This window comes from Paraburkholderia aspalathi (assembly GCF_900116445.1).
Lineage (GTDB): Bacteria > Pseudomonadota > Gammaproteobacteria > Burkholderiales > Burkholderiaceae > Paraburkholderia > Paraburkholderia aspalathi.
Genome location: NZ_FPBH01000033.1, coordinates 1 through 57,671, shown reverse-complemented (window position 1 = coordinate 57,671; position 57,671 = coordinate 1). Strand labels below are relative to the sequence as shown.

Below are 57,671 nucleotides of genomic sequence, written 5' to 3'. Positions count from 1 at the left end.
AGGTCCTTCAGCGCGGTTTCGATCGCTTCCTTCTCAGAGGCTTCCAGCTTGTCGCCGTATTCGGTGAGCGCCTTCTTCGTGCTGTGGACCAGCGCGTCGCCCTGGTTGCGGGCATCGGCCAGCTCACGCAGCTTGTGATCTTCTTCCGCGTTCGCTTCGGCGTCCTTCACCATCTTCTCGATTTCGGCTTCGGACAGACCCGAGTTCGCCTTGATCGTGATGCGGTTTTCCTTGCCGGTCGCCTTGTCTTTCGCGCCGACGTGCAGAATGCCGTTCGCGTCGATGTCGAAGCTCACTTCGATCTGCGGCGTGCCGCGCGGTGCCGGCGGAATGCCTTCAAGGTTGAACTCGCCCAGCAGCTTGTTGCCCGCTGCCATTTCGCGCTCGCCCTGAAACACCTTGATCGTCACGGCGCCCTGATTGTCGTCAGCCGTCGAGTAGACCTGTGCGTGCTTGGTCGGGATCGTGGTGTTCTTGTTGATCATCTTCGTCATCACGCCACCGAGCGTTTCGATGCCGAGCGACAACGGGGTCACGTCGAGCAGCAGAACGTCCGTGCGGTCGCCCGACAGAACCTGGCCTTGAATCGCGGCGCCAACGGCCACGGCTTCGTCCGGGTTCACGTCACGGCGCGGGTCCTTGCCGAAGAATTCCTTAACCTTTTCCTGCACCTTCGGCATGCGCGTCATACCGCCGACCAGAATCACGTCGTCGATTTCGCCGACCTTCACGCCTGCGTCCTTGATGGCCATGCGGCAAGGTTCGATCGTGCGTTCGATCAGTTCTTCAACCAGTGCTTCCAGCTTGGCGCGCGTGATTTTCAGGTTCAAGTGCTTCGGACCCGACGCGTCTGCCGTGATGTACGGCAGGTTGATTTCCGTTTGCTGGCTCGACGACAGTTCGATCTTCGCCTTTTCAGCCGATTCCTTCAGGCGTTGCAGCGCGAGCACGTCTTTCGACAGGTCGACGCCTTGTTCCTTCTTGAACTCGCCGATGATGTAATCGATGATGCGTTGGTCGAAGTCTTCACCGCCGAGGAACGTATCGCCGTTCGTGGACAGCACTTCGAACTGCATTTCGCCGTCAACGTCAGCGATTTCGATGATCGACACGTCGAACGTACCGCCGCCCAGGTCATACACCGCGATCTTGCGGTCGCCCTTTTCGGCCTTGTCCAGACCGAATGCCAGCGCAGCTGCGGTCGGTTCGTTGATGATCCGCTTCACTTCCAGACCGGCGATGCGGCCTGCGTCTTTGGTAGCCTGACGCTGGCTGTCGTTGAAGTACGCGGGAACCGTAATCACAGCTTCGGTGACCGGCTCGCCGAGGTAATCTTCAGCGGTCTTCTTCATCTTGCGCAGCGTTTCCGCCGAGATTTGCGGCGGTGCGAGCTTCTGGTCGCGCACTTCGATCCATGCGTCGCCGTTATCGGCTTTCATGATCTTGTACGGCATCAGCGCGATGTCTTTCTGCACTTCCTTTTCTTCGAAGCGGCGGCCGATCAGGCGCTTAACCGCGTACAGCGTGTTCTTCGGGTTCGTGACCGACTGACGCTTCGCAGGCGCGCCGACGAGAATTTCGCCGTCTTCCATGTAAGCGATGATCGACGGCGTGGTGCGCGCGCCTTCCGAGTTCTCGATCACCTTGACCGAATTGCCTTCCATGATCGCCACGCACGAGTTGGTCGTGCCGAGGTCGATGCCGATGATTTTGCCCATTTTTACTAATCTCCTGACTTTGATCGCTGCGGGAATCGCCGTTTTTGCCCATCTGGCGGTACGGCGATCCGCTCTGAATTCCTACCTGCACTCAACATAAGTGCGTCCGCATCGTTTTCAAGACCTCTTTTACGATGCGGTCTTTAATTTTTTTCAATCGGTCGAACTTTTGCCGCTTTTTTCACCATTTGCCGTGCTGCCGACCACATTGGCCGCACGGATCGTTTCCCGCGCGACCACAACCGCCGCCTCGAACTGCCCGAGACTGCGCCAGCCGGCTGCCCGGCCGAGCCGCTTGCCTCGATAAAAGAAGAGCCATGTGGGCACGCTGTGAAGCATGACCGCAGTGGCGTCGACGGGAATGTTGGCCATGACGGCGCCTGTCAGGCCGACCGGCTGATAAACGGCTTCTGCTGCGGCCCGTGCCGCAGCTTGGGCTGATTACTTCGGCGCCGCGACAGTCACGAGGGCCGGACGCAGCACGCGGTCGGCGATCACGAAGCCTTTTTGCAGCACAGCAACGACGGTGTTCGGCTCCTGGTCGGCCGGCACCATCGAAATAGCCTGGTGACGGTGCGGGTCGAATTTCTCGCCAACCGGGTTCAGGGCGACGACGCGGCCCTTCTCCAGCGCGCCGGAGAGCTGGCGCAGCGTGAGCTCGACGCCTTCGCGAACCTTCTGCAGGTCGTCGGACGAGTGGGCAACCGCTGCTTCGAGGCTGTCGACCACCGGCAGCAAATGCTCAGCGAAGCTTTCGATCGCGAACTTGTGGGCCTTGGCGACATCTTCCTGGGCGCGGCGGCGCACGTTCTCAGTCTCCGCCTTCGCCCGCAGGAAGCTCTCCTGCATCTCGGCAAGCTTCGCTTCTGCCTCGGCCAATGCGGCTTCCGCGCCGGTTGCCGGCGCTTCAGGCGCTGCGTTTGCAGCCGCGTCCTGCTGGGGTGCCGCAGCCTCGGCGGCCTGGCGCGCGGTTTCGTCGGCGGGCGTGGGATTCTGGCTCGTCGGGTTCTCTTGCGTGTTTTCCATGTCGCTGAAAGTCGTTTAAAAGTTAAAGCTATCGGTGGCGGCAACGCGTCAAAAACTGCCGCAATTTGTGCGTTGCAAAATTGCGACAGACAACTTACTACGTTAACGCGTATCGAAACGCCAGATGGGGCCGGAAAGACCCAATTCAAGCGCCTCTCCCGGAACTTTTCACACCGCGGACGTGCGGCAGAAATGCCCGGTTACAACCATTATTGCGTCGCAATCAGATTGAGATTGAGTGCGCTCAACAAGTGGCCTATGCTCCATTAAAGCGTCGGAAAAGACACGTTAACCCTAATCTAACGTAAGCCTTACCGATAATTTTCAATTCCACCTGATTCGCCTGTTTCCATCTGAATCTTCCCAAGGGGAGTACCGTGAAACTGACCTTTGCAATATCGGTGGTCGCATTGGTACTGATCGCGGGCACCACGACCATCTGCATGTCCGGGGCCGTCAACGATCACACCACCGAGTACGGCGGTGTGCACGCGACGATGGAACAATTGTTCAATCCCCACCTGAAAGTTTGTCGATAGTGCGCCGGTCGCGCTTTGTCGGTCTGCCGTGCAAAGCGGCGGCCGGTTCGCGGTATGTCTTGCGCCGCTCCTGCTCGACCTGTCGCTTCACCTTGCTCTCTTCCGTTTCCGCATAGAGCGTCTGCGCGACGCTGGCCGGGCCGCGCACGTCGCACACGCCCAGCACTTCCACCTGCCAGACAATCCGCTCGATTTCGATCTCGACCAGGTCGCCTACGCGCACTTCCTTGGCCGGTTTGACACTCGCACCGCCGATTCGCACGTGCGCTTTTTCGACGGCATCCGCCGCGAGCGAGCGCGTCTTGAAGAAGCGCGCCGCCCAAAGCCATTTGTCGATGCGCAGCTTCGCGCCCGGTTCGGTTGAAATCCTGTAGTTCATGAGCCTGCTTAAGCCCCAGTCGTGTGCGGCACCGGTACTGCTTGCACGGGCCAGCCCTGCAGATTCTGCGCGACGATCTCGCCGAGCGCGGCGATCCACGGCTGCGAGGCGTTCAGGCAGGGAATCCGATGAAACTCCTTGCCGCCCGCCTGCAGGAACTCGTCGCGCACTTCCATCCCGATTTCTTCAATCGTTTCAAGGCAGTCGGCGGTAAATCCCGGACAGAACACGTCGGCACGCCGCACGCCCGCCGAGCCCAATTCCTTCAGCGTGGGCGCGGTGTACGGCTGCAACCACTCGGCCTTGCCGAAGCGCGACTGAAACGTGACGCGGCATTCCACCTGCGTCAATCCCAGCGCCTGCGTCAACAACGCGCCAGTCTGCTGGCATTGCTCGTGGTACGGATCGCCGAGATCCATCGTGCGCTTGGGCACGCCGTGAAAACTCAGCACCAGCTTGTCACCTGCCGCGAAATCCGGCCGGCCGTGCTGATGCCAGTAGTGGTGCACCTGAGCGGCGAGCGCGGCGATATACGCCGGATGATCGGCGTACTGCCGCACCGTGCGGATTTCCGGCTGATTGCGCATGCGCTTCAACGCCGAAAAGGCGTCGTCGAAAGCCGTGGCCGTGGTCGACGACGAGTATTGCGGATACATGGGCATCAGCAGCACGCGCTCGGCGCCGGCCAGCTTGAGCTGGTTCAGCATGGCCGGAATGCCCGGCGTGCCATACCGCATCGCGTAGTCGACCAGTACCGTGTAGTCGTTCAATTGCAGCAGATGGCGCAAACCCTCCACCTGCTTTTCGGTGAAGACACGCAGCGGCGAGCCTTCCGGCATCCACACGGCCGCGTACTTTTTCGCCGACGCGGGGCTCCGGAACGGCAAAATCAACGTGCGCAGGATCACCTGCCAGAGCAGCGCCGGAATTTCGACCACACGCGGATCGGACAGGAACTGCGCAAGATAGCGCCGGACCGCACGCGGCGTCGGCGCGTCGGGCGTGCCGAGATTGATCAGCAACACGGCGACACGGTGTGACGTGGCGTTCTGTGATGGCCGCTCGAGGTCGAAGCGCATAGGCAGCAGGGATAACCGCTTGGGGCGGAGAGTCGGTTCAGGTGGAATTCATTATAGCGGCGCGGTCCATTGCAAGGTCCGCCAGGGCCCCTGGCCATTCGGCCAATTGGCAAGCCGCGCGCCGTCGCGCATCATTTGCAGCATGAGATGTGCCGCAGCCAACGGTGACCGCAGGTTACTGCTGGCTGAGCGTCAGGGAAAGCAGCCGCGCAGTGATGTCCACGATTGGGATCACGCGGTTGTAAGCCATGCGGGTCGGCCCGATCACGCCGAGCGTGCCGACAATCTTGCCGTTCACCTCATAAGGCGCGGTGACGACGCTCATTTCCTCGATCGGCACGAGATTCGACTCGCCGCCAATGAAAATCTGCACGCCCGCGGCGTGACTCGACACGTCGAGCAACTGAAGGAGACTGGTCTTTTGGTCGAATACATCGAACAGCTTGCGCAAGCGCGCCATGTCCGACGACAGGTCGGCGACTTCGAGCAGGTTGCGCTCGCCGGAAATCAGCACGGTCTCGCCGGTGTCGGACTCATCCGTGCTGGCCGTGACCGCGGCGTGCATCAGCGTGGTCATGTCGCCGCGCAATTCGTCGATTTCTTCGCGCAGGCGGCGGCGCACGTCGTCGAACGAGAGGCCCGCGAAGTGCGCGTTGATGTAATTGGAGGCTTCCACCAGCTGCGACGGCGAAAAGTCGCGCTGGGTGGCCATGATGCGGTTCTGTACGTCGCCCTCGGGCGTCACGATGATCAGCAGGATGCGCTTGTCCGACAGGCGCATGAATTCGATCTGCTTGAACACGTGGCTGCGGCGCGGCGTGAGCACCACGCCGGCGAACTGCGACAGATTGGACAGCACACTTGCCGCTGCGGCGACGACTTTCTGCGGTTCGCCCGCCTGCAGCGTAGTCTTGACGATACGCATCACCGCTTCTTCGTCCGCGGCGGATTCCACCGTCAGCATGGTGTCGACGAACAGCCGGTAGCCGCGCGGCGTCGGGATCCGGCCCGCCGACGTATGCGGACTGATTACGAGCCCCAGGTCCTCGAGATCGGACATCACGTTGCGGATCGTGGCCGGGCTCAGTTCGAGGCCGGAGTAGCGTGACAACGTGCGCGAGCCGACCGGCTGACCTTCGGCGATGTAGCGCTCGATCAGCGTTTTGAGGAGGGTTTGTGCGCGGGGATCTAGCATGACGGAAAATTTTAGCTCAATGGCGCGGCTACAGCGAGCGCTAACGGCGCCAACCCCTGACTATCGCGCCGCCGGTTGGCGGGGCAGCGCCTGTCATCAATGTTTCACCATTCTAACGATAATCCTCCAATGCGCTGGCAGCCCGTTTGCGCAGGCCCGTCACCGGGTCTGTCTGCGGTTCTTTTCAGGCCCTACCTATGGTGTAATGCCGGCATGCAAGTGACCAGCCAGTTCAAGACCGTCGCGCTCGTCGGGCGCAACAATACGCCGGGCATCGGCGAGCCGCTGACCGCGCTCGCCTCGTGCATCGCGAAGCGCGGCTTCGAGGTCGTATTCGAAGCCGACACCGCCGCCGAAATCGGCGTCACCGACTATCCGGCGCTACGCCCCGCCGAGATCGGCGCGCGCGCCGACGTTGCCGTGGTGCTAGGCGGCGACGGCACGATGCTAGGCATTGGCCGCCAGCTTGCGCCCTACCGCACGCCGCTGATCGGCATCAACCACGGCCGCCTGGGCTTCATTACCGACATTCCGATCTCCGACATGCGCGAGATCGTGCCGCAAATGCTCTCGGGTAACTTCGAGCGCGAAGAGCGCATGTTGCTCGAGGCGCGCATCATGCGCGACGGCGCCCCGATCTATCACGCGCTTGCCTTCAACGATGTGGTGGTCAACCGCAGCGGTTTCTCGGGGATGGCGGAACTGCATGTCTCGGTGGACGGGCGCTTCATGTACAACCAGCGCTCGGACGGCCTGATCGTCGCCACGCCAACGGGTTCGACCGCCTACGCGTTGTCTTCGCAGGGGCCGATCCTGCATCCGCAACTACAAGGCATCGTGCTGGTGCCGATTGCGCCGCATGCGTTGTCGAACCGGCCAATCGTGCTGCCGGACGACTCGAAGGTGAGCATCCAGATCGTCTCGGGCCGCGAAGTGAACGTCAATTTCGACATGCAGTCGTTCACTTCGCTGGAATTGGGCGACACGATCGAAGTGCGCCGCTCGCGTCATACGGTGCCGATGCTGCATCCGGTCGGCTACAGCCATTTCGCGACGCTGCGCAAGAAGCTGCACTGGAACGAATACCCGTCGCACGAAGAAGATACCAAGCCCTGAGCGGTCCCCGAGCGCCGGAATGCCGGACCGCCGGGCTATCGGAACACGAACGCCGCTGCCGAACCCTGAATCTCAAGCTCACCAGACGACCTCCATGCTTCGCCACCTCTCGATACGCGACTTCGTCATCGTCGCCGCGCTCGACCTCGAATTCGATAGCGGCTTTACCGTTTTCTCAGGCGAAACAGGCGCCGGCAAGTCGATCCTGATCGACGCGCTGGCCCTCGCGCTCGGCGCCCGCGCCGATGCAAGCGTGGTGCGCACCGGCGAGAGCCGCGCCGACATCACCGCGGAATTCGAGACGCATGCGCAAGTCGAGCAATGGCTCGACGAGCAGGCGCTCGGCACGACCGCCGACGACGGCCATCACGGCAGCACCGTCATGCTGCGTCGCGTGGTGGACGCAAATGGCCGCTCGCGCGCGTTCATCAACGGCACGGCGGCAACGCTCGCGCAGTTGCGCGAAGTCGGCGAGATGCTGGTGGATATTCACGGGCAGCATGCGCACCAGTTGCTGATGCGTCCGGACGCGCAGCGCGAACTGTTCGACACCCACGCCGGCCTCACGGAAACCGCAGTAGCTGTCACGCGGGCATGGCGGTCGTGGCGCGACAAGGTGCAGGCCGTGGAGCATGCGCAAACGCGCGACCGCGAGCTGCAACTGGAGCGCGAGCGTCTCGCCTGGCAGCTCACCGAGCTGGACAAACTTTCGCCGCAACCGGGCGAATGGGAAGAGGTCAACGCCGAGCACCGGCGCCTGTCGCACTCGGCCAATCTGATCGACGGCGTGCAAGGGGCGCTCGGCGCGCTGTCCGAATCTGACGAAGCGATGATCACGCATCTCGCCTCGATCGTATCGAAGGTGCGCGACCTCGCCGAGATCGACCCGGCGCTGAACGACGTGCTGGCGGCACTGGAACCGGCCGAGATCCAGTTGCAGGAAGCGGCCTATTCGCTCAGCCACTACGCGCAGAAACTCGAACTGGATCCCGACCGGCTTGCCCAGGTCGAAAAGCGTCTCGACGCGCTGCACTCGGCCGCACGCAAATTCCGCCTGCAACCCGAGACGTTGCCTGAAGAACACGAAGCGCGCCGCGCGCAACTTGCCGCGCTCGATGCCGCCGCCGATCTCGACAGCCTCCACGCGGCCGAAGCCAAAGCCAAAGAAGCCTTCCTCGCCGAAGCGAAAAAGCTCTCGAAGGCGCGCGCCAAGGCCGGTAAGGCTCTAGGTGCAGCGGTAACCACCGGCATGCAGGAACTGTCGATGAAGGGCGGCAGCTTCGAAGTGGCGCTGGTGCCGTTGCCGGAAGGTGGCGCGCACGGGCTCGAACAGGTCGAATTCCGCGTCGCCGGTCACGCCGGCGTGCCGCTGCGGCCGCTCGCGAAGGTCGCCTCAGGCGGGGAACTGGCGCGGATCAGCCTCGCTCTCGCGGTCATTGCGAGCGCCGCGAGTCCGACTCCAACCCTGATCTTCGACGAAGTGGATACGGGAATCGGCGGCGGCGTCGCGGAAGTGGTTGGACGCTTGCTGCATCAACTGGGAGAGGCACGTCAGGTGCTGTGCGTCACGCACTTGCCGCAAGTCGCCGCGCGCGGCGACCATCATTTCCAGGTGGCGAAGTCGGGCAACGGCAAGGGCGGCACGGTCAGCAGCGTGACCTCACTCGACCGCGCGAGCCGCGTCGAAGAAGTCGCGCGCATGCTCGGCGGTCTGGAGATCACCGCCACCACCCGCAAGCACGCGAAGGAAATGCTGGCGGCCTAGGAACGCGGGACGGAAATCATCGCGGAGCCTCAGCCGAACACCCGCTTCCACAGCTTCAGTACCGCTTCACGCTCCGTCACCACCAGCGCGGGATCGACCCGCGCCTTTTCCATCCCGTCGAGCCGCAACTGGTGCTGCAACTTCCGGTAGGTCCGATACGCCGCCCCGACCGTCTCCGCTTCCGCCTCGCTCATCAAGCCGAAGCGCGACACTTCGCGCAGCAACGCGATATTGCCGGTATTGCGGATCAGTTCAGGATCGCTCGCCGCATGCAGCAACACCCAGTACTGCACGGTGAATTCGATATCGACCATGCCGCCGCGATCGTGCTTCAGGTCGAACAGCGCCGTATGGTTCGGATGCCCTGCCTCGACGCGCTCGCGCATCTCGACGATTTCCTTCGCGAGCGGCGCGGCCTCACGCGGCGTGGTCAGCACCTGTTCGCGAATCTGCTCGAATTTCGCACCGATTTCGGCGTCGCCCGCGCAGTAGCGCGCGCGGCTCAATGCCTGATGCTCCCAAACCCACGCGGTATTCGCGGCGTCGCCTTCACGCAGTTGATAACGGCGGAACGCATCCAGATCGGTGACGAGCAGGCCCGACTCGCCGTTCGGCCGCAACCGCAAGTCGACGTCGAACAAGGTGCCCGCGCCGGTCGCCGTCGTCAGCCAGGTGATGAGCCGGCGGGTGTAGGTGGCGTAGACGTCCGCAGCGGCATCGTCCGGATCGTCGTAGAGGAAGATGACGTCGAGGTCGGATGCATAACCGAGCTCCTTGCCGCCCAGCTTGCCGTACGCGATCACCGCAAACTTCGGCACGTCGCGATGACGTTTGGCCAATTGGTTCCAGACGGCTTCGAGCGTGACGTCGAGCACGGCATCGGCGAGCTCGGACAGGCGGTCGCTCACATGTTCGACGCTCAACTTGCCGGCCAGATCGATCAACAGGATGCGGAACACCTCGGCCTGGTGCGCGTGGCGCAGCAGATCCATCTGTTGCTCGATGCCATCCGCCGCGGCCAGACGCAAGCGCAGCGTGCGCTTGAATTCAGGCCAGTCGAACGGACTGTCCATCGCCTCTTCGTCGAGGAGTTCGTCGAGCAATTGCGGGTGGCGGATCAGGTAGCCAGCGGCCCAGTGTGAACCACCCAGCACCGACAGCACCCGATGCAGCGCCTGCGGATATTCCGTCAGCAGCGCAAGGTACGCGCCGCGCCGGCTCACGGCTTCGAGCAAGTCGAAGAAACGCGCCACCGTATCGCCGCGCCGTTCGACCGGCTCCAACGTACGCGCGGCTTCCAGCGCACGCTGCGCGACGATATCGAAGCGCTGGCGGCTACGCTCGGCGAGCCCCGCGTAACGCGACGACTGCCATATCGCACGCAAGCGCGCCAGCAACTCGTCCGGCTCGGAAACACCCAGTTCGATCAGACGCGCGCGAAGCGCGTCCTCAGCGCTGTCGTCGGCGAGCGCGCTGCTCCAGATCCACACCGCCGCGCCGTCTTCCGGTGCGCCGCAGCCATCGCGGCCGCTCACCTTGTCGGCGAAAATCTGGTCGAACTGCTGTTCGACGAACTCGCGGTGCGCGTCGAGCTTGAGCATCAGCGCGGCATAGTCGTCGCAACCCATGGCTTGCGCGAGCGCCACACGCTCCTCAGGATCGACCGGCATCGCGTGAGTTTGCGCGTCGTTGCGGTATTGCAGACGGTGCTCGAGTTCGCGCAGGAAACGGTAAGCCTGTGAAAGCTTCACGCAGACCGAGGTATCGAGCAGCCCGTGCGTGGCCGCGTGCCGCAAGACGGCGAGCGTCGGTCGAACCCGGAAGCCGGCATCCTGGCCGCCGCGGATCAACTGAAACACCTGAGCGCTGAATTCGATTTCGCGGATGCCGCCGCGGCCCAGCTTGATGTCGTCGGCCTTGTCGGGGCGCATCGAGGCACGCCGCTGCGCTTCCTGGCGAATCTGCAAATGCAGCGCGCGGATTGCGCTGATCACACCAAAGTCGAGATAACGCCGATAGACGAACGGCGTGACGATCGCATCGAGCTGCTTCTGCAGCCGACGCGCTGCGTCGCTCGCGCCTTCGGACACGAGCCGGCCCTTGATCCACGCATAGCGCTCCCACTCGCGGCCCTGCACGTAGAAATACTCTTCGAGCATGCCGAGGCTGCACACGAGCGGCCCGGAATCGCCGTTCGGCCGCAAGCGCATATCGACCCGGAACACGTAACCGTCGGCGGTCACCTCGGCCAATGCGCCGATCAGGCGCTTACCGAGACGCGTAAAAAAGTCCTGCGTCGCGATCGGTGAACGCTGACCGCCCGCGGTCTCACCGTCCTCTTCATAAATGAAGATCAGATCGATATCCGACGACACGTTCAGCTCACGCCCACCCAGCTTGCCCATCCCGACCACACCGAGCGCGAGCCGCTCGCCCTGTGGCCCGCGCGGCTCGCCATAAAGCGTTTCGAGTTCGGCGGACACGACCGCGAGCGCGCGCTGGATCGTCGTCTCCGCCAGATCGGTCATCGCGCCGGTGACTTCGGCGACATCCGCCTCGCCCGCGAGGTCACGCTCCATCACGGCGCAAAATACCTCCGTGCGCAATTGGCGTAAGGCCCGTTTGAGTGCATCCTCGCTCAACGGGCCGTCGGCCGCGCCGGCTGCCTCGGCACACAGCGCGTCAAAGCGCGCGTCGATCCGTTCGCGCGTGAGGGGGGCGGAGGCGAGCGCCACCACCTGCGCCACGATTTGCGGACGGGCCGCCGCGGCACGCGCCGCGTAATGTGAATAGTTGGAACTCAGGAGTGTTGCGTCAGTCATCAAGGGTCTGGCTCGCTCGTTGCTTTATCAGCGTTGTTCAGTTCGCCGCAACACACAGGTCCGGCAGCCTCGCGCAGGTCGCGAGACGGCATGGAGAAAGGGTTTGCCGGAGGTCCGCCGACGCTTTCCCGTGTGTTACATTTCGTCGTTAATTCGCAAAACTACCATACGCCACCCGCCGCAGCATGTCCGAGCGAAACGAATCCGCCGACCCGCACGAAACCAGGCAGGTCCGGCCTGCGAGCGGAAGCGCCCACATGGTGCTGCATCGGACGTCCCATGTAGTGCTGGCGCTCGCACTCGCCTTCTACTTTATCGCGGCGGGTCTGTTTCTCGGTTTGCGTTATGTCCTGCTGCCGCGCGTCGACTCGTTTCGCCCGCGCATCGAAGCCATCGTTTCCGAGAAGCTGCACGCACAGTTCACCATCGGCAAGCTGGCGCCGCACTGGAGCGGCTTTCAGCCAGGCCTCGACGTCACCGATATCGTCATCCGCGACCCGGAAGGCAAAGCGGCCCTAACCATTCCGCACGCCACCGCCGCGCTTTCGTGGAAGTCGCTCTGGCAGTTCCATCCCGCGCTTTCCAGCCTGATCGTCGATCAGCCGGACGTGCTGGTGTCGCGCAGCAGCGACGGCGTGATCTCGGTAGCGGGCGTGCCGGTGCCCACCCGGCACAGCGGCAACGACACCCTGTCCACATGGCTGTTGCGCCAGCAGGCGATCGTGGTGCGCGGCGGCGTGCTGCGCTGGCGAGATGCCGAGCATGACGCACCGGAACTCGCCCTGCGCGACATCCGGATCGCGATTCTCAACGAAGGCTACGATCACCGCCTCGCGTTGCAAGCGCCCGCAGACGGCCATGTCCTGCACGGACCGATCGACTTCCGTACGCATTTCAAACACGCCCGGCTCTCGGCGATCGGCAAGCCGGTCAATTGGGCGGGCCAGGTCTATATGTCGACCGGTCCGGTCGATCTGCCGACCCTCGCGCGCTACATCAACTTCCCGATCGAGATGTTCGCCGGCCGCATCGACAATGCGATCTGGGCCGACTTCGCCGATGGCCGCATGAAGTCGGCGAGCGGGCAACTGGCCGGCACGGATGTCTCGATGCGGGTCCGCCCGACCCAGCCCAAGCTGGTGGTACCGATCGCTAATTTCTCCTGGGGTCTCGACGTCAACCAGGGCGACTACACGCTGCAACTGAACCACTTGCACGCCGAACTCGGCCAGCCGCCGCTCGACGACGGTACGCCGCTCACCCGCACCCTCGCGCTAACCACGCTGCACGGCCGCTACCGGACCGCCTCGCTGCAGCATGGGCAACTCGTCAGCGTCAGCGGCGACCGCGTCGACCTGGGCATCCTCGCCGAATTCAGCCGCGCGTTGCCGTTGCCGCGCCCCCTGCTGAACAACCTGGTGCGCTTCAATCCACGCGGCATGGTGTCGAACTATGTGATCGAGGTCGAACGCGGCAAACCGGAATCGGGCGAAGCGGGCAGCGACCACCGGCCAAGCGGCGCCGAGCCGATCGAGCGCTATCGTTTCAAGGGCGATCTGCAGGGCATCAGCATCGCCGCGCAGGAACCGCCGCCGGGGCTCACCCCGCTGAATCACCCGCGCGCAGGCATTCCCGGCATCGAGAACCTGTGGGGCAGCGTCGATGCAGACGAAAACCACGGCACCGCGACGCTCAACACCTCCAACGTCGCGATCACGCTGCCGGGCGTGTTCGACGACCCGCGCCTGACACTCGACCGCCTGCATGGCCGGGCGGACTGGACCATCACGCCGAAGGCGCCGGGCGAAAATCACCCCGCCTTCACCGTCAAGCTGGCCGACTTCGGTATCTCGAACGCGGACGCCGACGCCACTGCCACCGTCGATTACAGCAACCCAGGCCATGGGCGCGGCTCGCTCGACCTGAAGGCCGACTTCCAGCGCGCGCAGGTCACGCGCATCGTCCGCTATCTGCCGACCAGCATCAGCGAAAAGCTGCGGATCTACCTGGGCCATGGGCTGCAAGCCGGCGTCTCGCGCGGCGCGACGATCGAAATCCACGGCGATCTGACCAAATTCCCTTACTCGCGCGCCCCGGAGGCCGGGGTCTTCCATATCGTCGCGCCGTTCAAGGGCGGCAAGTTCGACCCTTCGCCGTACCCGCCGCGCAAGATGAAGAACGGTACGCCGAACGTGTGGCCGCCGCTGGATGGCATCGACGGCGTGTTCGAACTCAAAGAGAACCTGCTGCGCTTCGATATCGACCGCGCCCATTACAAGCGGGTCGCTTTGAACAAGGTGAACGGCAAGATCGACGATCTCGGCACCAAGGCTTCGGACCTCACCATCACGGGCAACGGCCGTGGGCCGCTTGCCGACATGCTCGACTACGTCAACGAAAGCTCGCTCGGCATCATGTCCAAACATGCGACCGAGAAAGTGCGCGCCGAAGGGCCCGCAGCGCTGGCGCTCAAGCTGACCGTGCCGCGCACGCCGAAACCGCACATCGCTGTGGAAGGCGCAGTGGGCTTCCAGAACAACCGTTTGACGGTCGATAACGTGCCGCCGTTGTCGCAACTGAACGGCAAGGTGCGTTTTACCGAACATACGGCGCAGGTCGACCGGCTCTCGGGCCAGTTCCTCGGCGGCGATGTCCACGCGAACGGCGGCCTGAAACAGGACGGCACGTACGCACTCGACCTCGGCGGCCATATCGCCGTCGATGCCGCGCGCGGCCTGAACCTGCACGGTCCGGCCGCGCAGGTGCTGACGCGCATGAGCGGCAGCGCGCCCTACGCGCTTAACGTGCACGGCGCCAAGGGGCGCTTGCCGGAAGTCACGGCGAACTCCGATCTGACCGGGCTCGCGCTCGACTTCCCCGCGCCGTTCAACAAGCCAGTCGGCACGCCGATGCCGCTGCACTTCGCTGTCAGCCCGTTCACCAGCGCAAGCGAAGCCGATCTGGAACGGGCCGACCTCACCTTCGGCCCGATCGCCGCCACCTACCTGCTGCGTTACCAGCCGAAAACGCCGCCGACGGTCGTGAGTGGCGCGATCGGCGTCAACAAGCCCGCCGACTTGCCGTCCGAAGGCGTGATCGCCGCCGTCGACGTCGAGGCGTTCGACGCCGATGCCTGGCGCGCGCTCGTCACGCAGATGCGCAACAAGGACGCACCGACTCCCGCGCCCGCCGCCGCACCGGCCACGCCGAATCCGACCGTTGCGCAGTTCCTGCCGAGCCGCTTCGCGGTGCACGTCGGCACGCTGACACTGCTCAAGCGGCACTGGGACAGCGTGATCGTCGGCGCGTCGCATGCGGACGGCAAATGGCAGGCCAACATCGCGTCGAACCAGGTGTCGGGCCACGTTTCCTGGCTGCCGGGCGCGAATAAGGAATCGCCGGGCACGTTGCAGGCGCGCTTTGCCCGTGTGGTCATCCCCTCGGCCACGGATAAGGACCTGCTCGGCCAGGCCATTTCGGCGCCAGCGCAGAACATGCCGTCGATCGATCTGGTGGTCAATGAGTTGATCGTGCGCGATCGCGATATCGGCCGGCTCGAAGTCGACGCACACAACTTCGAAGAAGACGGTGTGCCGGTCTGGCAGCTCGACAAGCTGGACATCACCAACCCCGCCGCCACGCTGACCGCGACCGCGAACTGGCGCACGTCGACGGGTCTCGGCAACACCGCCGACGAAGCGACGCCGCGCCGTACCGTGTTCGATTTCAAACTCGACATCAAGGACGCCGGCGGGCTGCTGGAGCGCTTCGGCCAGCCGCACACGCTCAAGGCCGGCAACGGCACGCTGTCGGGCAAGGTGGTGTGGCGCGGCGGCCCGACGACCATCGACTATCCAACGCTCAACGGCAATCTCGCCGTCGATCTGCGCCATGGGCAGATTCTCAAGGTCGACCCGGGCGTCGCGAAACTGCTGGGCGTACTCAGCCTGCAAAGCCTCGCACGCTTCGCCACGCTCAATTTCCGCGACGTCATCGGCGAAGGGTTGCCGTTCGAGCGCGTCACCGGCACGGGCGAGATTCACAATGGTATTGGCCGCACCGAGAACTTCGAGATGGTGACGGCGCCGGCGCGCGCCGAAATGAAGGGCTCGGTGGATCTGGCGCAGGAAACCCAGGATCTGCACGTGCAGATTGTGCCGACCGTCAGCGCCGGCGCCGCCGTGATCGCCGCGACCGTGATCAATCCGCTGCTCGGGCTGGGCGCGCTGGTGGCCGATCTGGCGTTCAGCAAATCGGTGTCCACGGCGTTTGCACGCGAGTACGCGATCACCGGTCCGTGGTCGAAACCGCACATCGAGCGGGTGAAGGGCGATCGCGGTAAGATGGACGCTCCGGCTTCGACCGTGGAAGCGCACTGAGCCCGATCCTGTGTTTGATCAGAAGAGCGCCGTGCCGCCCCGCAGTCCCCAGCCAGCCTTGAACGACGTATGCGGCGCCTACGGTTCGCGCCGCGGCCTTGCCGGGAGTTTTTCGAAACGCTCATGAGCGAAACACACGTCTCTTCATCCTCGTCCACCGCTTCGTCCACTGCCTCGCCCGGCGCGGCGTCCAGCGGATCTTCCGAAAGCGCGTTCCGCGTGGCCGCGCTGCAAATGGTGAGCACGCCGGATCGCGAACGCAACCTGGCCGAAGCGGAGCGCCTGATCGCGGAAGCCGCCGCCGACGGCGCGCAACTCGTCCTGCTGCCCGAGTACTTCTGCTTCATGGGCTTCAAGGACACGGACAAACTCGCCGTGCGCGAGCCCTACCAGGACGGCCCGATCCAGCGCTTTCTCGCCGACGCCGCGCGCCGCCACAAGGTCTGGGTGATCGGCGGCACCTTGCCGTTGATGTCGCAGGAACCGGCGCGCGTGCTGAACACCACGCTGGTGTTCGACCCGCAAGGCAACGAGGCCGCGCGCTACGACAAAATCCATCTGTTCAATTTCGAAAAGGGCGAAGAATCGTTCGACGAGGCACGCACCATCTGCCCCGGCGGCGAAGTCCGCACCTTCGAGGCGCCGTTCGGCCGGGTCGGCCTGTCGGTCTGCTACGATTTGCGCTTTCCGGAGCTGTACCGGCGCATGGGCGACTGCGCGCTGATCGTGGTGCCGTCGGCGTTCACCTATACCACCGGCCGCGCGCATTGGGAGATGCTGCTGCGCGCCCGGGCGGTCGAAAACCAGTGTTACGTGCTGGCCGCCGCGCAAGGCGGCAAACATGAAAACGGCCGCCGGACATGGGGCCACAGCATGCTGATCGACCCGTGGGGCGAAATCGTCGCGGTGCGCGACGAAGGCGCCGGCGTGGTGAGCGGCAATCTCGAGCGTGCGCGCATCGACGAAGTGCGGCAGAGCCTGCCCGCCTGGCGTCACCGCGTGCTGAGCTGCTGACGTATTACCTGACATTGAAAGTGCGGCGCCCGTCACTCATATAGTGATGCAAGCGCTAACCGAATCCTTCGTATCGAGCAGAACATACTTCGCATGAACATCATCGAACCCGGTATCCGTAATCTCGCCACCGCCAAGGACATCCTCCTGACGCCCTACGGTCTCGACGAATCCCTGCTCACCCGCACGCTCGCCGAAATCTTCACGCACAAGATCGATTACGCCGACCTGTACTTCCAGTACACGCGCAGCGAAGCATGGAGTCTCGAAGAAGGCATCGTGAAGTCGGGCAGCTTCAGCATCGACCAGGGTGTCGGCGTGCGCGCCGTGGCGGGCGATCGCACTGCCTTCGCGTATTCGGACGATCTGTCGCCCGAAGCAATTCGTCAGGCGGCGCTCGCCACCCGTTCGATTGCCAAGGCGGGCGGCGGCAAGCAGAAGATCAAGGTGGCCTCGTCGCTGACCGGCATCGCCGGGCGCGATCTGTACTTGCCGTCCGATCCGCTGCACTCGCTCGATGCGACCGCCAAGGTCAAGCTGCTCGAGCGTATCGAACAGATGGCGCGCGGCCGCGATCCGCGCATCCAGCAAGTGATGGCAGGCCTCGCCGGTGAATACGACGTGGTTCTGGTCGCGCGCAGCGACGGCGGCTTTGCGGCCGATATCCGTCCGCTCGTGCGCGTGTCGGTCACGGTGATCGCCGAGCAGAACGGCCGCCGCGAAATCGGCAGCGGCGGCGGCGGTGGCCGCTTCGACTACGGCTATTTCACCGACGAAGTGCTGTCGGGTTATGTCGACGACGCCGTGCATGCGGCGCTCGTGAACCTCGACGCCCGCCCGGCTCCGGCCGGCGCGATGACGGTCGTGCTCGGACCGGGCTGGCCCGGCGTGCTGCTGCACGAAGCGATCGGCCACGGCCTCGAAGGCGACTTCAACCGCAAGGGATCGTCGGCGTTTGCGGGTCGAATCGGCGAGCAGGTTGCGGCCAAGGGCGTGACCGTGGTCGACGACGGCACGCTGCCGAACCGCCGCGGCTCGCTGAACATCGACGACGAAGGCAATCCGACCCAGTGCACGACGCTGATCGAAGACGGCATCCTGAAGGGCTACATCCAGGACACGCTGAATGCACGCCTGATGAAGATGCCGGTTACGGGTAACGCTCGTCGCGAATCGTATGCTGCGCTGCCGATGCCGCGCATGACCAACACGTACATGCTCAACGGCGACAAAGACCCGCAGGAAATCATCGCGTCCGTGAAGAACGGTTTGTACGCGGTGAACTTCGGCGGCGGCCAGGTCGACATCACCAACGGCAAGTTCGTGTTCTCGGCCTCCGAGGCGTACATGATCGAAAACGGCAAAGTCACCTACCCGGTCAAGGGCGCGACGCTGATCGGCAGCGGCCCTGAATCGCTCAAATTCGTCAGCATGATCGGCAACGACATGAAGCTCGATTCGGGCGTCGGCGTGTGCGGCAAGGAAGGCCAGAGCGTGCCGGTGGGCGTCGGTCAGCCGACGCTGCGTATCGACAAGATGACGGTCGGCGGTACGGCCTGATTTTGATGTAGACGCATACTTCGTGCATACAATGCTCGAAGTATGCGGATTTACCGCATTTTTACACCCTGCAGCTTGCCAGCCGAGCTTGCACGGGTTATAAAGGCACTCACCCTTTTTGACCAGCGACCCAATTTCGCCATGTCCGCCAAGTTTTACTTTTACTTTTTTTGGCATCTCAGACCGCTGGCGGATCGAGAGGGGTGTTAGTGCACGCAAGACACCCAGAATTCACGAAAACCGCCAGCTAGCCTGGCGGTTTTTTTTCGCCTCACGCCTTTGAAACTTTTGCCGTTGAAATCTTTTTGATTGTTGTTCGCCCTGGCAGCGCTGCCAGATTGCCGTCTGATCGCAGCCTTCATTGCCCGCGCGAACACGCTACGACCGATTCAGGAGAACAAACATGCCCCCGCACAACACCGACGATGTCCGCATCCGCGAATTGAAAGAACTCACGCCGCCCGCTCACCTGATCCGCGAATTCGCTTGCGATGAAACGGTGTCCGACGTGATCTACAACTCGCGCAACGCAATGCATCGCATCCTGCACGGCATGGAAGACCGTCTGATCGTCATCATCGGGCCGTGCTCGATCCACGATACGAAGGCGGCGATGGAATACGCCGGGCGTCTCGTCGAACAGCGCAAACGCTTCGCCGGCGAACTCGAAATCGTGATGCGGGTGTACTTCGAAAAGCCGCGTACGACGGTGGGCTGGAAGGGTCTCATCAACGACCCGCATATGGACAACAGCTTCAAGATCAACGACGGCCTGCGCACCGCGCGCGAACTGCTGCTGCGTATCAATGAGCTCGGCCTGCCGGCCGGCACCGAATACCTCGACATGATCAGCCCGCAGTACATCGCCGATCTGATCTCGTGGGGCGCAATCGGCGCGCGCACGACCGAATCGCAAGTGCACCGTGAGCTGGCTTCGGGACTGTCGTGCCCGGTCGGTTTCAAGAACGGCACGGACGGCAACGTCAAGATCGCCGTGGACGCGATCAAGGCCGCCTCGCAGCCGCACCATTTCCTGTCGGTCACCAAGGGCGGCCACTCGGCAATCGTCTCGACCGCCGGCAATGAGGATTGCCACATCATCCTGCGCGGCGGCAAGACGCCGAACTACGACGCGGACAGCGTCAATGCGGCATGCGCCGACATCGGCAAGGCGGGTCTCGCGGCACGTCTGATGATCGACGCGAGCCACGCGAACAGCTCGAAGAAGCACGAGAACCAGATTCCGGTGTGCGCGGACATCGGCCGTCAGATTGCTTCGGGTGACGAACGGATTGTCGGCGTGATGGTGGAATCGCATCTGATCGCAGGCCGTCAGGATCTGCAGGAAGGCTGCGCGCTGACCTACGGCCAGAGCATCACCGATGCCTGCATCGGCTGGGACGAAAGCGTCGCCGTGCTGGAAGGTCTCGCCGAAGCCGTCAAGCAACGGCGTGTGACGCGCGGCAGCGGCAACTAAAAAGTCTCTGCGCGACTCTGCGCGATCGCTGTAGTTGATTCATCGAAAACCCGGCTCATGCAGCCGGGTTTTTTGTTAGCCGAACGGACGAATGGTGCTCCGTGCGCCGCCTCTGTACCGTAACAACTCGTTGCCGGGTCGGATACGACTTGACCAGGCTGGGTGTTGCGTATAAGATTTTGTACATGAAAGGCGGCTATGGAGCACGAAAAAGAAATTCGCTGGATGGGTTCCAGCTATCACGATTTACTCGCCTTTCCTGAAGAGCCACGTCGGCGGGCCGGATTTCAGCTTGGCAAGATTCAGGCAGGTCTCGACCCAGACGACTGGAAGCCGTTTGACTCGATCGGCGCTGGAACACGCGAGATTCGCATCAAGGAGGCAGACGGTATTTACCGCGTGATGTATGTCACCAAGTTCGTGGAAGCGCTGTATGTGCTGCATTGCTTCCAGAAGAAGACGCAGAAGCTACCGCCGCAGGATAGAAAGATTGCCGAGATGCGGTACCGCGCCATCATCAATGATAGGAAAACTTAACAAATGACGATCGACACAAAAATCCGTCACGTAACAAAACCCGGCGCAAACCTGTTTCTCGAACTCGGTTTTTCCGCCGAAGAAGCGAAGCGCCTTCACGCCGCTTCGCAGAAACAGATCAACGACACGCGGCTGCTCAAGGAACAGCTGATGACCGAGCTGTCCAGCTGGATCGAACAGCATCATCTGAAGCAGGCAGAGGCGGCCGAGATTCTGATGGTGTCGCGTCCGCGCGTGTCAGACGTGGTCAACAAGAAGACCACCAAGTTCACTATCGATACGCTGGTCGAAATGATGAGCCGGATCGGCAAGCCGGTCACACTGGCTGTTGGGTAAGGTGGATGGCGCGGCGCCCTAGCGTGCTTTCGCACGTCGCTTGCCGCGCGCCCTTGTTTTACTGCACCGCGCCTGAACCGAACACTTCGGTGTGAATCCGCGCCGCATCCACACCGAGCGAGGCCAACGCCTCGCATTGCGCGCGCATGAACGGCACCGGTCCGCAGATGTAGTAATCCGCATCGGGAACGATCACCTTGTCGGCGATTTTCATGAGGTCGAGGCGGCCCTCGAAGTCGTAGTCGATAGCAGCGCGGTCGCAGGCTTCAATGGCTTCGTAGAACACCGCACGCGTGACGTTGGGATGCGCTGCGACCGTATCGTTCAGCCACTGCCGGAACGCGTGCACGCGGCCATTGCGGCAGGCATGCACGAAGGTCACACTGCGCTCACTCTGGTCGGCAAGCAACGTAGACAGCATCGAGGTCATTGGGGTCACGCCCACGCCGCCGCTCATCAGCACCACGGGTGTCCTCTTCTTGCGATCCAGCGTGAAGTCGCCCGCTGGTGCGCTGACATGCACCACCGCGCCCACTTCCACACCGTCGTGCAGGAGGTTCGATACGTGGCCGGGTGCCATATCTTCCCGACCGGCTTCGCGCTTTACCGAGATACGCAGCCAGTTGCCGTTCGGCGCATCCGACAAGCTGTACTGCCGCGGCTGATCGACGCCGAGTTCATCCACGAAACGCTTCACGCTCAGATATTGGCCAGGCTCGAAACCGCAGGCCGGTGAGCCATCGGCGGGCGTCAGATAGAACGACGTGATTTCATCGCTCTCCACTTCCTTGCGTGCAACCTTGAAGGGCCGGAAGCCGCTCCACGCCGCACCTTCGTAAAGCTTGGCCTCTGTGCCGATAAAAATATCCGCGAGCTGCCCGTAAGCGACTTCCCACGCGCCGAGCGTCTCCTGATCGACTGCATCGCCGAGCACATCAACGATTGCGCCTAACAGGTGGCGTCCCACGATCGGATACTGTTCCGGCCGGATATTCAGACTCACGTGCTTATGCGCGATGCGTGAGACGGTGGGACCAAGGGCGCCGAGGTTATCGATATTGGCGGCATATGCGTATACCGCCTTCGCCAGCGTCTCCGGCTGATTGCCGCTCTTCTGGTGAGTCTGGTTGAACACGTTCTTCAACTCAGGATGGTGCGCGAACATGCGCTTGTAGAAGCGTTTGGTGATGGTCGTGCCGTGCACGGCAAGCACGGGAACGGTGGCTTTGACGCGGGCGATCTGGTCGGCGGTGAGTGCGGTCATAACGACTTCTCCTTAAAGATACATTTACAATACATCTTTAAGGAGAAGCTTTGCCCGGACAGATTGTCACAGGAGCTTAAAGGGACTGAAGCGCCGTGTTAGCCGACGCTACGATCGTGCTGCCACAGCACGTCGCTGCCGCCGTCCGCGCGATTGAGCACCCGCGCGAGCACGAACAGCAGATCGGACAGCCGGTTCACATACTGACGCGGCGCCTCATTGACCGCCTCGCTTTCACCGAGCGCGACGATCGACCGTTCGGCGCGCCGGCACACCGTGCGGCACACGTGCGCAAGTGCGGCTGCGCGCGAGCCGCCGGGCAGAATGAATTCCTTCAATGGCGGCAGGGTGGCGTTGTAATCGGCCAGCCAGTCGTCGAGCTGGCCGAGATGCGTGTCGGTAATCATTGTGTGGCCGGGAATGCAGAGCTCGCCGCCAAGATCGAACAGGTCGTGCTGAATCGCAACCAGCGCCGCCCGCACCGTGTCGGGCAGCGTTTCGCACAGCAACACGCCGAGATTTGAATTGAGTTCATCGACGTCGCCGATTGCGGCAATGCGCGCGCTGTCTTTGCGCACGCGCCGGCCATCGCCGAGACCGGTGCTGCCGTCGTCGCCCGTACGGGTGGCGATTTTGCTCAAGCGGTTGCCCATGATGTCTCCCATGCATTCATTCAGTAACGATGCGTCTGCGCGGCGGCGGTGAATCCATCCGGCGAACCTGGTAAGCAAGCCACCGGGTTATCCATATTGCGCGCATCGTGAGGTCGCCGCCATTATAGGAGCGGCAGCCGTCCCCGACGCCGGCCCGCGGGTGATCGGCGTAAAATGAAGCACAAGCTGTAGAACAGCTCCGCCCCAATATCAGGAGACATGCGTGAATCATCCCGTGCCGCCGGCCCCGCTACGCCGGCCGTTTCCCGCCGAGTTACTGACTGCCCTCAAAGCCGTTTTCGGCGAACGCGTGTCCACCGCCGAAGCCGTGCGCACCCACCATGGCCGCGACGAATCGCCGTTCGATCCCCAACTGCCCGACGCCGTCGTCTTCGCGCGCAATACGGAAGACGTGCAAACCATCGTCAAGCTGTGCGGCCAGTACAACGTACCGATCATCCCCTACGGCAACGGTTCGTCGCTCGAAGGACATCTGCTGGCAGTGCAAGGCGGCGTGTCGATCGACCTGTCGGAAATGAACCGGGTGTTGTCGATCAACGCTGAAGACCTGACCGTCACCGTCGAACCCGGTATTTCGCGCAAGCAGTTGAACGAAGCACTGCGCGACACCGGCCTGTTTTTCCCGATCGACCCGGGTGCTGACGCGAGCATCGGCGGCATGTCGGCCACGCGCGCCTCGGGCACCAACGCCGTGCGCTACGGCACGATGCGCGAAAACGTACTCGGACTGACGGTGGTTCTCGCCGACGGCCGCGTGATCAAGACCGGCACGCGTGCGCGCAAATCGTCGGCGGGTTACGACCTCACGCGTCTGTTTGTCGGCTCGGAAGGCACGCTCGGCGTGATTACCGAAATCACCGTTCGGCTGTATCCGCAACCGGAAGCGGTCTCGGCGGCGGTCTGCACGTTCCCGTCGATGGGCGATGCGGTGCGCGCGGTCATCGAAACGATTCAGATGGGCGTGCCGATTGCACGTGTCGAGTTCGTCGACTCGCTCGCGATCCGCTCGATCAATCGCCATTCGAACCTCACGTTGCGCGAGGCGCCTACGCTGTTCTTCGAATTCCACGGCACCGAAGCCGGTGTGAAAGAACAAGCCGAACTGGTGCAGGAGCTCGCCGCGCAGAATGCCGGCGAAGGCTTCGAATGGGCAACCCGGCCGGAAGACCGCAGCCGCCTGTGGAACGCGCGCCACAACGCCTATTTCGCGATGCTGCAACTGAAGCCCGGCTGCCGCGCCGTCACGACAGATGTCTGCGTGCCGATCTCGCGCCTCGCGGAATGCGTGATGGAAACCGAGCAGGATCTGAAGACATCGCCGCTGCCCTGCCCGATCGTCGGCCATGTCGGCGACGGCAACTTCCACGTCGCGATCCTGATCGATCCGAACAAGCCAGAAGAGCTTGTCGAGGCCGAGCGCCTGAACCATCTCATCGTGCAACGCGCGCTGCGCATGGACGGCACCTGCACGGGCGAGCACGGTGTCGGCCTGCACAAGATGAACTTCCTGCTCGAAGAACACGGCGAAGTCGCGGTCGACACGATGCGCTCCATCAAGCACGCACTCGATCCGCATAATCTGATGAACCCGGGCAAGATCTTTTCCTGGGCGGCTTGACGCTTCATCAGCACTCAGCTCAGTTGCATCGGCGGCAGCGGCAACGCCTGCTGCCGCACAACCAGGCTTGACCGGGCACGCAGCGTGAAAGACACCAGGAGACAAGTCATATGAACGCACCCGTCGAACTGACGGCCGAAGTTCTCGCCCAGCGCCAGCGCGAAGTCGTGCAGGCGCTGATGGCCGTGCTGCCGAACCACTGTCTGCTGTATCGCGAAGAAGACACCGTTGCCTACGAGTGCGACGGCCTCGCCGCGTACAGGCGTCTGCCGCTCGCGGTCGCCTTGCCCGAGACGGAATCGCAGGTCCAGCGCATCGTGCAGATCTGCCACCGGCTCGACGTGCCGATCGTGCCGCGCGGCGCGGGCACCGGTTTGTCCGGCGGGGCGATGCCGATCCGGCACGGCGTGGTGGTGTCGCTCGCGCGCTTCCGCAAGATCGTCGAAGTCGACTCCTATGCCCGGACCGCGACCGTGCAACCGGGGGTGCGCAATCTGTCGATCTCCGAAGCCGCCGCGCCCTACGGGCTCTACTACGCGCCCGATCCGTCGTCGCAGATCGCCTGCACGATCGGCGGCAACGTCTCCGAGAATTCGGGCGGCGTGCACTGCCTCAAGTACGGTCTTACCGTGCATAACGTGCTGCGTGTTCGCGCCGTGACGATGGAAGGCGACATCGTCGAATTCGGCTCGCTCGGGCCTGACGCACCCGGGCTCGATCTGCTCGCGGTGCTGATCGGCAGCGAAGGCATGTTCGCGATCGTCACCGAAGTCACTGTCAAGCTGATCCCGAAGCCGCAAACGGCGCAGGTCATCATGGCCAGTTTCGACGACGTCGTGAAAGGCGGCAACGCGGTCGCCGGCATCATTGCCGCAGGCATCATTCCGGCCGGTTTGGAGATGATGGACAAACCGGCTACCCGCGCGGTCGAAGAATTCGTCAACGCGGGCTACGACCTCGACGCGGCGGCGATCCTGCTGTGCGAATCGGACGGCACGGCTGAAGAGGTCGCCGACGAAATCGTGCGCATGACCGCGGTGCTGCGCGAACAGGGTGCAACCCGCATCCAGATTTCGCGCTCGGAGAATGAACGGCTGCGCTTCTGGTCCGGGCGCAAGAACGCCTTTCCCGCGGCAGGCCGCATTTCGCCCGACTACTACTGCATGGACGGCACCGTGCCGCGCCGCAGTATCGGACCGCTGCTGGCGCGCATCGAGGTCATGGAGAAGAAATACGGCCTGCGCTGCATCAACGTGTTCCATGCCGGCGACGGCAACATGCATCCGCTGATCCTGTTCAACGGCAACGATATGGACGAGTGGCACCGGGCCGAAGCCTTCGGTTCCGACATTCTCGAAACCTGCGTGGAGCTGGGCGGCACCGTAACCGGCGAGCACGGCGTGGGCATCGAGAAAATCAATTCGATGTGCGTGCAGTTCTCGCCCGAAGAGCGCGACGCATTCCACGCGGTCAAACGCGCCTTCGACGCGCCGGGCTTGCTCAATCCCGACAAGGGCATTCCCACCCGCGCGCGTTGCGCCGAGTACGGCAAGATGCATGTGCGCGGCGGCTTGCTGCCGCACCCGGACCTGCCGCGGTTTTAAGACGGCTGACGACGCTGCCGGCCCAAGACGGGCTCGCAGCGTTGCATGGCGCAGCCGCCGCCCGGCTCCGTGCCGCCCGTCCACATATCGGGCCCCCCGCCCACGACCAGCCAGCCTCCCCGCACGCCCGTTCCCCACCGGCACGTCCACAAGTCCCAAGCCCCAAGCGCTTCCCCGCTCCCACCCTGATTACCCGATGCGGGTCCGCTCCGGGTTGCCAGCGCGCCGCCGCCCGGTACAATCAATCGAAACACAACGAAGCAGGACACCATGGAAGAGGACGACATCGTCGCCGTTTGGTCTGAACGCGTGCGTTCAGCCAGCGCCGAAGGGCGCACACTGCGCATCCGTGGCGGCGGCACCAAAGACTGGTACGGTCAGACGCTGGAAGGTGACATCCTCGACACGCGCGCTTATCGCGGCATCATCGCCTACGACCCGGCCGAACTGGTCATCACGGCGCGCGCGGGCACGCCCCTGCTGGAGATCGAGGCCGCGCTCGCCGAGCACCATCAGATGCTCGCCTTCGAGCCGCCCCACTTCGGGCCACAGGCCACCTTCGGCGGCTGCATCGCGGCGGGCATCGCCGGTCCACGCCGCCCGTCGGCCGGTGCGGCGCGCGACTTCGTGCTGGGTGCGGTCATCATGAACGGCCAGGGCCAGGTCCTGCATTTTGGCGGCCAGGTGGTGAAGAACGTCGCCGGATACGACGTCTCCCGCTTGATGGCGGGTTCGCTGGGCACCCTTGGGCTGATCCTCGAACTGTCGGTCAAGGTCCTGCCGCTACCGCAGGCCGAAACCACGCTCAAATTCGACATGAACGGCACCGATGCGGTCCGCAAGCTCAACGAATGGGGCGGTCGCCCACTGCCGATCACGGCGAGCGCATGGCGTCACGGCACGCTGGCCGTGCGGATGGCCGGCGCGGAAGCCGCGGTCAAAGCGGCGCGCACGGCGCTCGGCGGCGAAGTCGTCGATGCCGTCGAAGCGGAGCGCTTCTGGGCCGGCCTGCGCGAACAGACCGACTCGTTCTTTGCGGCCATCCCGCCGAAGGCCGCGCTCTGGCGCCTCGCGCTGCCGTCGATCACCGAGCCGATGCAATTGCCCGGCGCGCAACTGATGGAATGGGGCGGCGGCCAGCGCTGGTGGATCACCGACACCGACGCGCAAACCGTGCGTATCAGCGCCAAACAGGCCGGCGGCCACGCCACCATCTTTCGTAGCGGCTATGGCTACGACCGCAACGCCGGAGTCTTCACACCGCTGCCCGCACCGCTGATGAAAATTCATCGCGGCCTGAAAACCGCCTTCGACCCGGCCCGCATCTTCAATCGCGGCCGCCTCTACCCCGACTTCTGAGCGACGCGATGCAAACCAACCTCGCGGACTTCATTCGCAATACACCCGATGGCGACGAAGCCGACGCCATCCTGCGCAATTGCGTGCACTGCGGCTTCTGCACCGCGACCTGCCCGACCTATCAGATACTCGGCGACGAACTCGACGGCCCACGCGGCCGGATCTATCTGATCAAGCAGATGGTGGAAGGCGCGGCGGTCACGCGCAGCACCCAGGTTCACCTGGACCGCTGCCTCACTTGCCGCAACTGCGAGACGACCTGCCCTTCCGGCGTGCAATACGGCAGGCTGGTCGAGATCGGTCGCAAGATCACCGAGGAAAAGGTCACGCGCCCGTTCGGCCAGCGGATGGTGCGCCGGCTGCTCGCGAGCTTCGTGCCGAACAGCGCGCTGTTCACGCCGACCATGCGAATCGGTCAGCATATCCGCCCGCTCCTGCCGAAGAAACTGCGCGACAAGGTGCCCGCGCGCCAGCGTCCGCTCGAATGGCCGACCGCGAAACATCCGCGCAAGATGCTGATGCTCGCGGGCTGCGTGCAACCGTCGATGATGCCGAACGTCAACGTCGCGACGGCACGGGTGCTCGATGCGCTCGGCGTGGAAACCTTGATCGCGCCCGAAGCAGGCTGTTGCGGTGCGATCCGTCTGCACCTGGGCTACAACGACGAAGCGCTCGACGACCTGCGCGCCAACATCGACGCGTGGTGGCCTTATATCGAACAAGGTGTGGAAGCGATCGTAATGAACGCGTCCGGCTGCGGCGCAACGGTCAAGGAATACGGGCATCTGCTGCGCAACGACCCTGCGTATGCGGAGAAAGCGCGCCGCGTGACCGAGCTGACGCGCGACGTCGCGGAAATCCTGCCGGAGTTCGAAGAAGCGCTCGTCGCCGTGACGCGCCGCCGGGCGATCCATACGGTGGCGTTCCATCCGCCATGCACGTTGCAGCATGGTCAGCAGGTGCGCGGCAAGGTCGAACATTTGCTGACGGCGCTCGGCGTGGAAGTGCGCCTGCCCGCCGACAATCATCTCTGCTGCGGTTCGGCCGGGACCTATTCGCTGACCCAGCCCAAGCTCTCGTACGCGCTGCGCGACCAGAAGCTCGAGCGGCTGCAGGCGCAGGAGCCGCAGGTGATCGTGTCGGCCAACGTCGGCTGCATTGCGCATCTGCAAAGCGGCACGTCCACGCCGGTCGCTCATTGGATCGAACTGGTGGAGCATATGCTGTCCGCCTGAGGCGAGCGATTTTGACGGGAAGCGCGGCACGTGGCTTGCGATACATCACCGCAAGTGCGTCCGCCTATCCGACAGCGGCATAAAGCGGCACGAGATGGCGGCGTCCGTATAATTCGATCATCGCCTTTCGCCAGACTTCCGGTTCCGCTCCATGCCCGATCTGATTCACAACCTCGAAGCGGTGCAGCAGCGCATCGCCCTCGCCGCGCAGGTAGCCGGACGCGACCCGCGTTCGATCACCCTTCTCGCGGTCTCGAAGACGTTTCCCGCCGAAGACGTACGCGCCGCCTACGCAGCCGGCCAACGGGCGTTCGGTGAGAACTACGTGCAGGAATCCATCACCAAGATCGAAGCGCTGGCCGATCTGCGGGCCGCGCTCGAATGGCATTTCATCGGACCCTTGCAATCGAACAAGACGCGCCCGGTTGCTGAGAATTTCGACTGGGTGCATTCGGTCGACCGCCTGAAGATCGCACAGCGGCTCTCGGAGCAGCGCCCGGACAACCTGCCGCCCTTGAACGTCTGCCTGCAGGTCAACATTAGCGGCGAAGCGTCGAAAAGCGGTGCGAGCATTCCCGAGGCCGTCGAAGTCGCACAGGCAATCGCTGCACTGCCAAAGCTGAATCTGCGCGGCCTGATGGCGATTCCGGAGCCGGCCGGCAGCATCGAAGAACAGCGCGTGCCGCACCGGCAACTGCGTGAACTGTTCGAGCGTCTGCGTAACGACGGCCTCGAACTCGATACGCTCTCGATGGGCATGTCGAGCGACCTCGAAGCCGCCGTGCTGGAAGGCGCGACGATCGTGCGCGTCGGCACGGCGATCTTCGGCGCGCGCGATTACTCTCACTGACCGTTTCAGACCTTCCCTTCTCGACACCTCTCCGCACTTCTTTCGGAACATCATGAAAATTGCTTTTATCGGCGGTGGCAATATGGCCGCCGCGTTGATCGGCGGTCTCATCAAGCGCGGCGTCGCGCCCACTGACCTGTACGCAATCGACCCCAACGAAGACGCGCGCAAACGCAATGAGCAGCAATTCGGCGTCAAGACCGGCGCCGCCGCGGACGCCGCGCTCGCGTCGTACGACGCCGTCGTGCTGGCGGTGAAGCCGCAGATCCTGAAGAGTGTCGCCGAGGCACTAGCGCCGCATCTGACAGCGTCGCAACTGGCGATCAGCATCGTCGCGGGCATTCGCATGGATGACATGTCGCGCTGGCTGAACGGCCACGCGCGCATCGTGCGCGTGATGCCAAATACGCCGGCGCTGATTGGCATGGGCGTCACGGGCCTGGTTGCGACCGGCAGCGTCGACGAAGCCGGCCGCGCGCTCGCCTCGCAGGTGCTGGGCGCAGTTGGCGAAACCGTCTGGTTCGACGACGAAGCGAAGATCGACGCCGTCACCGCGATTTCGGGCAGCGGTCCTGCTTATGTGTTTTATTTCATCGAGGCGCTGCAGGAAGCCGCGCGCCAGCTCGGTATGGATGAAGCGCAAGGTCGCGCGCTGGCGGTCGCGACGTTCACCGGTGCCGCGCAATTGGCCGCGAACTCGGACGAGCCGCCGAGCCTGTTGCGCGAACGGGTGACGTCGAAGGGCGGCACCACGGCGGCCGCGCTGGCCTCGTTCGACGCGAGCGGGATCAAGGATGCGATCGTCCGCGGCGCGCTTGCCGCCAATGCGCGCGCCAAGGAAATGGGCGACGAGTTCGGCAAGCTGTAAGGGCGATCAGCTGGCAATTGCCAGCACGACGGCAGGAAAGTAGAAAGTACGCCCAAGGACGCTGCGCCTCGAACTCATCCGAGGCGGCGTCCGCGGCGGAACAGAAGCGCGCAAGAATTAAAACGAAGCCGCCGCGTAGTGCGCTGCGATACCGACAAACAACGCGCCGCCCAGCCAGTTGTTATGACGGAACGCCGCGAAGCACGCCATGCGCTCGCGATTGCGGATCAGCGTGTAGTGATAGATTGCGCAGCCCACCGCCGCCGCCCATCCCAGCCAATACAACACACCGAAGCTGAGCATGACGCCGATGCCGACGTAAATCCCCAGCGTCGCCGCATAGCACAGCATGATCGCCGCCACGTCGAAGCGGCCGAAGGTGAGCGCCGACGTGCGGATACCGATCTTGATGTCGTCGTCGCGATCGACCATCGCGTATTCGGTGTCGTACGCAACCGACCAGAACACGTTGGCCAGCAGCATGACCCAGGCGAGCATCGGCACGTGATCCTGAATTGCGGCGAACGCCATCGGAATGCCGAAGCCGAACGCGATGCCGAGATACGCCTGCGGAATCGCAAAGAAGCGCTTCGTGAACGGATACGACCCCGCGACGAACAGCGCCGCCACCGACAATTCCTTGGTCAACGTATTCAGCGGCAGAATCAGTAGAAAGGCCAGCAGCGACAAGCCGGCCGCCAACGCCACCGCTTCCCATGCCTTGATCTTGCCCGATGTGATCGGCCGGTTTTCCGTGCGCTTCACGTAGCGGTCGAAGTCGCGATCCGCGTAATCGTTGATCGCGCAACCCGCCGAGCGCATCAGCACGGTACCCACCGTGAAAATCACCAGCAGCGGCCACGACGGATGACCGTCGGAGGCAATCCACAGCGCATTGAGCGTCGGCCACAGCAGCAGCAGGCTGCCGATCGGCTTGTCCATGCGCACGAGGCGCAGATACAGGGGAAGTCGGGCGAACATGGGCGGATTCGGTGAAGTGCAGACGGTGCCGCTATTTTACGGGATGCGGACGGCAGGCGGCCTTCAGGCGGGCGAAGCTGACTCTCAGGGTGCCAGAACCGGGGCCGCAACCGTAGCCGGGCCTCGAGCTACAGCTGAATGCAGATCGGGCACCGCAAAAAACAAAGCCTCCCGCAAAGGGAGGCTTTGTTTGTTTTGCTACTCAACTCAACTTAACGCTAAAGCATTTAAGCCAACATCGAGCGCAGCATCCACGCGGTCTTTTCGTGCGTTTGCATGCGTTGCGTCAGCAGGTCGGCGGTCGGCTCGTCGTTGGCGGCTTCCGTCGACGGGAAAATCGCGCGTGCAGTACGCACCACGGCTTCCTGACCTTCCACCAACTGGCGAATCATTTCTTCCGCTGCCGGCACGCCGTCCGCTTCCGGAATCGACGACAGCTTCGCGAATTCCTTGTAGCTGCCCGGCGCATGCACACCCAGTGCGCGGATGCGTTCAGCGATCGAATCGACCGCAAGCGCCAGCTCGTTGTACTGCGTTTCGAACATCAGATGCAGCGTGTTGAACATCGGACCCGTCACGTTCCAGTGGAAGTTGTGGGTCTTCAGATAAAGCGTGTAGGTGTCGGCGAGCAATCGCGACAGACCTTCTGCGATCTTCTTGCGATCCTTGTCGTTGATTCCGATATTGACGTGCTGTACAGCTTCTTTCTTGGCCATGATGACTCCTTTGAAGAGTGATACGAACCGGTAGGTAGAGTGACGGCGTGCGGCTAGCAAACCCGGCACGTCGAACGCCCGCCAGTTTAGCTTAGAAAGCCGCTGCGTTCGTGTGACGCGTGGTCGCTTGCCGCACCCGCGGCCTCGCGTTCAATCACGCACCCAATGCATGTTGCACGGCTTGCGCAACGATCACCACGAGTCCGCTCGAGAAGATCGCGAATCCGACTGCCTTGCGCAGCATCGATGCGTAGTGCCGTTGCTTGCCGCGAGCGGCCGGCGAGCCGCCAATGGTGGACATCATCATCTGGATCATGATCGTGCTTCCTCGATTCGTATCAATACTGGCGGGGCGCCGATGCGCCCCGCCCTGCTGCATCAACTCACTTCAACTGCTTACTTCTTGCCGCCTTCGGCAAGTTCGGCCAGCGCGGCGATCACACCTTCCGCATAGGCCGGATCGGCGCGACGGAAATGCTCGATCTGACACGCGACGATCTCTTTCGGCACACCGTTGATATGGCGTGCGATGTTGCCGAACAGACGCTGACGCTGTGCCGCGTCGAAGAGCGCAAACAGCATGCCCGGCTGCGTGTAGTAGTCATCGTCCTCGCGATGCTCGTAACGATCGACCGTCCCCGCTGCGAGCGGCGGCTCCGCCGCGTTGGTGTCCTGCGCGAAGTCGCCGAAGCGATTCGGCTCGTAGTTCACGTTGCCGCCGAGGTTGCCGTCCGTGCGCATCGCACCGTCGCGATGGAACGAATGGTGGACTGGGCAGCGCGGCGCATTCACCGGAATCTGATGGTGATTGATACCGAGGCGATAGCGCTGCGTGTCGCCATACGAGAACAAACGGCCTTGCAACAGACGGTCCGGCGAGAAGCCGATACCCGGCACCACGTTGGCGGGCGTGAACGCGGCCTGCTCCACATCCGCGAAATAGTTCGCCGCGTTGCGATTCAACTCGATCGTGCCGACGTCGATCAACGGGTAGTCCTTTTGCGACCACACCTTCGTGATGTCGAACGGATTGAAGCGGTACTTCGCGGCCTCCGCTTCCGGCATCACCTGAATGGCAAAGCGCCATTTCGGGAAGTTGCCTGCGTCGATGCTCGTGAGCAGATCCTGTTGCGCGCTTTCACGGTTCTGTGCGACCACTTGCGCCGCTTCGGCATCGGTAAAGTTCTCAATGCCTTGCATCGACTTGAAGTGGAACTTCACCCAGAAACGCTCGTTGTTGGCGTTGATGAACGAGTACGTGTGCGAGCCGAAGCCATGCATCTGGCGGAAGTTGTGCGGAATGCCGCGATCGCTCATCAGGATGGTGACCTGATGCAACGACTCCGGATGACGCGACCAGAAATCCCATGCCGCGATATTGCTGCGCATGTTGGTGTACGGGTCGCGCTTTTGCGTGTGGATGAAGTCCGGAAACTTCAGCGGATCGCGGATGAAGAACACCGGCGTGTTGTTGCCGACCACGTCCCAGTTGCCTTCTTCCGTGTAGAACTTGATCGAGAAACCGCGCACGTCGCGTTCCGCGTCGGCGGCGCCGCGTTCGCCCGCCACCGTCGAGAAGCGCATGAAGAGCGGCGTGTCCTTGCCGACCTCGGCGAACACTTTCGCCTTCGTGAAACGCGAGATGTCATGCGTGACTTTCAGCGTGCCGAATGCGCCCGAACCTTTGGCGTGAACGCGGCGTTCCGGAATCACTTCGCGATCGAAGTGAGCGAGTTTTTCGAGCAGCCAGACGTCTTGCAGGACGACCGGACCGCGCGCGCCGGCGGTCATCGAATTCTGGTTGTCGGCGATGGGTGCGCCGGCTGCATTGGTGAGCTTACGTTCGGACATGCGGTACTCCTGAGTGGCTTTGATCGGAAACGGAATGCGGGGAGAGGTGCGGCGCGCTGATGCCTACGGCTTATGCGGATAGGGCCCGATCGACCAGCAATGACAATGCAACCGTGCCCATACCGCGCACCGACGCGGCGAAGGTGCCAGTGCTGCCGGTGGTCATGCGGACGGGTTGGGCGAGGACAGTTGGGACTTGCTGCGAGTTCGGCTGCGTCATGATTTCCTCCGGGTCTGATGGGATCGGGCGATCCATGGAGGAAACTATAACAATGCTATCGAATTAACGTGTTTGATTAATTATATCTATTCGATAGGGAGTGCGGTTGTCGGCGCCTTGGGTATCGCCGGACCGGCTGCACAGAGCGTGCGGCGGACCGGCGTGGGCGCGAGCGTAGCCGTTCAGTTGACGGCGACAGGCAGATCGAGTTTTTTTACACCCGTCAGATCGCAGGCGTTGATGGCGTCGCAGATGGCGTCGATAGCCGGTGTCCGCGTGAAGCTCTTACGCCAGGCAAGCACCACACGGCGATCCGGCACCGGTTCGTCGAAGGCGACGTAGCTGAGCAGGCCGGCGTCGATACCACCAGCGTGCGGCTTGACCTCCTGAACCGACATGCGCGGCAACACGGTAATGCCGACGCCGCTCGCCACCATATGACGGATGGTTTCCAGCGACGAACCTTCGAAGGTCTTCTGGATGCCGTCCGCGTTCTGCGAGAAGCGCATCAGTTCCGGGCAGACGCCCAGCACATGGTCGCGGAAGCAGTGGCCGCTGCCGAGCAGCAGCATGGTTTCCTGCTTCAGATCCTCGGCGTCGATCTTCGCGCGGTTTTCCCACGCGTGACCAGACGGCAGTGCGACGACAAACGGCTCGTCATAGAGCGGGCGTTGCATGAGACCCGTTTCCGGGAACGGCAGCGCCATGATCGCGACGTCGATTTCACCCTGCTTGAGCAGTTCGATCAGCTTGACCGTGTAATTTTCCTGCAGCATCAGCGGCATCTGCGGGACGCGCTTGATCATCTGTTTGACGAGCGTAGGCAGCAGATACGGCCCGATCGTATAGATGACGCCGAGGCGCAGCGGCCCGACCAGCGGGTCTTTGCCCTGTTTCGCGATCTCTTTGATGGCGAGCGTTTGTTCGAGGACGCGCTGTGCTTGCGTGACAATCTGTTCGCCGATCGGCGTGACACTGACTTCGCTGGTGCCGCGTTCGAAGATCTGTACGTTGAGCTCGTCTTCGAGCTTTTTGATGGCCACCGACAGGGTCGGCTGGCTAACGAAACACGCTTCGGCGGCCCGGCCGAAGTGCCGTTCGCGGGCAACCGCGACGATGTATTTCAATTCGGTGAGCGTCATTGGGGGACCAATCAGTGCGATGAGTTCGATAGGTTCTAGTTATACACCTATAGGGTCGGTTCGCCAACCTTTTGGTCCTTTGCCGGCTTGGCTGACGAGCGTATCTGCCGTCAAGGACCCGTCCTCAAGCCTTCAGATATTGCTCCCGCGCCCCGAGCCAGCGGGCCAGATGTTGCAGCACCACCTCCGGATACTTTTCGAGCAAAGCCGCGGCGGCCTCTCTGGCCGGCTCGATGAGCCACTGGTCATTCTGGAGATCGGCAAACCTCAACATGGCCGCGCCCGACTGTCGGGCGCCAAGAAACTCTCCCGGACCGCGAATCTCGAGGTCGCGCCGGGCGATTTCGAAGCCGTCGGTCGTCTCCCGCATGGTCTGCAAGCGCGCCCGCGCCGTCATCGAGAGCGGACCGGTATAGAGCAACACGCAGACCGAAGCTGCACTCCCGCGCCCCACCCGCCCGCGCAACTGATGCAACTGTGCGAGACCGAAGCGCTCGGCATGCTCGATCACCATTAGCGAGGCATTCGGCACATCCACGCCCACTTCGATCACCGTCGTCGCCACCAGAAGCTGCACTTCGTTGCGCGTGAACGCATCCATCACCGCGGCCTTCTCCGCCGGCGCGAGACGCCCGTGCACCAGCCCGACGTTCAATTCGGGCAACGCGGCCACCAGCGTCTCGTAGGTCTCCACCGCGGTCTGCAACTGCAAGGTCTCGCTTTCCTCGATCAGCGGACACACCCAGTACACCTGGCGTCCCGTCAACGCAGCTTCACGCACGCGGCCGATCACCTCTTCGCGCCGCGCGTCGGAAACGAGCTTGGTCAGAATCGGCGTGCGCCCAGGCGGCAATTCGTCGATGGTCGAGACATCGAGGTCGGCGTAATAGGTCATCGCGAGCGTGCGCGGAATCGGCGTCGCCGACATCATCAGTTGATGCGGCTGGAAATCGCGCGCCCCGTCAGCGGCGTTCTGCGCCTTGGCGCGCAAGGCGAGGCGCTGCGCCACGCCGAAGCGATGCTGTTCGTCGACGATCACCAACCCCAGTCGCGCGAACTCGACCGCGTCCTGGATGATCGCGTGCGTGCCGATCACAAGCTGCGCCGTGCCAAGCGCTGCTGCTTCGATCGCGGCGCGCTTTTCCTTCGTCTTAAGACTGCCGGCGAGCCACGCGACGCTTACGCCGAGCGGCTCCAGCCAGCCGCGCAATTTGCGCGCGTGCTGTTCGGCGAGAATTTCGGTCGGCGCCATCAGCGCGGCCTGGTAGCCGGCGTCGATCGCCTGTGCCGCGGCCAGCGCCGCCACGATCGTCTTGCCGCTGCCAACGTCACCCTGCAGCAACCGCTGCATCGGATGAGGCTGCGTCAAATCGAGCGCGATCTCGCCGCCCACGCGCTCCTGCGCCGCCGTCAGCGAAAACGGCAGCGCCTTCAGCAACCGCGCCACCAGTGCCGCTTCGTCGCCCAGCTTGCGGCGTGGCATGGCCGGCGCCGCGCGCGTGCGGCGCTCGTCATGGGCGCGCTTCAACGACATCTGCTGCGCCAGCAATTCTTCGAACTTGATCCGTACCCACGCTGGATGCGTGCCATCCATCAGCGCGTTTTCATCGGCCTGCACGCCCGGGTGATGCAGCGTGCGCACCGCCTCCATCAGCGCCGGCACGCCAAGCGGCTGCAAATAAGCCTGCGCGATCGGCTCGGGCAGCAACTCCGGCAACGAGGTGCGCGACAACGCGTTGTCGATCGATTTGCGCAGATACGCCTGCGTCACGCCCGCGGTGCTCGGATAGACCGGCGTCAGCGCCTGCGGCAGCGGCGTGTCTTCATCGACCACGCGCACCGCCGGGTGCACCATCTCCATGCCGAAGAAACCGCCGCGTACGTCGCCGCGCACGCGCAGCCGCGCGCCGATCGCCATCTGCTTGACCTGCGAGCCGTAGAAATTCAGAAAGCGGAGGACAAGTTCGTCGCCGGCGTCGTCGCGCAGTTTCACCAGCAACTGGCGGCGCGGGCGATAGGCGATCTCGTTGTCGAACACCACGCCTTCGGTCTGCGAGATGCCACCCGGCAGCAAATGCCCGATCGGTGTCAGCGAGGTCTCGTCTTCGTAGCGCATCGGCAGATGCAGTACCAGATCGATGTCGCGCATGAGGCCGAGTTTGGCGAGCTTGTCGACGGGTTTGGCCGCGGGCTTGGCGCCGGCTTCGGCTGCAGGCTTCCTGGCGGCTTTGCCCGCGGATTTGCCGGCAGGCTTGTCGCCGAATGGGTCAACCATTTCGCCTTCACGCGCGGCTTGGTCGCTCTCCGGCGCGACACCCCCGCCAAGGTCGTTCTGGTCGGCCGCCGCTGCTTTGCCCCGCGAGACGCGGCGCTTCGGCTCGGCGCTCACTTCATCGGTAGCGGAGGGCAATCGGCGTTCGGACAAAGGCATGGGTTGCTTCGCAAGTACAATATCGGCTGTCAAAGGTGTCGCCGCCAAGCAGCACGCGGGCTCGCGGGCCGCTCCGGCGTCCCGCAATCATAGCCGCCCGGCTCCGGCTTCGGCTCAATTCAGTCCCAATTCGCTTCCAGTCGTCCGCATGTTTACGCTTTCCGATTTCGATTTCGATCTGCCGCCCGAGCTGATCGCGCAAGTCGCGCTGCCCGAGCGCAGCGCCAGCCGTCTGCTCGAAGTGGCCCACACGGCCGACGCGACCGACGCCGCGCACCTGATCGACCGCCGCTTTGCCGAGTTGCCCGAGTGCATCGCGCCCGGCGATCTGCTGGTCTTCAACGATACCAAAGTCCTGAAGGCGCGCTTCCTCGGCCAGAAGGCCAGTGGCGGCAAGATCGAAGTGCTGGTAGAGCGCCTCACGGGCGAACGCACGGCGCTTGCGCAGATCCGGGCGAGCAAGAGCCCGCAGCCGGGCACCACGATTCGTCTCGCCGACGCGTTCGACGTGACGGTCGGCGAACGCGTCGAGCCGTTCTACACACTGCATTTCCCGGACGACTGCCTCACGCTGATCGAGCAATTCGGCCGCCTGCCACTGCCGCCGTACATCGAGCACGACCCCGACGCGACCGACGAAACCCGCTACCAGACGGTGTTCGCGCAAAACCCGGGCGCGGTGGCCGCACCCACCGCCGGCCTGCATTTCGACGACGCACTGCTCGCGCGACTCGACGCTCGCGGCGTGGAGCGCGCGACGCTAACGCTGCACGTCGGCGCGGGCACCTTCCAGCCGGTGCGGGTGGAGAATCTGGCCGAGCACAAGATGCACAGCGAGTGGTACCACCTGCCGCAATCGCTCGCCGACAAGATCGCGGCGACGCGCGCGCGGGGCAACCGCGTGATCGCGGTGGGCACGACGTCGATGCGCGCGCTCGAAGCCGCCGCGCGCGATGCCGAAGCCGCCGGACGCCCGCTCGGCGCGGCCAGCACGGAAACCGACATCTTCATCACGCCGGGCTATAAATTCCGCGTGGTCGACAGGCTGGTGACCAATTTCCATTTGCCGAAGTCGACATTGCTGATGCTGGTGTCGGCGTTCGCAGGTGTCGAAACGATTCGCGAGGCTTACCGCCACGCGATCGAACAGCGTTACCGCTTCTTTAGCTATGGCGACGCGATGCTGCTCACGCGCCGCGACGCTTGAACCATTGTTTTTTACCCAGCCGCCGTGGCCTACCCGGCGGCGTTCACCATTTGCGCCGGACTGTTCTCCGGTAGCACAGGAGTCCCCCATGACCGACGGTCATACCCACGATACAAGCGGTACCTGCAGCACCTGCGCGAGCCACGGCGAGCGCCCTGACAACGGCCTCAAATTCGAACTGCTCGGCACCGACGGCCAGGCACGCCGCGGGCGCGTTACGCTGAATCATGGCGTGGTCGAAACGCCGATCTTCATGCCGGTCGGCACCTACGGCACGGTGAAGGCGGTCCAGCCGCGCGAGCTCGAAGAAATGCACGCGCAGATCATCCTCGGCAACACCTTCCACCTGTGGCTGCGCCCGGGCCTGGAGACGATCGAGGCTCACGGCGGCCTGCACGGCTTCATGGGCTGGAAGAAGCCGATCCTGACAGATTCGGGTGGTTTTCAGGTGTTTTCACTCGGTGATCTGCGCAAAATCACCGAAGATGGCGTCACGTTCGCATCACCTATCAACGGCGACAAGCTCTTCCTGTCGCCGGAAGTGTCGATGCAGATCCAGAAGGTGCTGAACTCGGACATCGTCATGCAGTTCGACGAATGCACGCCCTACGCGACCAACAACGTGCCGACTTCGCATCAGGAAGCTGCCGATTCGATGCGCATGTCGATGCGCTGGGCCCAACGCTCGATCAACGAATTCAACCGCCTCGGCAATCCGAACGCGTTGTTCGGCATCGTCCAGGGCGGCATGTTCGAAGACCTGCGCGACGAGTCGCTGGCGGGTCTCGCGGAGATGGATTTCCACGGTCTCGCGATCGGCGGCCTGTCCGTCGGAGAGCCGAAAGAAGACATGATGCGCGTGCTGAACCATATCGGCCCGAAGCTGCCGGCCGACAAACCGCACTACCTGATGGGCGTCGGCACGCCGGAAGATCTGGTGGCGGGCGTGGCCGCCGGCGTCGACATGTTCGACTGCGTGATGCCGACCCGCAACGCGCGCAACGGCTGGCTCTTCACCCGTTTCGGCGACATCAAGATCCGCAACGCCGCGCACAAGAACTCGCTGCGCCCGCTCGACGAGCAATGCGGCTGCTACACCTGCCGAAATTTCACACGCGGCTACCTGCACCATCTGCATCGTGTAGGGGAAATCCTCGGTGCGCAGCTGAACACGATTCACAACCTGCACTACTACCTCGAGTTGATGCAGGAAATGCGCGACGCGATCGACGCAAAACTGTTCGAGCCTTTCCGCAAGCGCTTCCACGAGGACCGCGCGCGCGGCATCGATTAGCCGGCATTTGGGAATCAGCTGACGAAATTGCCGGAGGAATCTGCTGGCGTCGCGCGGAAAACCTTACAATTAACTTTCGCGCACGGCAAAAAGGCCTTAAACGGTTGATCGGAAAGCCGATTCGCCGCGCCGACCCCTGTCAGGCCAGTGGTAGAATAACCGGCTGATTTTTTTGATCGTTTTGATTTATAACGGAGAGACCAACGTGTCGTTCATTTCCAATGCCTTTGCCCAAGGCACAGCAACAGGTGGCATTGAATCGAACCTGATGAGCTTCCTGCCGCTGATCCTGATGTTCGGCGTGCTGTACTTCATCATGATTCGCCCGCAAATGAAGCGCCAGAAGGAACACCGCAACATGCTCGCCGCCATGGCCAAGGGCGACGAAGTGGTGACGAATGGCGGCATCGTCGGCAAGGTGACCAAGGTGGGTGAAGCTTACGTCGGCGTCGAAATCTCGGAAGGCACGGAAATCACCGTGCAAAAAGCGTCGGTCACGACGATTCTCCCGAAGGGCACGATCAAGTCGCTGTAAGGCCTGCTCTCTCGCGTCCGGCGCGGCCTCGCCGGCAGTTCTCGCAGCACAACGCTGAACTGCCCGCGCTCATCGCCGGACGCATCGCTTCCAAGCCAACCTTCCCGTTGGACCACTCATGAATCGCTACCCCCTCTGGAAATACGCCGTGATGCTGGTGGCTCTGGTCATCGGCCTCGTGTACACGCTGCCCAATCTGTTCGGCGAAGCGCCGGCGGTGCAGGTGTCGAGCGGCAAGGCAACGGTCAAGCTCGACTCGACCACGCTGTCGGCAGTCGAAACGGCGCTGGCCGCCAATCAGATCAAGCCTGACGAAGTCACGTTCGACAACTCGTCGACCAACGCGAACATCCGCGTGCGCCTGCTGGACACCGACACGCAACTGCGCGTGAAGGATCTGCTGCAGAAGTCGCTGAACAGCGACCCGACCGACCCGCAATTCATCGTCGCACTGAACCTGCAAAGCGCGTCGCCGCGCTGGCTGACCGCCCTGCATGCGCTGCCGATGTACCTCGGTCTGGACTTGCGCGGTGGCGTGCACTTCCTGCTGCAGGTCGACATGGCCGGCGCGCTCAACAAGAAGCTCGACTCCGACGCTTCGGATGCACGCACCATGCTGCGTGACAACAACATCCGCGACGGCGGCGTGAACCGCGTCAACCAGACGGTGGTGATCAATTTCGCCGACCAGGCCACGGCAGACGCGGCATCCAAGCAACTGGGCCGCGGCATCAGCGAACTCCAGTGGGCCTCGCAAGCGAATCCGGACGGTGGTGTGCAACTGGTCGGCACGTTCACGCCGGCAGTGCAGAAAGCCGTGCAGGACGCCGCGCTCAAACAGAACATCACCACGCTGCATAACCGCGTGAATGAACTCGGCGTGGCCGAGCCGGTGATCCAGCAGCAAGGTTCGGACCGTATCGTCGTCGAACTGCCGGGTGTGCAGGACACGGCGAAGGCCAAGGACATCATCGGCCGTACGGCAACGCTCGAAGCGCGCCTCGCCGACCCGGTCAACACGCATCCGAATCCGTCCGATCCAGTGCCGCCGGGTGACGAGCTGTTCACCCAAGGCAACCAGACGCCGGTGCTGCTGCGCAAGCAGATCATCTTCACGGGTGACCGCATTATCGACGCGTCGGCAGGCTTCGACGAACATCAGCGTCCGTCGGTGAACATTCGCCTCGACTCGGCCGGTGGCCGCGCGGTGCGCAGTGTCTCGCGCGACAACATCGGCAAGCCGATGGCCATGGTGCTGTTCGAAAAGGGCAAGGGCGAAGTGCTGACGGTGGCGACCATCCAGTCGGAACTGGGCGACCGCTTCCAGATCACCGGCCAGGCCACGCCGCAAGGCGCCGCCGACCTCGCGCTGCTGCTGCGCGCCGGTTCGCTGGCCGCTCCAATGGATATCATCGAAGAACGCACGATCGGGCCGAGCCTCGGCGCGGACAACATCAAGAAGGGCTTCCACTCGGTGGTGTGGGGCTTCGTGGCAATCGCCGTCTTCATGATCGCGTACTACATGCTGTTCGGCGTGATCTCGATGATCGGCCTGTCGGTCAACCTACTGCTGCTGATCGCCGTGCTGTCCATGTTGCAGGCCACGCTCACCTTGCCGGGTATCGCCGCTATCGCGCTCGCGCTCGGTATGGCGATCGACGCGAACGTGCTGATCAATGAGCGCGTGCGCGAAGAACTGCGCCACGGCGCGCCGCCGCAACTGGCGATCCAGAACGGCTACGCGCATGCATGGGCGACGATTCTCGACTCGAACGTCACCACGCTGATCGCCGGCCTCGCACTGCTCGCCTTCGGCTCCGGCCCGGTGCGCGGCTTCGCGATGGTCCACTGTATCGGCATCTTGACCTCGATGTTCTCGGCTGTGTTCTTCTCGCGCGGTATCGTCAACCTCTGGTACGGCGGCAAGAAGAAGCTCAAGTCGCTGGCCATCGGCCAGGTGTGGCGTCCGCAACCGGAAGGTATCGACGGCGCCGCCGCTTACCTCGGCAATGAAGACGCCGCGACCGACACGGCACGAGCCGTCGCCGCGGCAAGCGCCAAGCCCAAGACCAAAGCTGCGGCCCAGGCGCGCACCAAGCCGACCGTGCGCCGTCGCGATGCGTCGGGTTCGTCGAACACGCCGCAGAAACCGGGTTCATCCCGCTGAGTCCCGGAGAACAAGACCATGGAATTTTTCCGCTTTCGCAAAGACATTCCGTTCATGCAGCGTGCGTTGCTGTTCAACGCAATCTCGCTGCTGACGTTCGTCGCTGCTGTGTTTTTCCTGCTGCATCGCGGGCTGCATCTCTCGGTGGAATTTACCGGCGGTACCGTCATCGAAGTGCAGTATCCGGGTGCGGCGCCGCTTGAACCGGTGCGCGGTACGCTCGGCAAGCTCGGTTATGCGGACGCTCAGGTGCAGAACTTCGGCACCTCGCGCGACGTGCTGATCCGTCTGCCGCTCAAGCAAGGCTACACGTCGGCTCAACAGAGCGACCAGGTGATGGGCGCGCTGAAGGCCGAGACGCCGGAAGTGCAATTGCAGCGTGTCGAGTTCGTCGGCCCGCAGGTCGGCAAGGAACTTGCAACCGACGGCCTGCTCGCGCTGGCCTGTGTGGTGGTCGGCATCGTGATCTACCTGTCGTTCCGCTTTGAGTGGAAATATGCAGTAGCCGGCGTGATCGCTAACTTGCACGACGTGATCATCATTCTCGGCTTCTTCGCGTTCTTCCAGTGGGAGTTCTCGCTGTCGGTGCTGGCCGCCGTGCTCGCGGTGCTCGGCTACTCGGTGAACGAATCCGTCGTTATCTTCGACCGGATTCGCGAGACCTTCCGCCGCGAACGCAAGCTGACCGTGATCGAGGTGATCAATCACGCGATTACCAGCACGATGTCGCGCACGATCATCACCCACGGCTGTACGCAGATGATGGTGCTGTCGATGTTCCTGTTCGGCGGCCCGACGCTGCACTACTTCGCTCTGGCGCTGACGGTCGGTATTCTGTTCGGTATCTACTCGTCAGTATTCGTGGCCGCGGCGCTCGCCATGTGGCTCGGCGTGAAGCGCGAAGATCTGATCATGGACAAGAAGGAACGCGTCGATCCGGACGATCCAAACGCAGGCGCGCAAGTTTGAGTTTGCTGTAGTCAGACCTCGCAATGAAAAAGGCCGGTTCTCGCGAACCGGCCTTTTGCGTTTACCGCGGTTATCGCCTTTACCGCGCGTTAGCGAAACCCGAGCTTACGCCGCGCCGCCATCAACGCCACCAGGCTCACGACTGCCGCAAAAATCATGTAATAGCTCGGCGCCGCCTTCGACCCCGTGAAGCTGATCAGCCACGCGATGATGAACGGCCCGAAGCCGCCGAAGATCGTCACGGCGATGTTATAGGCCAGCGACATGCCCGTCGTACGCGTCTGCACCGGGAACATCTCGGAGAGCAAACCCGGCAGCGCCGCGAAGTAGCCCGTCATCAGAAAGCCGAACACCACCTGCAGCGCGATCAGCGTGCCGAAGGTCGGATGCGCGACCAGATACACGAACGCCGGATTGATCAGCACGAGAAGCAACAGCGCCGAGATCAGCATGATCGTGGTGCGTCCGTGGCGGTCCGACAGATGGCCGACCAGCGGCGAAAACACCATCTGGATCACACCGGTCAGCGCAATCGCGGCGAACGCTACCGAAGGCGCCAGCCCCAGCTGCTTCACGCCATAAGTCGGCATGAACAGCACCAGGTAAGTCGAAACGGTACCGAGCACCACCACGCCGATCGCAATCACGAGGCGCAGCTTCTGGCTCGCGAACGTATCGCGCAGCGGCGTCGTGGTGGTTTCCGCCGCGAGGAACTCAGGTGTTTCGTCGAGCTTGGTGCGGATGTACCACGCGACCGGCCCGATCAGAAGACCAAAGAAGAACGGCACGCGCCAACCCCACGAGGCCATCTGCTCCGGCGACAGCTTGCCGGTCAACAGCACGCCGAAACCGGCCGCGAGCAGCGTGGTGAGTCCCTGGCTCGCGACCTGCCAGCTCGCAAAGAAACCGCGCCGCCCCGGCACGTGTTCCGCGAGAAAAGCCGTGGCGCTGCCGAACTCGCCGCCGGCCGAAAAGCCTTGCATCAGGCGCGCCACCACGAGAATCACGGGTGCGGCAATGCCGATGCTCTGATACGTCGGCAGAAGCGCGATGATCAGCGTGCCGCACATCATCAGCAGAATCGACAGCGTAAGCGCCGCTTTGCGTCCGGCGCGGTCGGCATAGGCACCGATCACGACCGCGCCGAGCGGCCGCATGAAGAACGACACACCGAAGGTGCCGAGCGTCAGCAGCAGCGAGATCGTGTCGTTACCCGCCGGGAAAAACAGCTTCGCGATGGTGACCGCGAAAAAGCCGTACACCACCAGATCGAACCATTCCAGCGCGTTGCCGATCGAGGCGGCGACCACCGCGCGCCACGAATTCCGCCGGCTCCCCGCCAGGCTTGCCGCTGTCGTTGTATTCATGCAGATCTCCAATGCGCGCGAAATATTATTAACGTAGGTTTTACGCTGGATCTTGCCGAACTGGGTGCGCGCACAACCAATGCGGTGTCAGCGCTCTATGTACCTGAAAAATTAAAACGACGCGAGCGGCAAATCGCTCGCGGCCATTGCACAAGGCTTCCGGCGTTTCAGGCAGGCAATAAAAAAAACCGCTTCATCCCAAAAGCGAACGAAGCGGTTTTTTGTTGCGACGCAACGGCCGCACCATAAGCGACATTGAATACGAGCCGGCTAAAAGGCTCGTTACAGCGCTTATTGCTTGATGCCTTCGGCCTGAATATGCAGCTTGGTATCCATGCTGAAACCGTACTTGGCGCCGAAATCCATGCCGTAATCGCTACGGTTGAAATGCGCGCTCGCTTCCACGCCGCACACTTCGCGCTTGAGCACCGGATGCTGCATGCACTTGAACGATTCGATCGTCAGATTCAGCGGCTTGGTCACGCCATGCATCGTCAGGCTGCCGACCACCTGGACCGGCTTGTCGCCGTCGAACTTGATATCGGTGCCCTTGTAGGTCACCGACGAATACTTGGCCACATCAAAGAAGGCGTCCGTCTTCAGATGCTCGTCGAGCTTGGTGTTGCCGGTTTCGACCGAAGCCGGGTCAACCGTGACGTCCACCGTGCCGGTCTTCGCTGCGCGGTCGAGCGTGACCGTGCCGGAGCTCTTGGTGAACTTGCCACGCCACACCGAGAGGCCACCGAAGTGATCCGCTTCGAAGCTCGGATACGTGTGGGTCGGGTCGAGCTGATAGGTGTCGGCAGCAGCAAACGCGCCGAGCGAGAAAGAAGAAGCCAGTGCGCCGACGGCGATCAACAGGGATGTTTTCAATTCATGCTCCTTATGGTTCCGGAATTCCTGACTCGAAGGAAAGCAGCCGCGCCCGGAGAGCGCGGCGTACGTCACTTATGTGCTGCAACGATATGAAACTTGATCACCACGTCATCGGCCACCACCGAGGTGTCCTTCCATTCGCCGGTGCCGATGTCGAATTGCGAGCGCTTGATCGGCAGCGAGCCGTCGAACGTCTGGTTCGCGCCCTGCTGGGTGACTGTGACCGGCACCACGACGGTCTGCGATTTACCCTTGATGGTCAGCTTGCCGGTGACCTTGAACTGATTGCCGCCGGCCGGCGCGATCGCGCTCGATACGAAGGTTGCAGTCGGATACGTCTTCGCGTCGAACCAGTCCTTGCCGCGCACCTGGTCGTTGTAGCTTTCGTCACCGAGATCGTAGCTGGCCACGTCGATGCTGAACTGCGCGCTGCCGTCGGCCGGTTTTGCCGGGTCGAACTTGACTTGTGCGGTGAACTTGCCGAACTTCCCTTCCACCGGCACGTTCATCTGCTTCGAGGTTGCCGTCACCGAACTCTTCGCGACGTCGACCTGGGCCAGCGCACTGCCGGCGGCGGTCAGCGAGGCCGCAGCGAACGCGGCGAGCATGTAGCGATAAAACGAAACTTTCATGGTTATCCTTATTTGATGAAAGGGAGCATGCGCGACAGCAGGCCGTCGCGGTCCAACCATTGATGCTTCAAGGCCGCCGCAACGTGCAATGCAACCAGCACGAGCAACGTGTAATTCAAGGCGATATGCACGTTCTTCAGCAACTCCTTGAGATGCGGGTCCGGTGCGATCAGGCGCGGCAGCGGAATCAGGCCGAGGTACACCACCGGGATGTTGGCCGCCGAGCTATACAGATAGCCGGAAGCGGGAATCACGATCATCAGCACGTACAGCAACAGATGCGTGAGATGCGCGGCGCCGCGCTGCCAGCCCGGCATGCGGCGCGGCATCGGCGGGGCCGCATGGGTGGCGCGCCACAGAACGCGCAGCACGGCGAGCGCGAACACCGTCACGCCGATCCATTTGTGCCAGGAGAAATAGCGCAGCTTGGTGGGCGTGAAGCCGGGGATGTCGGTCATCACCCAACCCAGCGAGAAGCCGCACACGATCAGCAGCGCGATCAGCCAGTGAAGGGCAATGGCAGTCCGCGTGTACGATTCCCGGCCACCGAAAGAAGGATTGTGTGCCATGACAGGTCAACGCAAGCTAAGAGAGGTTAACGGCGCAGTCGGCCCTGCTATTCCACGCCCGCCAATGCATGCTGCATTGCGCGACGCGATAGAAAACATGGCGGCTGCGGCACACGCCAAGGCCGCCATGCTACCGCAAGCGGAAAAAGCTGGCAGTGTCGACCAGAGTTAGCGCTTCAGCGCTTACTCCGGTCTCATGCAGAGCCCAGCACCCGGAAAGTTTTTCCGCGAGCAGAACGGTATTGAACAATTAGGGCCGGACGGTGTCAGAGGTAAGCTTTTATGTAAGACTATTCCGATTCCGAAGCCGCCTGGCCGGGCGCTTGCGCGAGAAGCAACGGCCTGCCCTCGGCGAAGCGCGTTTGGTACTATTGCTCCACGCTTTCTGCAGCCCTGCCCTGAAACGGGCATTGCACGCCTCCCATCACGTCGTTAGCCCTTCTGCCGTATGGACCATGACAACCTGATCGCGTGCCATGAATGCGATACGCTGTTCCGCAAGCCCCGGCTTGTCGGGCGGGTGGTCGCGCGCTGTCCGCGCTGCGGCGCGACGCTCTATCGCGGCGTCTCCCGCAAGCTCGACAGCATCTGTGCGATGACGCTGGCCGCGCTGATCACCTTCGTCATCGCCCAAGCCTTCCCGATCGTCGAACTCGATGCCAACGGCATCACCTCGCAAACCACGCTGTTCGGCGCGCTCGTCGCGTTATGGGGCGAGGACATGCAGATCGTCGCGGTCATGGTGTTCTGCTCGACCATCCTGTTCCCGCTGACCGAACTGGTCGCGCTGCTCTATGTGCTGATCCCGCTGCGCTCGGGCTACGTGCCACCCGCCTTCAACCGTGTGTTGCGCGCCATTCAATTCGTGCGGCCGTGGGGCATGATCGAAGTCTTCATGCTCGGCGTGCTGATCACCATCGTGAAGATGGTGAGTCTCGCGCGCGTGATTCCGGAAGCGGCGCTATTCGCGTTCGGCGTGCTGACGCTGATGATCGCAGTGGTCGTCACGTTCGATCCGCGCGTGCTGTGGGATCTCGCCGACGAAATGGGCGAACGCGGTCAGCGGCCGTTGCCGCGTACTTCCGCGGACAGCGCGGCGGCTGCCGTCAGTTCGGTCGCCGGGCCGCCCGCGCCACCGGAAGTGCAAGGCGGGTCGCAATCCGCATTGCCGCCGGGCGCTCCGCCGGCCCCGCATCAGGGATGAGCGCACGATGAAATACGTCACCGCGAAGCGCGCGGGCCTCGTCTCCTGCCATGCATGCGGACGCGTCGAGCCGCGCATCCGCTCCGTCACGCCGCAGCACTGCAGCCGTTGCGGCGCGGTGCTGCACCGGCGCAACCCCGACAGCCTGATGCGCACGTGGGCGCTGCTGATCGCCGCCGCCTTGCTGTATATTCCCGCGAATCTGCTGCCGGTGATGCATACGGCGTCGCTGCTCGGTTCGGAAGACGACACCATCATGAGCGGTGTCGTGTACTTCTGGACCTCGGGCGACTGGCCGCTGGCCGTGATCGTGTTCATCGCCAGCATCATGGTGCCGATGCTCAAGCTCAGTGTGCTGGTGCTGCTCACCGCTACCGCGCAGCGCCGCTCGCGCTGGCGGCCGGAGCAACGCACCACGTTGTACAGGATGGTCGAACGGATCGGGCGCTGGTCGATGCTCGACGTGTTCGTCGTCACGCTGACCGTCGCGCTGGTCCGTTTCAAGTCGCTTGCTGTGATCACGGCCGGCCCGGGCGCGATCGCCTTCGGCTCGGTGGTGATTCTGACGATGATGGCATCCATGCAATTCGATCCACGGCTCATCTGGGACAACGTGGAAGGCAGTACTCCAAAACCTCAGGACCTCGACCATGACTAGCCCGCAAGGACCGACGCCCGCCTCCGATGCGCCGCGCAACGATTCGAACGGACCCAAGCTGCCGCCCCAACTGCCAGACCCCGACATCGAGCCGAAGAGCCGCTGGCTGCCCTCGCTCGTCTGGGTGATTCCGCTGATCGCCGCGCTGATCGGCCTCGCGCTCGTGATCAAGTCGGTGACCGAAAGAGGCCCGACGATCACGATTACGTTCACCAGCGCCGAAGGCCTCGAGCCCGGCAAGACCAAGGTCAAGTACAAGGACGTCGACGTCGGCTCGGTGAAGACCATCACGCTCTCGAAAGATTTGTCGCACGTGCTGGTTCAGGTGCAGCTCACCAAGGAAGGTGAAGACTTCGCGGTCAAGGATTCGCGCTTCTGGGTGGTGCGCCCTCGCGTCGGCGCGAGCGGCGTATCGGGCCTGACCACGCTGCTCTCGGGCGCGTACATCGGCGCGGACGCCGGCCATTCACCGGACACCGAGAAGAACTTCGTCGGCCTCGAAACGCCGCCGCCTATTACGGGCGACCAGAAGGGCCACCAGTTCATTCTGCACGGCGACTCGCTCGGCTCGATCGACATCGGCTCGCCAATTTTCTACCGGCGCGTGCAGGTCGGCCAGGTGGTGGGCTTCTCGCTCGACAAGGACGGTACAGGCGTGACGATGCAGGTCTTCGTGTCCGCACCGTTCGACCAGTACGTCGGCACCAATTCGCGCTGGTGGCATGCGAGCGGCGTCGATCTGCGGCTCGACTCGAGCGGCTTCAAGCTGAATACGCAGTCGCTTGCGACGGTGATCGTCGGTGGCCTGTCGTTCCAGTCGCCGCCGGGCCAGGGCGTGGGCGCGCAGGCGCCGAACAACATGACGTTCCGCCTCGGCTCGGATGAACAGGACGCGATGCGCGAGCCCGACGGCGTGCCGTTGCGCGTGGTGATGAATTTCAATCAGTCGCTGCGCGGGTTGTCGGTCGGCGCGACGGTCGACTTCCGCGGCATCGTGCTGGGCCAGGTGACCAACATCGGCATCGACTACGATCCGAAAACGCGCAGCTTCACGATGCCGGTGACGATGAACCTGTACCCGGACCGCCTCGGCAAGCGCTTCCGCGAAACCGCGCCGACACCGGGCAGCCTCGCGGGTCAAACCTTGCTGCAACAACTCGTCAAGCATGGTCTGCGCGGCCAGTTGCGCACCGGCAATCTGATTACGAGCCAGTTGTACGTGGCGCTCGATATCTTCCCGAAAGCGCCGCCGGCCACGGTTGACGTCACGGGCGATCCGCTCGAGTTGCCGACCATTCCGAACTCGCTCGACGAACTGCAGGTGCAGGTTGCCGACATTGCGAAGAAGCTCGACAAGGTGCCGTTCGACCAGATCGGTTCGAACCTGAACAGCGCGTTGAAGAACGCCGACCAGCTGTTCACGCGACTCGACAAGGAAGTGGTGCCGGAGGCGCGCGACACCTTGGCCGCGGCGAAGCAGACCTTCGGTTCGGCCGAGGCGACGTTGCAGCAGGACTCGCCGTTGCAGTCGGATGTTCATCAGGCGTTGCAGGAACTGACGCGCACGTTGCAGTCGCTGAATGCGTTGTCGGATTATCTGGAGCGTCATCCGGAATCGCTGTTGCGCGGTAAATCAGGAGATAAACCATGATGTTTGCCCGGCTCCCCCGCCCGCCGCGCGGGCTCGTGCGCGGCGCTATGTATGTCGGCGCTCTGGCCGGACTGGTGGCGATGGCGGCGTGTTCGTCGCCGAGCAGCCGCTTTTATACGCTCGGCGCCGATGGCGCGGCTGCTGGCGCCGCGGCGCCGGTTAGCGCCCGGACTTCGGCTGCGCCGGCGTGGCTGATCGAAGTCGCGCCGATCGATGTGCCACCGCAGGTGGCGAAGAATCAGCTTGTGGTGCAGACGGGACCGACGCAGGTCCAGGTGCTTGAACAGGAGCGTTGGGCTTCGTTGCCGGGTGACGAAATTCGTCGGGCTTTGTCGACCAGTCTGACGCAGCAGTTGGGCACGATTGACGTGTATGGCACTGCGTATCCGGATACGACGCCGGTGTACCGGGTCAGCATGAATGTGCAGCGATTCGAGTCATGGCCGGGGTCGCATGCGTTGATCGATGCGGTCTGGAGTGTTAGGGCTGTACGTGGTACTGGGGTGATGACCTGTCGGAGTGTGGTGAGTGAGACGGTTAGCGGCGGCTACGATGCACTTGTTAATGGGCATCGCGTGGCGTTGCAGCGGATTGCTGTGCAGGTGGCTGCTGCTGTGCAGGCAATGGCGGCTGCTTATCCTAAGGGGGGCTCCGCCGGGAAGGGGGGTGCTGTTGCTGTGCCGGGTTGTCCTTCTGCTGTAGTGAGTAGCTAGAGGGTTTTGCCTGCGCGGCGCTTTTGTCCGCGTTTCTTAGGGCTTTGGCCTCTCCTTGTTTTGTTAGTGGTCTATTAGCGTTGCCCCTGTGCGGGGCGGCACTTACTTTCTTTGCCGCCGCAAAGAAAGATAAGCAAAGAAAGCGGCTAGAAGCCCCTGCTAAGTGGGCACCGTGGTTTGCCTGGGGTAGTGGTGCATCTGGAATCTGTGTTCGTGCCGCTACATGCTCTTGTGACAAGGGCGTCATACTTCCGGCGGCGCTGCGCGCGCCGAAGAGCCGTTCATAAAACCGATCGCTACGTTTTAACGTCAACGCCTCGCCGAGGCGAAGCCGACGGCTCCCACGGCCCTCAACCGAAGCAGGAGGTTTCCCATGCAGACCCGTCCGCGACGCACGCAGTGCGCAGTGGGAGCTGATGACTCCTTTGTCACTAACGCTGAACGCGCGAGAACACGGATTCCAGATGCACCACTACCCGTTGCAGGCTACGGTGCCCACTTAGCATTAGCGGTTTGAGCCGCTTTCTTTTGCCTACTTTTCTTTGCGGCGGCAAAGAAAAGTAGGTGCCCCCCGCACAGGGGGAACGCTAATAGACCACTAACAATTCAAGGAAAGGCCAAAGCCCTAAGAACACAGACAAACAAGCACCGCAGGCAAAAAACCCCAAGAGATGCTCACTTCATTCAAAACCCTTGTAAAAAAATGGCGCGCCTCCCGCGACAGCGGCCACCAGCTAGACGCGCTGCTAGCGATCGCCGACAAGACGGCACGATACCCAGACCGTAGCGAATGGCTGATCGAACTCGCCCACTGGATCCACCGCGGCCGCGCAGTCCACCCCGAACAACCAGGCACCGCCAGCCCTTCCCCAGCACACACAAGAATCCGCTACATGCTCAACGTGCTGGACCGCAACCCAGCCTGGAAGAGCAACGTCGCCGGGATCCTCCGCGCGCTCCTGCGCGAAAGCGACGGCCTCTCGCTCCTCTGCGATGCAGGCATGCCCGTGCACTCAGGCTTCTTCGGCGCCCTCTTCGAGCGCCTCGAAGCCTCCCTGATCCCGCCCGCGCCAAACCGCCGCGACCTGCGAGCAATCGTCACGCTGATGTTCAGCCAGGAACGCGACGCCGAATGGATCGCCAATCTGCCAACCGATCTGCTCACCCGCATCCGCGCGCTCTTCGATTACGAACAGGACGACAGCGAACTACGCGACACCACCCCGTTCTCGCTCGACCTGCTGGCCGCCCTGCACAACCTCACCTGCCAGATCAGCTCGACCGGTCTGTCGCAAACCGTCCGCAGCCGTCTCGGTGAAGTCGACGTCGGCGATGCCGGCGATGTGCGCGTCGCCATGGAAAAGCAGCCGTTCTACCGGCTCACGCGCGCCATGCTCGCTGTCGAAGCAGCCCATCAAGCCGTCAGCGAAGGCGCGCCGCAGGAGAAGCTGCTGCATGAGGTCAACTATCTGCGTCTGCTGCTCGACGAATGCCGCAGCGCCACCGACAACGTCTTCGCCCATCTCTACCGCAACGGCGTCAGCGTCGATATCGTGTTCCAGGTCGAACGGATGCGCATGCGTATCGTGCGCGCAGAGCACCTGCTGAACGCCTGGATGGCGCAGGACGATCCGCATGCCGGCGCACGTCTCACCGCCGAACTGGTGAACGCGAATCACGCGAGCCAGAGCGTGGCGCACCTCGTACGCAGCAATTTCTCGTTGCTCGCGCGCAAGGTCGTCGAATACAGCGCCGATACCGGCGAACACTACATCGCCCGCGATCGTGCCGAATACCTGAAGATGCTGCGCATGGCGGCCGGCGGCGGGCTCGTGACCGTCGTCACGGTCTGCGTGAAATTCGCCATCACCGGTGCGCATCTGCAATCGATGTTCGAAGGCTTGCTCGCCGGCATCAACTACGCGGCGAGCTTCCTGCTGATGCACTTCCTGCACTTCTCGCTCGCCACCAAACAACCGGCGATGACCGCGCCCACGCTCGCCCGCGAATTGGACGGCGTCGGCACGCCGGCGGGTGTCGACAGCTTCGTGAGTTCGGTGACCGCATTGATGCGCACGCAGGCAGCCGCGGTGCTCGGCAACGTGATGCTGGTGTTTCCGGTGTGCTTCGGCGTGCAATGGGTGTGGCATGCGCTCTTCAACGCCAACATCATTTCGCCCGAGAAAGCCCACGCCACCCTGCACTCATTCTCGCTGCTCGGGCCGACGCCGTTCTACGCCGCGCTGACGGGCGTGCTGCTGTGGTCGTCGAGTTTGCTCTCAGGATGGGCGGACAATTGGTTCGTCCTGCATCGCGTGGCGGACGCGCTCGCCTACAACCGGCGCCTGCGCATGACGCTCGGCGCGGCCGGCACCGCCCGGCTCGCCGCGTTCTGCCGCTCGAATGTGGCGGGCGTCGTAGGCAATATCACGCTCGGCCTGATGCTCGGGCTCGTGCCGGCGATCCTCACCGCCTTCGCCTTCACTTTCGAGGTGCGTCACGTGACGCTGAGCGCCGGCTCGATCGGCATCGCGCTCGGCGTGCTCGGCAAGGACGCGTTGAAGTTGCCGGAGCTGTGGTGGGCGGTCGCGGGTGTCGGCAGCATGGCGATCCTCAACGTGGCCGTGAGTTTCGCGCTCGCCTTCTACATGGCGGTGAAATCGCGCGACCTGCGGCGCAATGCGGTGCGCTCGCTGCGCGGCGCGATCTGGCAGCGAGTGTTCAGGCATCCGCTGGAGCTGGTATGGCCGGCCAAAGCGGCGCCTCAGAGCAAATAGAGGTCACGCGCAGGGTGGCCGGGAACAGCCCCGCCTAGCCCGCCACCCCGACCGCGTACAATAGCGCCTTATCTAACGCCTTCCGGCAACCTCAATGTCCTTCGATTTCTTCCTTCCCTGTCCGCGCGGCCTTGAAGCCTCGCTCGCCACCGAGCTCGCCGAAATTGCCGCGAAGCACCTGAACGGCGCGCCGTTCACAGCCGGCGCGCAAGTGCCCGGCGGCGTGCATTTCCGCGGCGGCTGGGCAGCCGGCATGGCCGCCAACCTGCACTCGCGCCTCGCGAGCCGCGTGCTGCTGAAAATTGCGCATCGGCCGTATCGCAGCGAACAGGATATTTACGCGCTCGCGCTCGAACAGCGCTGGGAACAGTGGTTCTCGGCAAACGAAACGCTGCGCGTGGACGTCACCGCTATCAAGTCGCCGCTGCGCAGCCTCGAATTCACAACGCTGCGTGTCAAGGACGCAATCTGCGACCGTCTGCGCGAAGTCAGCGGCGCGCGGCCGAACATCGACACCGCCGCGCCCGACGTGCGCGTGTTCGCATTCCTGACCGCCACCGAATGCACGCTCTACCTCGACACCTCCGGCGATCCGCTCTTCAAGCGCGGCTGGCGGCTGGACAAGGGCGCGGCGCCGCTGCGCGAGAACCTCGCGGCGGGCATCCTGCGTCTGACCGGCTGGACCGCCGGCACGCCGCTATACGACCCGATGTGCGGCAGCGGCACCTTCCTCGCGGAAGCCGCGCAAGTGGCGCTGAATATCGCGCCGGGTGCGGAACGTCGCTTCGGCTTCGAGAGGCTCAAGCAATTCGACGCCAAGACCTGGCAACCGCTGAAGGCCGCCGCGCTCGACGCCAAGCACGCCGCGCGTACCTCGCGCGCCGATCTGCAAATCTTCGGCAGCGATATTTCCGGCGACATGCTCGACAAGGCGCGTGCGAATTTCCAGCGCGCCGGTCTGCCGTCGATTCCGCTCAAACAGGTCGATGCGCGCGGTATGACGGCGCCGTCGGCTGAGCCTGGCATCCTCGTTGCGAATCCGCCGTATGGCGAGCGGATCGAAGTGCGTGGCCGCAACGCACGCGGTGAAATCCGCGAAGGCCGCGCCACGCGCGAAGGTCGCGATGACGACAGCTTCCATCGCGCCCAGGAAGAAGCACCGGACAGCGAGTTTTTCCAGTCGCTCGGCGATGCACTGAAGCAGCGCTTCACCGGCTGGCATGCGTTCATCCTGACGTCGGATCGCAAGCTGCCGGGCCAAATGCGTCTGCGTGAATCCACCAAGACGCCGCTCTTCAACGGCGCGCTCGAATGCCGGCTGTTTCGCTTCGATCTGATCGCCGGCAGCGTTCGCCAGCGCCCGCAGAACAACGACACGCCGGCAGCGTAAGCCTGAGCAGAGCAGCATCGAAAAAACCGCGGATCCTGGTCCGCGGTTTTTTTTCGCCGGTGCCTCGGCGATCGGCCCTCCGGTCCGCTCATCGTCCGCCATATTCTGTTGCCACGCCCGTTCCCTACTGACACTACGCTGTCAGTAGCCCCCACGCACACTCCTTCTCACGCCATCCGGCGCTTTGCACGGCTTACCGCCATCCCCAGGAGAGTGTCATGTCCGCATCATCCAAAGTTGTTGCATGGTTTGAGATTCCGTCCGTCGATTTCGAGCGCGCTGTGCGCTTTTACGAAGCCGGGCTCGACGTCAAACTGAATCGTCAGGAAGTCGGCGGCCAGCCGATCGCCATCTTCGGCTACGAGGAACCGGCTACCGGCGGCGCGATCATCCATAGCCCGTCGATGACGCCCTCCGACGACGGCGTGCTCGTCTATCTGAACGCCCAGCCGACCGTCGACGCCACCCTCGCCCGCATCGAAAAGGCCGGCGGCAAGACCGATGGTCCGGTGATCAAGCTGCCGCAGGACATCGGCTACATCGCGTTCTTCACCGACACGGAGGGCAACCGCCTTGGCCTGCATTCGCTGACCAACGGCTAATAGCCAACGCGGCGCACAAGCGCGGCGGCCAGCAGGCGCCGCGCAGAACGCCGACCGGAGCGCGGCATGCGGCGCTATCATCGCGGGACTGTTCCTGTCCTTTTCTACAAGACGCCCACGATGACGCGCCGCGCCGACCGTCTGTTCCAGATCGCCGAACTGTTGCGCGGACGGCGTCTGACCACCGCGCAACAACTCGCCGACTGGCTGCATATCTCGCTGCGCACGGTCTATCGCGACGTGCGCGATCTGCAACTGTCAGGCGTGCCAATCGAAGGCGAAGCGGGCATCGGCTACCGGTTGAGCCGCGCGGCGAGCCTGCCGCCACTCACTTTCACCGTCGATGAACTGGCCGCGCTAGCGGCGGGCGCACGGATGCTCGAATCGTGGGGCGGCGCCGGCTTCGCGAGCGGCGCGCGCGGGGCGTTGGCGAAGATTGCCTCGGCCATGCCCGCCGACAAGCGCGCAACGATCGAACGTCTGGCGATCTTCGCGCCGTCGTTTCATATCAAGGCGGAATTTTCAGCGAAGGTGGACGTGCTGCATCGGGCGATCGATGCACGTCAGGTGGTGAGTTTTGCCTATACCGACGCGAATAGCGCAGAAACCGAGCGGCGCGTGTGGCCGCTGTCGCTAGCTTATTGGGGCGCGCGCTGGACGCTCGGCGCGTGGTGCGAATTGCGCAGTGACTTTCGCAATTTCGGGTTGGAGAGGATCCGGGATCTTGCGGTACTCGAAACGTATCCGGATCAGGAAGGACGACGCCTGGCGGATTGGCTGCGGCATGTGAATGCGAAGCCGCGGTGAAGACGTAGATGCAGTTCGCGGCCCGCCGCGAGGCAGGCCGCCTGGCACAGTGGCGCGTTATTCCACCGCCTTCACCATGTCCTCAATCACCTTCTTCGCATCGCCGAACACCATCATCGTCTTGTCCATGTAGAACAGGTCGTTGTCGAGGCCGGCGTAACCCGCTGCCATTGACCGCTTGTTCACGATGACGGTACGCGCCTTGTACGCCTCGATGATCGGCATGCCCGCGATCGGCGACTTCGGATCGTTCTTCGCGGCCGGGTTCACCACGTCGTTCGCACCGAGCACCAGCACCACGTCGACCTGACCGAACTCGCCGTTGATGTCGTCCATTTCGTAGACCATGTCGTACGGCACTTCGGCTTCGGCGAGCAGCACGTTCATGTGGCCCGGCATCCGCCCGGCCACCGGGTGAATCGCGTACTTCACCTCGATGCCCTTCTCGACCAGCTTGTCGGTCAGTTCCTTCAGTGCATGCTGCGCTCGCGCCACGGC

49 protein-coding genes (1 of these 49 running past the window's edge) are annotated in these 57,671 nt (G+C 63.2%); 28 read left to right on the top strand and 21 right to left on the bottom strand.

The window, feature by feature from the left end; translation table 11 throughout:
• The 3 genes from dnaK to grpE form a co-directional block, all read right to left on the bottom strand.
• On the bottom strand, window positions 1–1,718 hold the 5' portion of the coding sequence (gene dnaK, locus BM438_RS36105; RefSeq protein ID WP_093644647.1) for a molecular chaperone DnaK. Its footprint begins 238 nt before the window's first position; the window shows 1,718 of its 1,956 coding nt (coding positions 1–1,718); the start codon lies at window positions 1,716–1,718; its stop codon lies off the left edge, out of view.
• 153 nt (window positions 1,719–1,871) lie between these two features.
• Window positions 1,872–2,090, bottom strand: coding sequence for a hypothetical protein (locus tag BM438_RS36100; RefSeq protein WP_372342033.1), 219 nt, complete (start codon window positions 2,088–2,090; stop codon window positions 1,872–1,874).
• Window positions 2,091–2,159: 69 nt separating this feature from the next.
• A complete protein-coding gene (gene grpE / locus BM438_RS36095; RefSeq protein WP_054040977.1) occupies window positions 2,160–2,744 on the bottom strand; it encodes a nucleotide exchange factor GrpE in 585 nt (194 codons plus the stop codon).
• A gap of 377 nt (window positions 2,745–3,121) precedes the next feature.
• Between grpE and BM438_RS45735 the strand changes: the two genes are divergently transcribed.
• Complete coding sequence (locus BM438_RS45735; RefSeq protein ID WP_012431795.1) at window positions 3,122–3,283, top strand: hypothetical protein; 162 nt, start codon at window positions 3,122–3,124, stop codon at window positions 3,281–3,283.
• On the opposite strand, the gene BM438_RS36090 is transcribed toward BM438_RS45735, so the two are convergent.
• The 3 genes from BM438_RS36090 to hrcA form a co-directional block, all read right to left on the bottom strand.
• Window positions 3,255–3,662 (bottom strand): RNA-binding S4 domain-containing protein, encoded by a 408-nt coding sequence (locus tag BM438_RS36090; RefSeq protein WP_054040979.1) that lies wholly within the window; start codon window positions 3,660–3,662, stop codon window positions 3,255–3,257. The two genes, BM438_RS45735 and BM438_RS36090, sit on opposite strands and share 29 nt — an antisense overlap.
• An 8-nt stretch (window positions 3,663–3,670) precedes the next feature.
• Complete coding sequence (gene hemH, locus BM438_RS36085) at window positions 3,671–4,741, bottom strand: ferrochelatase (protein ID WP_093644645.1); 1,071 nt, start codon at window positions 4,739–4,741, stop codon at window positions 3,671–3,673.
• A gap of 175 nt (window positions 4,742–4,916) precedes the next feature.
• Window positions 4,917–5,936 (bottom strand): heat-inducible transcriptional repressor HrcA, encoded by a 1,020-nt coding sequence (gene hrcA, locus BM438_RS36080; protein WP_054040981.1) that lies wholly within the window; start codon window positions 5,934–5,936, stop codon window positions 4,917–4,919.
• A gap of 213 nt (window positions 5,937–6,149) precedes the next feature.
• On the opposite strand from hrcA, the gene BM438_RS36075 reads away from it, so the two are divergent.
• On the top strand, window positions 6,150–7,052 hold the full coding sequence (locus tag BM438_RS36075) for an NAD kinase (protein WP_093644643.1): 903 nt from the start codon (window positions 6,150–6,152) through the stop codon (window positions 7,050–7,052).
• 94 nt (window positions 7,053–7,146) lie between these two features.
• Window positions 7,147–8,817, top strand: a complete 1,671-nt coding sequence (gene recN / locus BM438_RS36070) for a DNA repair protein RecN (RefSeq protein WP_093644641.1) — start codon at window positions 7,147–7,149, stop codon at window positions 8,815–8,817.
• Between the two features lie 29 nt (window positions 8,818–8,846).
• Here recN and glnE read toward each other — a convergent pair whose 3' ends face one another.
• Window positions 8,847–11,639: a bifunctional [glutamate--ammonia ligase]-adenylyl-L-tyrosine phosphorylase/[glutamate--ammonia-ligase] adenylyltransferase gene (glnE, locus tag BM438_RS36065; protein WP_093644639.1), complete on the bottom strand. Its 2,793-nt coding sequence runs from the start codon at window positions 11,637–11,639 to the stop codon at window positions 8,847–8,849.
• A 185-nt stretch (window positions 11,640–11,824) separates the two neighbouring features.
• On the opposite strand from glnE, the gene BM438_RS36060 reads away from it, so the two are divergent.
• The 6 genes from BM438_RS36060 (at window position 11,825) to BM438_RS36030 (ending at window position 20,942) form a co-directional block, all read left to right on the top strand.
• On the top strand, window positions 11,825–16,018 hold the full coding sequence (locus BM438_RS36060; protein WP_093644637.1) for a YhdP family protein: 4,194 nt from the start codon (window positions 11,825–11,827) through the stop codon (window positions 16,016–16,018).
• A gap of 123 nt (window positions 16,019–16,141) precedes the next feature.
• Window positions 16,142–17,032, top strand: a complete 891-nt coding sequence (locus BM438_RS36055) for a carbon-nitrogen hydrolase family protein (RefSeq protein ID WP_208620742.1) — start codon at window positions 16,142–16,144, stop codon at window positions 17,030–17,032.
• A 93-nt stretch (window positions 17,033–17,125) separates the two neighbouring features.
• Window positions 17,126–18,592, top strand: coding sequence for a metalloprotease TldD (gene tldD / locus BM438_RS36050; protein WP_054037784.1), 1,467 nt, complete (start codon window positions 17,126–17,128; stop codon window positions 18,590–18,592).
• Window positions 18,593–18,995: 403 nt separating this feature from the next.
• Window positions 18,996–20,069, top strand: coding sequence for a 3-deoxy-7-phosphoheptulonate synthase AroG (gene aroG / locus BM438_RS36040; protein WP_093644635.1), 1,074 nt, complete (start codon window positions 18,996–18,998; stop codon window positions 20,067–20,069).
• A 198-nt stretch (window positions 20,070–20,267) separates the two neighbouring features.
• A complete protein-coding gene (locus BM438_RS36035) occupies window positions 20,268–20,606 on the top strand; it encodes a type II toxin-antitoxin system RelE/ParE family toxin (RefSeq protein ID WP_054037780.1) in 339 nt (112 codons plus the stop codon).
• Between the two features lie 3 nt (window positions 20,607–20,609).
• Entirely contained in the window at window positions 20,610–20,942 is a 333-nt protein-coding gene (locus BM438_RS36030) for a helix-turn-helix domain-containing protein (RefSeq protein ID WP_063494819.1), read from the top strand.
• Window positions 20,943–21,000: 58 nt separating this feature from the next.
• On the opposite strand, the gene hmpA is transcribed toward BM438_RS36030, so the two are convergent.
• The gene (gene hmpA / locus BM438_RS36025) at window positions 21,001–22,206 is read right to left on the bottom strand and encodes an NO-inducible flavohemoprotein (RefSeq protein ID WP_093644633.1); all 1,206 of its coding nucleotides are present in this window, start codon (window positions 22,204–22,206) and stop codon (window positions 21,001–21,003) included.
• A 98-nt stretch (window positions 22,207–22,304) separates the two neighbouring features.
• Window positions 22,305–22,859 (bottom strand): cob(I)yrinic acid a,c-diamide adenosyltransferase, encoded by a 555-nt coding sequence (locus BM438_RS36020; RefSeq protein ID WP_093644725.1) that lies wholly within the window; start codon window positions 22,857–22,859, stop codon window positions 22,305–22,307.
• A gap of 223 nt (window positions 22,860–23,082) precedes the next feature.
• Between BM438_RS36020 and BM438_RS36015 the strand changes: the two genes are divergently transcribed.
• The 6 genes from BM438_RS36015 (at window position 23,083) to proC (ending at window position 30,414) form a co-directional block, all read left to right on the top strand.
• Window positions 23,083–24,498 carry an FAD-linked oxidase C-terminal domain-containing protein gene (locus BM438_RS36015; RefSeq protein WP_093644631.1) on the top strand — a complete coding sequence of 472 codons (1,416 nt, stop codon included), beginning with the start codon at window positions 23,083–23,085 and terminating at the stop codon, window positions 24,496–24,498.
• Between the two features lie 110 nt (window positions 24,499–24,608).
• On the top strand, window positions 24,609–26,102 hold the full coding sequence (locus BM438_RS36010) for an FAD-linked oxidase C-terminal domain-containing protein (protein WP_093644629.1): 1,494 nt from the start codon (window positions 24,609–24,611) through the stop codon (window positions 26,100–26,102).
• A gap of 270 nt (window positions 26,103–26,372) precedes the next feature.
• The gene (glcE, locus tag BM438_RS36005) at window positions 26,373–27,461 is read left to right on the top strand and encodes a glycolate oxidase subunit GlcE (protein ID WP_093644627.1); all 1,089 of its coding nucleotides are present in this window, start codon (window positions 26,373–26,375) and stop codon (window positions 27,459–27,461) included.
• A gap of 8 nt (window positions 27,462–27,469) precedes the next feature.
• Window positions 27,470–28,696 carry a glycolate oxidase subunit GlcF gene (gene glcF / locus BM438_RS36000; protein WP_093644625.1) on the top strand — a complete coding sequence of 409 codons (1,227 nt, stop codon included), beginning with the start codon at window positions 27,470–27,472 and terminating at the stop codon, window positions 28,694–28,696.
• 151 nt (window positions 28,697–28,847) lie between these two features.
• On the top strand, window positions 28,848–29,546 hold the full coding sequence (locus BM438_RS35995) for a YggS family pyridoxal phosphate-dependent enzyme (RefSeq protein WP_093644623.1): 699 nt from the start codon (window positions 28,848–28,850) through the stop codon (window positions 29,544–29,546).
• Between the two features lie 52 nt (window positions 29,547–29,598).
• Window positions 29,599–30,414 (top strand): pyrroline-5-carboxylate reductase, encoded by an 816-nt coding sequence (gene proC, locus BM438_RS35990; protein ID WP_093644621.1) that lies wholly within the window; start codon window positions 29,599–29,601, stop codon window positions 30,412–30,414.
• Window positions 30,415–30,531: 117 nt separating this feature from the next.
• Here proC and ubiA read toward each other — a convergent pair whose 3' ends face one another.
• The 7 genes from ubiA to recG all read right to left on the bottom strand — a co-directional run bounded on the left by ubiA (window position 30,532) and on the right by recG (window position 37,755).
• A complete protein-coding gene (gene ubiA / locus BM438_RS35985) occupies window positions 30,532–31,395 on the bottom strand; it encodes a 4-hydroxybenzoate octaprenyltransferase (protein WP_093644619.1) in 864 nt (287 codons plus the stop codon).
• Between the two features lie 227 nt (window positions 31,396–31,622).
• A complete protein-coding gene (locus BM438_RS35980; RefSeq protein WP_093644617.1) occupies window positions 31,623–32,111 on the bottom strand; it encodes a Dps family protein in 489 nt (162 codons plus the stop codon).
• Window positions 32,112–32,265: 154 nt separating this feature from the next.
• Window positions 32,266–32,427 carry a hypothetical protein gene (locus BM438_RS45730; RefSeq protein WP_166618337.1) on the bottom strand — a complete coding sequence of 54 codons (162 nt, stop codon included), beginning with the start codon at window positions 32,425–32,427 and terminating at the stop codon, window positions 32,266–32,268.
• Window positions 32,428–32,507: 80 nt separating this feature from the next.
• Complete coding sequence (locus tag BM438_RS35975) at window positions 32,508–33,962, bottom strand: catalase (protein ID WP_093644615.1); 1,455 nt, start codon at window positions 33,960–33,962, stop codon at window positions 32,508–32,510.
• A 70-nt stretch (window positions 33,963–34,032) separates the two neighbouring features.
• Window positions 34,033–34,182 (bottom strand): hypothetical protein, encoded by a 150-nt coding sequence (locus BM438_RS45725; RefSeq protein WP_167378513.1) that lies wholly within the window; start codon window positions 34,180–34,182, stop codon window positions 34,033–34,035.
• Window positions 34,183–34,364: 182 nt separating this feature from the next.
• Complete coding sequence (locus BM438_RS35970; protein ID WP_054037761.1) at window positions 34,365–35,324, bottom strand: hydrogen peroxide-inducible genes activator; 960 nt, start codon at window positions 35,322–35,324, stop codon at window positions 34,365–34,367.
• Between the two features lie 124 nt (window positions 35,325–35,448).
• Complete coding sequence (gene recG, locus BM438_RS35965; protein ID WP_093644613.1) at window positions 35,449–37,755, bottom strand: ATP-dependent DNA helicase RecG; 2,307 nt, start codon at window positions 37,753–37,755, stop codon at window positions 35,449–35,451.
• A gap of 148 nt (window positions 37,756–37,903) precedes the next feature.
• Between recG and queA the strand changes: the two genes are divergently transcribed.
• The 5 genes from queA to secF all read left to right on the top strand — a co-directional run bounded on the left by queA (window position 37,904) and on the right by secF (window position 43,927).
• Window positions 37,904–38,962, top strand: a complete 1,059-nt coding sequence (gene queA, locus BM438_RS35960) for a tRNA preQ1(34) S-adenosylmethionine ribosyltransferase-isomerase QueA (RefSeq protein ID WP_093644723.1) — start codon at window positions 37,904–37,906, stop codon at window positions 38,960–38,962.
• 88 nt (window positions 38,963–39,050) lie between these two features.
• On the top strand, window positions 39,051–40,256 hold the full coding sequence (gene tgt, locus BM438_RS35955) for a tRNA guanosine(34) transglycosylase Tgt (protein ID WP_093644611.1): 1,206 nt from the start codon (window positions 39,051–39,053) through the stop codon (window positions 40,254–40,256).
• A gap of 205 nt (window positions 40,257–40,461) precedes the next feature.
• Window positions 40,462–40,791 carry a preprotein translocase subunit YajC gene (gene yajC, locus BM438_RS35950; RefSeq protein WP_007179286.1) on the top strand — a complete coding sequence of 110 codons (330 nt, stop codon included), beginning with the start codon at window positions 40,462–40,464 and terminating at the stop codon, window positions 40,789–40,791.
• Window positions 40,792–40,909: 118 nt separating this feature from the next.
• Window positions 40,910–42,958: a protein translocase subunit SecD gene (secD, locus tag BM438_RS35945; protein WP_093644609.1), complete on the top strand. Its 2,049-nt coding sequence runs from the start codon at window positions 40,910–40,912 to the stop codon at window positions 42,956–42,958.
• Window positions 42,959–42,976: 18 nt separating this feature from the next.
• Entirely contained in the window at window positions 42,977–43,927 is a 951-nt protein-coding gene (gene secF, locus BM438_RS35940; RefSeq protein WP_093644607.1) for a protein translocase subunit SecF, read from the top strand.
• Between the two features lie 89 nt (window positions 43,928–44,016).
• On the opposite strand, the gene BM438_RS35935 is transcribed toward secF, so the two are convergent.
• From BM438_RS35935 to BM438_RS35920, 4 genes are all read right to left on the bottom strand, one after another.
• Window positions 44,017–45,294 (bottom strand): MFS transporter, encoded by a 1,278-nt coding sequence (locus tag BM438_RS35935; protein WP_093644605.1) that lies wholly within the window; start codon window positions 45,292–45,294, stop codon window positions 44,017–44,019.
• A 291-nt stretch (window positions 45,295–45,585) separates the two neighbouring features.
• Entirely contained in the window at window positions 45,586–46,155 is a 570-nt protein-coding gene (locus tag BM438_RS35930) for a YceI family protein (RefSeq protein ID WP_093644721.1), read from the bottom strand.
• Between the two features lie 83 nt (window positions 46,156–46,238).
• Window positions 46,239–46,802: a YceI family protein gene (locus BM438_RS35925; protein WP_093644603.1), complete on the bottom strand. Its 564-nt coding sequence runs from the start codon at window positions 46,800–46,802 to the stop codon at window positions 46,239–46,241.
• A gap of 8 nt (window positions 46,803–46,810) precedes the next feature.
• The gene (locus tag BM438_RS35920; RefSeq protein ID WP_093644601.1) at window positions 46,811–47,371 is read right to left on the bottom strand and encodes a cytochrome b; all 561 of its coding nucleotides are present in this window, start codon (window positions 47,369–47,371) and stop codon (window positions 46,811–46,813) included.
• A gap of 448 nt (window positions 47,372–47,819) precedes the next feature.
• On the opposite strand from BM438_RS35920, the gene BM438_RS35915 reads away from it, so the two are divergent.
• The 8 genes from BM438_RS35915 (at window position 47,820) to BM438_RS35880 (ending at window position 57,173) form a co-directional block, all read left to right on the top strand.
• Window positions 47,820–48,575: a paraquat-inducible protein A gene (locus BM438_RS35915; protein ID WP_054037745.1), complete on the top strand. Its 756-nt coding sequence runs from the start codon at window positions 47,820–47,822 to the stop codon at window positions 48,573–48,575.
• 7 nt (window positions 48,576–48,582) lie between these two features.
• Window positions 48,583–49,233 (top strand): paraquat-inducible protein A, encoded by a 651-nt coding sequence (locus BM438_RS35910; RefSeq protein ID WP_093644599.1) that lies wholly within the window; start codon window positions 48,583–48,585, stop codon window positions 49,231–49,233.
• Window positions 49,226–50,884: a PqiB family protein gene (locus BM438_RS35905; RefSeq protein ID WP_093644597.1), complete on the top strand. Its 1,659-nt coding sequence runs from the start codon at window positions 49,226–49,228 to the stop codon at window positions 50,882–50,884. Before BM438_RS35910 ends, BM438_RS35905 begins: the two co-directional genes overlap by 8 nt.
• The gene (locus BM438_RS35900) at window positions 50,881–51,597 is read left to right on the top strand and encodes a PqiC family protein (protein ID WP_093644595.1); all 717 of its coding nucleotides are present in this window, start codon (window positions 50,881–50,883) and stop codon (window positions 51,595–51,597) included. Before BM438_RS35905 ends, BM438_RS35900 begins: the two co-directional genes overlap by 4 nt.
• Before the next feature lie 671 nt (window positions 51,598–52,268).
• Window positions 52,269–54,374 carry a site-specific recombinase gene (locus BM438_RS35895; RefSeq protein WP_093644593.1) on the top strand — a complete coding sequence of 702 codons (2,106 nt, stop codon included), beginning with the start codon at window positions 52,269–52,271 and terminating at the stop codon, window positions 54,372–54,374.
• 94 nt (window positions 54,375–54,468) lie between these two features.
• On the top strand, window positions 54,469–55,764 hold the full coding sequence (locus tag BM438_RS35890; protein ID WP_054037740.1) for a THUMP domain-containing class I SAM-dependent RNA methyltransferase: 1,296 nt from the start codon (window positions 54,469–54,471) through the stop codon (window positions 55,762–55,764).
• Window positions 55,765–55,982: 218 nt separating this feature from the next.
• On the top strand, window positions 55,983–56,366 hold the full coding sequence (locus BM438_RS35885) for a VOC family protein (protein WP_093644591.1): 384 nt from the start codon (window positions 55,983–55,985) through the stop codon (window positions 56,364–56,366).
• 66 nt (window positions 56,367–56,432) lie between these two features.
• A complete protein-coding gene (locus tag BM438_RS35880; RefSeq protein ID WP_093644589.1) occupies window positions 56,433–57,173 on the top strand; it encodes a helix-turn-helix transcriptional regulator in 741 nt (246 codons plus the stop codon).
• A gap of 57 nt (window positions 57,174–57,230) precedes the next feature.
• Here the strand turns inward: BM438_RS35880 and BM438_RS35875 are convergent.
• Window positions 57,231–57,671, bottom strand: a 441-nt coding sequence (locus BM438_RS35875) for an NAD(P)(+) transhydrogenase (Re/Si-specific) subunit beta (RefSeq protein ID WP_143131819.1), incomplete at its 5' end; no start/stop codon positions are given.

Excerpts from the sequence above, each read along its gene's own strand:
- secD (WP_093644609.1), top strand. The coding sequence starts at position 40,910 with ATGAATCGCTACCCCCTCTGGAAATACGCCGTGATGCTGGTGGCTCTG.
- BM438_RS45730 (WP_166618337.1), bottom strand. The coding sequence starts at position 32,427 with ATGATCCAGATGATGATGTCCACCATTGGCGGCTCGCCGGCCGCTCGC.
- BM438_RS35880 (WP_093644589.1), top strand. The coding sequence starts at position 56,433 with ATGCGGCGCTATCATCGCGGGACTGTTCCTGTCCTTTTCTACAAGACG.
- hrcA (WP_054040981.1), bottom strand. The coding sequence starts at position 5,936 with ATGCTAGATCCCCGCGCACAAACCCTCCTCAAAACGCTGATCGAGCGC.
- hmpA (WP_093644633.1), bottom strand. The coding sequence starts at position 22,206 with ATGACCGCACTCACCGCCGACCAGATCGCCCGCGTCAAAGCCACCGTT.
- BM438_RS35905 (WP_093644597.1), top strand. The coding sequence starts at position 49,226 with ATGACTAGCCCGCAAGGACCGACGCCCGCCTCCGATGCGCCGCGCAAC.
- aroG (WP_093644635.1), top strand. The coding sequence starts at position 18,996 with ATGCCCCCGCACAACACCGACGATGTCCGCATCCGCGAATTGAAAGAA.
- BM438_RS35885 (WP_093644591.1), top strand. The coding sequence starts at position 55,983 with ATGTCCGCATCATCCAAAGTTGTTGCATGGTTTGAGATTCCGTCCGTC.
- BM438_RS35980 (WP_093644617.1), bottom strand. The coding sequence starts at position 32,111 with ATGGCCAAGAAAGAAGCTGTACAGCACGTCAATATCGGAATCAACGAC.
- BM438_RS35970 (WP_054037761.1), bottom strand. The coding sequence starts at position 35,324 with ATGACGCTCACCGAATTGAAATACATCGTCGCGGTTGCCCGCGAACGG.
- ubiA (WP_093644619.1), bottom strand. The coding sequence starts at position 31,395 with ATGTTCGCCCGACTTCCCCTGTATCTGCGCCTCGTGCGCATGGACAAG.
- BM438_RS36075 (WP_093644643.1), top strand. The coding sequence starts at position 6,150 with ATGCAAGTGACCAGCCAGTTCAAGACCGTCGCGCTCGTCGGGCGCAAC.
- BM438_RS35915 (WP_054037745.1), top strand. The coding sequence starts at position 47,820 with ATGGACCATGACAACCTGATCGCGTGCCATGAATGCGATACGCTGTTC.
- BM438_RS36060 (WP_093644637.1), top strand. The coding sequence starts at position 11,825 with ATGTCCGAGCGAAACGAATCCGCCGACCCGCACGAAACCAGGCAGGTC.
- hemH (WP_093644645.1), bottom strand. The coding sequence starts at position 4,741 with ATGCGCTTCGACCTCGAGCGGCCATCACAGAACGCCACGTCACACCGT.
- glcE (WP_093644627.1), top strand. The coding sequence starts at position 26,373 with ATGGAAGAGGACGACATCGTCGCCGTTTGGTCTGAACGCGTGCGTTCA.
- glnE (WP_093644639.1), bottom strand. The coding sequence starts at position 11,639 with ATGACTGACGCAACACTCCTGAGTTCCAACTATTCACATTACGCGGCG.
- grpE (WP_054040977.1), bottom strand. The coding sequence starts at position 2,744 with ATGGAAAACACGCAAGAGAACCCGACGAGCCAGAATCCCACGCCCGCC.
- BM438_RS36090 (WP_054040979.1), bottom strand. The coding sequence starts at position 3,662 with ATGAACTACAGGATTTCAACCGAACCGGGCGCGAAGCTGCGCATCGAC.
- glcF (WP_093644625.1), top strand. The coding sequence starts at position 27,470 with ATGCAAACCAACCTCGCGGACTTCATTCGCAATACACCCGATGGCGAC.
- BM438_RS45725 (WP_167378513.1), bottom strand. The coding sequence starts at position 34,182 with ATGACGCAGCCGAACTCGCAGCAAGTCCCAACTGTCCTCGCCCAACCC.
- tldD (WP_054037784.1), top strand. The coding sequence starts at position 17,126 with ATGAACATCATCGAACCCGGTATCCGTAATCTCGCCACCGCCAAGGAC.
- BM438_RS36030 (WP_063494819.1), top strand. The coding sequence starts at position 20,610 with ATGACGATCGACACAAAAATCCGTCACGTAACAAAACCCGGCGCAAAC.
- BM438_RS36010 (WP_093644629.1), top strand. The coding sequence starts at position 24,609 with ATGAACGCACCCGTCGAACTGACGGCCGAAGTTCTCGCCCAGCGCCAG.
- BM438_RS35995 (WP_093644623.1), top strand. The coding sequence starts at position 28,848 with ATGCCCGATCTGATTCACAACCTCGAAGCGGTGCAGCAGCGCATCGCC.
- BM438_RS35935 (WP_093644605.1), bottom strand. The coding sequence starts at position 45,294 with ATGAATACAACGACAGCGGCAAGCCTGGCGGGGAGCCGGCGGAATTCG.
- tgt (WP_093644611.1), top strand. The coding sequence starts at position 39,051 with ATGACCGACGGTCATACCCACGATACAAGCGGTACCTGCAGCACCTGC.
- BM438_RS35975 (WP_093644615.1), bottom strand. The coding sequence starts at position 33,962 with ATGTCCGAACGTAAGCTCACCAATGCAGCCGGCGCACCCATCGCCGAC.
- BM438_RS35890 (WP_054037740.1), top strand. The coding sequence starts at position 54,469 with ATGTCCTTCGATTTCTTCCTTCCCTGTCCGCGCGGCCTTGAAGCCTCG.
- BM438_RS36020 (WP_093644725.1), bottom strand. The coding sequence starts at position 22,859 with ATGGGCAACCGCTTGAGCAAAATCGCCACCCGTACGGGCGACGACGGC.
- BM438_RS35900 (WP_093644595.1), top strand. The coding sequence starts at position 50,881 with ATGATGTTTGCCCGGCTCCCCCGCCCGCCGCGCGGGCTCGTGCGCGGC.
- BM438_RS35910 (WP_093644599.1), top strand. The coding sequence starts at position 48,583 with ATGAAATACGTCACCGCGAAGCGCGCGGGCCTCGTCTCCTGCCATGCA.
- BM438_RS36035 (WP_054037780.1), top strand. The coding sequence starts at position 20,268 with ATGGAGCACGAAAAAGAAATTCGCTGGATGGGTTCCAGCTATCACGAT.
- recN (WP_093644641.1), top strand. The coding sequence starts at position 7,147 with ATGCTTCGCCACCTCTCGATACGCGACTTCGTCATCGTCGCCGCGCTC.
- BM438_RS36100 (WP_372342033.1), bottom strand. The coding sequence starts at position 2,090 with ATGGCCAACATTCCCGTCGACGCCACTGCGGTCATGCTTCACAGCGTG.
- recG (WP_093644613.1), bottom strand. The coding sequence starts at position 37,755 with ATGCCTTTGTCCGAACGCCGATTGCCCTCCGCTACCGATGAAGTGAGC.
- BM438_RS35895 (WP_093644593.1), top strand. The coding sequence starts at position 52,269 with ATGCTCACTTCATTCAAAACCCTTGTAAAAAAATGGCGCGCCTCCCGC.
- secF (WP_093644607.1), top strand. The coding sequence starts at position 42,977 with ATGGAATTTTTCCGCTTTCGCAAAGACATTCCGTTCATGCAGCGTGCG.
- proC (WP_093644621.1), top strand. The coding sequence starts at position 29,599 with ATGAAAATTGCTTTTATCGGCGGTGGCAATATGGCCGCCGCGTTGATC.
- queA (WP_093644723.1), top strand. The coding sequence starts at position 37,904 with ATGTTTACGCTTTCCGATTTCGATTTCGATCTGCCGCCCGAGCTGATC.
- BM438_RS35920 (WP_093644601.1), bottom strand. The coding sequence starts at position 47,371 with ATGGCACACAATCCTTCTTTCGGTGGCCGGGAATCGTACACGCGGACT.
- BM438_RS35925 (WP_093644603.1), bottom strand. The coding sequence starts at position 46,802 with ATGAAAGTTTCGTTTTATCGCTACATGCTCGCCGCGTTCGCTGCGGCC.
- BM438_RS36055 (WP_208620742.1), top strand. The coding sequence starts at position 16,142 with ATGAGCGAAACACACGTCTCTTCATCCTCGTCCACCGCTTCGTCCACT.